Below are 57,671 nucleotides of genomic sequence, written 5' to 3' on the forward strand. Positions count from 1 at the left end.
TTCACATTAATTGCTACCCATTGAAACCGAGTGCCACTGAGTATCTTCAATGTTCTCCGATCCCTCAATGGCATTTCATTCATTTGGTTGTCTACTTTTCGGTTGGTAATTCGCCACACGCCTGCCAAAGGCGCATCATTACTATCTATTCGTTGCCAATTTTCTTTGTTGCCGGTTACATTAATAGAAAGGTCTTTAGTTAAATCGAACTGAAAGGTATGTGATTTTTGTACTTCTTCGGGCTTTGTAGCGTTGTACTCAATAGATACCACGATCTGTTTATCTTGTTGCTTATAGGGGCCACCCCAGGTATTAATAAATTTTTTACCATTTAAGTCATATAAGGCATAAGACAGGTAGTTGTCTACAAAAACCAATGTATGGTGAAGGTCGTCTTTTTTAAGCTGCCAAGCTCCTGCGAGTGAACTTGTTTGTCCATAAGCCGTCGACAAGCATGGTAAAAACAATAGAATATAAAAAAGTATCTTCATGGGTTGTTATAAAAGGTTTATTTATAAACTACGATCCGCTCTTTTTGTTTGCCTTTCTAGAATTTTTTATTATTCAATTCAGTAAACTTCTGCTTTTGAAGTATAAAGTAAGCCCAAATAATGCTCGCGCGATAGATGCCAGACGATACTTTTTTTGATTTGGTTCGTTTTCTTTTACGAGCGTTTTTTCGAAAATTCCTGAAAAAATTCACATGTGCTTTGCTGACTGCAAGTGCATCTTTTCGTTTTCCTTCCGATATGAAACGGAGCAGGGCAATGAAATCTAGCCAAAAACGAATAAATATAACGAATATTGCTTGCATTAAGGGCAGATTTTTTTGCAACATAACGAGGTTATTCCTAAAATTGAGGTAGGTCTTGAATGGATTTTCCTTACTCAGCGTACCACCACCAACGTGATAAACCGCTGATTTCGGACAATAATATATGCTATACCCAAAGAGCTTCAGCCGCCAACACAGGTCAATCTCCTCCATGTGAGCAAAGAAATCTTTGTCAAAGCCTTTCGCCTTTCTCCAGGCATCCCTTTTTATAAAAAAAGCTGCACCGCTTGCCCAAAATATCTCTTTTGGATGATTGTACTGCCCTTGATCGACTTCCGTTTTCTCAAGTATTCTTCCTGCACAAAAAGGATAACCTAAATAATCGATAAATCCACCTGCTGCGCCAGCGTGTTCAAACTTCTTTTTGTCGTAAAAAGAAAGTATTTTCGGTTGAGCAGCTCCTATTTTACTGTCTGCTTCCATCAGTTCGATGACAGGCTCTATCCAATAAGGATCGACCTGTACATCAGAATTAAGGAGGACGAAATAATCGGCCTCAACCTGTTCAAGGACACGATTGTATCCTTCGGCGAAACCAAAATTTTCCTTGTTGTTTATGAGCGTTAAAGACGGATATTCGGTCTGTATAAATGAAACGGAATCATCTGTTGAACCATTATCGCCTATTACTATTTCTAGATTTGGGTAGGTGCTTGCGCAAACCGAGGGAAGGAATTTTTCCAAATAACTCCTTCCATTCCAATTCAGTATTACGACGGCTACTTTTTTATTCATGCACTGGGTTTATGTTTCCATCTACGGTGAGACCATAGCCACTGTTCGGGCTTATCATGTATCAGTTTTTCGAGGTACTTGTTATATGCCAACGTGATTTCGTGGTTATCCGTAGCCTTCGGTGTTTCAAATAAAGTAGAAAAGGTGCATTCGTAATATCCACGCCTTATCCGGTTAATATGGCAATAAACAACAGGAAAATCAGTACGCTTGGCTATTTTTTCCATCCCCAGAAACATTAGTGTATCTTGTCCCAGAAAAGGCGTAAAAAAGCTAGATTCCGAACGCGCAGGTGTTTGGTCTGAGAGAAACATACTCATATGTGGTGTGTTTTCATAGGCAAGGATCTGCCGGAGTGTCTGTTTCATCGGTACCATTTGGGCATTGAATCTCGATCGTATATTGTTAAATGTTTGTTCAAATCCCTTGTTTGAGAGAGGTTTATAAATGATCAATAAAGGGTCTTTCAGCATCAAAGACAATCGATGAATACCCAGCTCCCAGTTACTGTAGTGTGCGGTTGTACCGATTACAGGCTTTCCTTGTTCTAAATGGCGGTAAATTTCGTGTGTGGCGTGAACCACCATTCTCTTTTCCACTTCTTTTGCCGTAATCGTCCTCATTTTAATCGTTTCAATGATCATATCCGAGAGGAAAACAAAAAAATTTTTGGCAATTTGCTTTATCTCTTCATCTGATTTTGAGGGAAACGAGTTTGATAGATTTTCGTATACCACCTTTTTTCGGTAACCTACTACATAATATAGGATAAAAAAAAGAAAATCGCTCAAGCAATATAATACCCAAAAGGGAAGTAAAGAGATTATAAATACAAAAAAAGATACAATGCGATTCCCTAAGTTCATCTTAATTTTAGCCAGACCGAATTACTAAAGAATTTGCAAATATCCGATTTCTTTATTTTGAAAAGGAAATTTTTTACAAACTTATAAGCAGTTCTGATTAAAGCATGTCTTTTCTTTTTCAGAAGATTGCAGTTTATTTATCGGCTAATATGTATTTTCGCGGTTTAATTCCAAAATCATGGAGAAAACAGACAAACTATTTCCCTGCTTTTATTTGGCTCCGATTGCTGCGGTGAGCGAGATGTTAAGCGCCGACGGAGATGAAATTCTAGTCGAAAAATTCGAACACTTCCCCAAGCAAACCTATCGAAATAGGGCGAGTATCTACTCTCCAAATGGTAAATTGGACTTGATCATTCCTGTTAGGAAGGGTGCAAAAGTACACACGGTGATGAAGGATGTACGGATAAGTTATGAGAGTGACTGGCAACGCCTACATTGGATGAGTTTGCAAACTTCCTACAGACGGTCAGCTTATTTTGAATTTTATGAGGATGACTTCGCGCCATTTTACGAAAAAAAATATGAATTTTTATTTGATTTCAATACCGATCTGACAAGTATGTTGCTTCGGTTGTTAAAAATACGAAAGGCGTTAACGTTTACGACCTCATATCTGGATAATGATGCCGGTATTCAAGATTTTAGAAACCGCATTCACCCAAAACAGACCTATCAAGCCAAGGAATTCAAGCCGTATTTTCAGGTGTTTGAACCTAAGCATGGATTCCTTCCAAATTTAAGTATTGTTGACTTACTGTTTAACCAAGGCCCTAATAGTTTAAATTTTTTATAATTGCGAACAATCTAATCTTTCGAAACTATTGCTCAGTCGTTGGTTTGGATGCCGAATCGATAAAACAACAAAATATCGGGCTAGGCTGCTTCTTTTAGCAAATCCATGCGCTCACATATTTTATTCAAATCTTGAGTAATTTTGCTTACAAAGGAAATTTGCTCTGTTATTAACTTTGTTTCTTCGTTTTCTCCCGTATCCTCCGGCAAAGCAGTAACCACTTTGATATCTGTTTCGATAAAAGGTTCATCGTCTTCAGTCATTTTAAACTGCAAAATCGTTTGAGAAAGTTGTTTAAGCGATTTTCGTGTCAATCTAATGTGTTCAGCGGTGAGTGACTGCTGAGCAGCATTTTTGACAACAGCTACCAATGCAACTGAGTAAGAGGATAATATGTGATTATATATTAAGAACTTATTTAGTTCTTTAGCGTTTTTTTGTTTGCTTTTTGGCTCGGTAATCATTCGCTGAAAAATCGAGGTCATATTGGCCATATTAACATAGACATCTTTCCTAACCAATTTGTATTCAGTCTCACTTACCTCTATACCAATAATATACTCCAGCGCTTTGACTAAGTAATTGTAATTAGCAATAAGGAGCTTTCGCATACTGGTTTGTACATTTTTACTTTCCCAACTCGGGAAAATGATGTAACTGGAAGTAAAAGCCAATAAACTACCGGTTATGGTGTCTATCACACGTTCCTGAAGAATTTCAAAGGTGCTTACGCCGAGAAAGCTATATAAAAGTAAAAGGTAAGGTGTTAAAAACATGACACCTAGAATGTAGTTAATGCGAATGAAGCTGTAAGCTAATACCATAAAAATCATTAAAAAAATGAATCTGGCAATCTCTTGCTCAATGCCAAGTAGAATCGCGATACCCGCCAGTCCGCCGATTATAGTGCCTGACATACGTTGATAATTGCGTTGCTTTGTCAAGCTCCAACCCGGTTTAAGAATAACCAGGACGGTCATTAAAATCCAATAACTATGATTGCCAAAAGGGATTAGTTTCGAAATAAAAAAAGCTGCAATCATCACAATCACCATTCTTAAGGCATGTCTGAAAGTAGACGATTTTAAACTTAAATTGTCTTTTAGAACCTTCGGATTGAATGACTGATGTGATAAAAACTTAGTTAAATCTGTTTCCTGATTGTTAAATTGAGCGGTCTGCGTATCAAAGTATTGATAAATGTTGTTGAGCTTGTTAATTAAATCCCGGATATTGACTAATATCTTTTTTAAGATTACCGTGTTTTTGCCTGTGTTTTCTACGCGATCTATTGCCCCTTTTATATGTTCTAAGTCCGATTTGAAATCGTATAATTTCTTTGGTCGATGATTCGCATTGATATGATAAGCCAGATTGTCCATCTCATTGGCTAATCTGTTAACCGTTATTCTAATAGCCCTTAAAGCATCTGTATCTCCGAAGTTATGGCGAATGGCCTCATAATCGTAATGTGTAGCCATCGTTCGTTCAAAAATATCTACCATGTCGGTAAATATAATGACCAATACGCGCCCTAAGCGCGTAGAGTCTTTTACAATCGCCTTGCTTTTAAAAAGTAACTCCCTCACGACATCCTGATGTTGATGAACGATCACTTGCTGGTCAATCAATTTTTGGTAGTTTTTGTCGTTATCAACGGTTATATCATAAAAATTGGCCTTTAATCGTACATAAGCAGCGGTATCTTGAATACATTCAGCTAGGGCCTGCTGGGAAAGTCTGAATGGACGAAATTGAGTTAAGGTAAGGCTCAAAAGCATGTACCAAGCTCCTCCAATCGTTGCATAGACAGCATGCATAAGCGAGCTGTCAGCAGTCATCTTTAAATCATCCATATTAAGGATCATCACTAGAATTGCGGCCGTGCCCAAAGAAGCTGCCCGCGTTCCGTAAACCGCTATCATACACATAGAAAAATTGAGGACAGACAGAAAGATGATAACAGCTACATCGAAAGGGTTAATCAATTTGGTGATAAACGATATCACAAAGATAAAGCCTACTAACACCAGCATCGCATTTCTTCGGTCTTTTGTAGGGCCAGGGGTATCTACAATACTGGTAATTACCGCCCCTAAAGAGACAGCTATCCCCGTTCTTATGTCCCCTAAATAGGAAAAGATTAAAGCAGGAACCAGGGCCCCAAAAGCAATTCGCAAACCATCGGCAAAATACTGACTATATAAAAATGTCTTAATAGCTTGTGTTTGTTTCACTAGAAAAAATCAGTAATAATAGTATGAATGACTTTCCCCTTGTCATTTTGGGATTTACTGACGAATATACAAAAATCCGGCCGACTTATTTTTTGCTTTAGATATTTTGACTGATTAAAGTCATTTTATTTTTTCTAAACGGCGTAAAGCATTTTTATCCATATTATTGAGAACCGTAATAAAAAAGCGTCAAGCAAAACTTATCAGTATCGTACCTGTTATTGCATAGACACTAACCGCATTATGCTGTTTATTGTTTGAGTAATTAAATTGAAAAATGTTATCATAACGAGGGTAATTGCTTGGTGAATTGTAGTTAAGTTTAGATTGTTTTGATATTTATTTGTATTTTGTGCCGTTTTGTTGAAAAAACAATAAATTTTTGTTTTTAACCACGTATTAATCTTTGAGGTATTTATGAAACTAAGTCAGAAAGAAGCTGTTTATGAGAATGAGGTCTTGACACGCTTTGAACTCTATAACAGTCTTTTTTTAACATTACCATTTTATCAAGTCAAGCATACCGGGACCTTATTACCTTTCTTTTCAACGCATATCGAAAAGGGAGTAAATGATAAAATGGATCCCGAAGCAATAATTGAAAGTTTTTTTGGACAATACGAACAATATATTCACAAGGCCGATCGCTTCGATTTACTCTTCCGGATCATCCAATATATCGAAAGACAGGTCGTTTTATTTGATGCGATAGAAGATGCCGCTTTCTCGAAGACCGGTAGGGCCGATGATGCCGGATCTTTGGAATCTTTATTTAAACGTGCTGAAAATAATAACGTATTACGTGATAAGATCGTTAATCGGTTGAAAGATTTTTCGCTGCGATTGGTTCTTACCGCCCATCCTACACAGTTCTATCCGGGCGAAGTGTTGGGTATTATCACCGACTTAACAGGGGCTCTAAAAAAGAATGACATTAACGATATCCATTTATTGTTACAGCAATTAGGCAAGACACCGTTCCTACAGAAAAATAAGCCAACTCCCATTGACGAAGCCAGGAGCTTAGCCTGGTTTTTGGAGCATGTGTTTTACCCGGTTGTTTCGGATATACAATGTATGGTGGATAATGACTTTGATGCCAATGGTTGTATTAGGGAAGCGGAAAAACAAATCGTTGAGTTGGGCTTCTGGCCGGGGGGGGATCGCGATGGAAATCCTAATGTGACTACAGAAAGTACAAAAGAGGTTTCTGCTTTGTTGAGAACCATCTTGTTCAGGTGTTATTATCGGGATTTTAGAGTGATGAAACGCCGTATTACTTTCAGAGGAGTGGAAAAGTATATGGCAGCTTTGCAGGAAATTTTCTACGAGAATAGCTTTAACCCACAGGAAAATCAAAAGAATGTAAAAGACGCTATCATCTTCAATTTAAGTGAAGTAAAACGAGTGCTTACCGACTATCACGACCGTCTTTTTGTGAACCTTGTGGACGATCTTTTGCGGAAGGTTAAAATTTTCGGGACCTACTTCTCGAGCTTGGATATTCGCCAGGATAGCAGCATCCTCCGCAAAACATATCAATACCTCTACAAAGCTCATCCGGAAGAGACAGGAATTGATGCAGATTTTGAAACGTTGGAGGAGGCAGACAAGATTATGTCCGCTCGCTTCCGTGAGGCTGATTTACCAACAGACAATATTAAGGATCCTTTAATTCTGGATATGGTAGAAACGATTCGTTTTGTTCAAAAAATCCAGCAGTCGGGAGGGCCGAAGGCCTGCCATCGATTTATTATCAGTAATTGTCAACAAGCGTCAGATATTCTGTCCCTTATGGAACTTTTCCTATGGAACGGTTGGAAGAAAGAGACGCTTTCAATTGATTTTGTACCATTGTTTGAGACGGTAGATGATCTGAAGCGTGCGGCTAAAGTGATGGAAATCCTCTATAACAATAAGGCTTATCAATCCCATCTTAAACACCGTGGGAATAAGCAAACAATTATGCTCGGGTTTTCAGATAGCACAAAAGATGGTGGATACCTAATGGCCAATTGGTCTATTTACAAAGCAAAAATGGAGCTTACTGCGATGGCGCGTAAATACGATGTCGATTTAACCTTCTTTGATGGACGGGGCGGGCCTCCGGCTAGAGGAGGGGGGAAAACCCAACGGTTTTATGCTTCTATGGGTGATGAAATAGCGAATGATCATATTCAATTAACGATTCAGGGGCAAACGATAAGTAGTCAGTATGGCTCTTTTGATACCGCACATTACAATATTGAGCAATTGTTGAATGCCGGTATAACTTCAGGAATAAAAACCAAACCTGGCGATACCCTCAGTCAGGGGAAGAAAATGTTGATTGATCGTATGGCTGGAGCGAGCTATAATAAATTTATGGAGCTAAGGAAACACCCCTTATTCCTAAAATATCTGGAAGAACTTAGTCCATTGAAGTTCCTGTCATCTCTTAACATCAGCAGTAGACCGGTAAAAAGAAATTCAAATTCTGAATTACGATTGGAGGACCTACGGGCAATCAGTTTTGTAACCGCTTGGAGCCAACTGAAGCAAAGTGTCCCTGGTTGTTACGGCGTGGGAACGGCGCTTAAAAATGCAGACGATTCGGGCGAGTGGGATAAAGTGCAAGAACTTTATAATACTTCCGGTATGTTCAAAACAATCATTGACAATAGTATTATGTCTATGACGAAATCAAATTTTAATATCACTGCCTATTTAAAAGACGACGAAAAGTTTGGGACATTTTGGAATATGCTTCGCGAAGAGTTTGAGTTAACTAAGCAATACTTTTTAAAATTAACGGGTACCACGATGCTTATGGAACGATATCCCGTAGAAAGGAAATCGATTGCTACGAGAGAGAAAATCGTTCTACCTCTTGTCATTATTCAACATTATGCGATTAAAAAAATGCATAATTTGAGTACGGATGATCCGAATTATGAGATTTATGGTAAATTACTCACCCGCACGGTATATGGTATTGTCAACGCTGGAAGGAATTTGGTATAATTGAGTGGTATTCACAGTGGATTTGTACATAAAAATTGATAATAGGAAAATTTTATGTTAGGTTTGCTGGACAAAACTGTACATACATAAATAGAAATTAAAAATGAATAGGAAGATAGCTTTATTTGGCTTGTCAACTTTTGCATGTGTTTTATCGATGAGCTCCTGTACAAGTGTTGGTGAACATAAGGCCAGCGCAGAGTTATACTACACAAACATCACGAAAGCAGATACCGAAGAATATAGATTTTATCGTACGGTATATCAATTGGCGAATGAGGAAATAGAGTTTGCTAATATCATTTCACAGCGAGGAAGCAATGCGAGTGTAAAATCCTTAGCTACAAATTTAAGCACCCAATATAAAGATGTGTTAGCAAAAGTTCAGGAATTGGCTACCAAATCTGATGTACTGATTCCTTTCCCGGCTATGCACTCATTGGAATTACCTGCCGGCTTGGATTCTGCTCAGGCAAGCATATTGGATAAAGAATTTCTAAAACACTCGCTACATAATCAGGAAGCTATTCTTCACCAATTTGAGGGCGCAGCCCGCACCACAGATGTCAGTGTGAGAAAATATGCGAAAGAGGCACTTCCTGTTCTTGAAAAAAGCATAGAAGAGACAAAAACTTTACTGTAAGCTTTTTCAGAGTGCCTTAGGAAGGTGTCTTAAAAGGTACAAGTCGGGATAACGATAAAAAGTAACTTTTTAAAGACACCTTTTTCTTTTGTATATTTCCTTGGCCCCGGCTCGGTATTTTTTAACAGAACCTAGAAATAGGATGAAATTTTGTTGAGATAAAAAGCTAATCCGATTAGCAAAACTATTTACGGGATTTAGCGTTTTATTAAACAATAAAACTTATAAGTATATGTCAAAATATCCGGTAATAGCAGGCATACTTTCCTATGGTATGTCTGGTAGAATATTTCATGCGCCTTTTCTTGAAACAAATACGCGGTTTAAGTTCAAAGCGGTTGTAGAAAGAAGTAAAAAAACGGCACAGCAACGATACCCCAATATTATCAGTTATGATAGCGTTGATGAGTTATTAGATGATAAGGATATAGAACTGGTTGTGGTAAACACCCCGAACCAGACACATTTCGACTATGCCAAAAAGGCTTTGCTGAAAGGAAAGCATGTGCTAATCGAAAAGCCCTGTGCTGCCACAAGTCAGGAAGTGAAAGAGCTTTTTGATCTTGGCAGAGAACAAGGTAAGCATGTAATGGTGTTCCAGAACAGAAGATGGGATAGTGACTTCAAACTTGTTAAAAGAATTATTGAAAGTGGTGCGCTTGGAGATATAATTGAATTTCATATCCGTTTCGATCGTTATAGGAAAGAAAAGAGTCCTAAAACATTTAAAGAAATCAATCAGGCAGCCGCTGGTTTAACCTATGATTTAGGTCCGCACTTGCTTGACCAGGTAATCTCGCTGTTCGGTAAGCCTAAAGATAGCATCAAGCTGACAAGCATTCACAGAGAAAATTCAGAGGTAGATGATTTTTTCACCTTTGTATTAACTTATGAACACGGACTTACTGTTTTTGCACATGCAAGTTTGTTAGTTGCACAGCCCTTGCCCGCGTATGTGATACATGGCACAAAAGGCTCTTTTCAAAAAAACCGAGCAGATGTGCAAGAGGAACAATTGGACAAAGGGATGTGGCCGACTGACGAAAAATTCGGACTGGAAGCCGTTGGTCAAGAGGGCTTATTAACTATTATCAATAAAACTAATCAAAAACAGATTTTTTATAAAGAGGCGCTTAAAGGGAACTATAAGGGCTTGTTTAATGCCGTATATGAACAAATCCGGAAAGATAAACCTTATCCCATCACAGAGGAACAGATTATATGGCAAATGGAGCTACTTGAGAAAAAATCGTGGGATAAATAATCCTTTGTTTCCGGTATTTAATTTGCTTAGCTTTATATAACTTAAATAAACGGTTATGGCTAAGAAAATCACAAAAAAACAAAAGAAAGCGGATAAGCAAAAAGTTACCAAATCGCTAACTAAACGTGTTACGGCTCTATTGAATGATTTAGGGCATGAAACGAAAGATTTGGCAAAAGATATTAAGAAAGCCAGTAAGAAACTCGCGGAAAAGCTGTCGGATAAAATAGAAGGTGCTAAAGGGCAAACGAAGAAAAAAGCAGAGGCTTCCAAAAAGAAAGTCAAAACTGTCGGAGAAAAGGTAGAAAAGAAATCAAAAGAGAAGGCAGAAAAAAGTGCAAAAGCAGTAGAGCAGAAAGTAAAAACTGCAACTAAAACCAGCAACACTTCGAAAAAGGAGCCTGTGAAGGATGACAAGGTTGGAAAGACAGAGGTTAGCAAAGTTAGTGGTAAAACTCAATCGGTAGCTCCTGCAAAATTACCCATTCCAAAGGCTACTCCAACAAAACCGGTAACCGCCGCCACGCCACCTGCAAGCACAAGCAAGAAGACAAGCCCGCAAAAGAGCCCGTTAGCAACAACAACGGTAAAAAAAGCTGTTCCGCAGCGAAGCGCTTCTTCATCAACTGGCAGCGTTAAAACAGATAGTAAGCAATCGGCGGTAGCATCAGCAGCCACTAAAGCAGTATCGCAACCAAAAAAAGTTGTCACTCCTAATCAAATTGCAAACCAAGCGAAAAAAGAAGCAGAATTAAAACCCGCCGTTAAAGAGGAAAAGAAGGCAGTTGTTACGGGTAATAAAACAAGCGCAAAGCCGGCAACGAATGTTAATAGTCAGCCAAAAACTGCTCCCAAAAAAGCGACGCCTGCAACCGCGAGCAAAACAGCAAGTAAACCATCAGAACCGTCAGATAAACCAGCAATTTCCTAATTTTGATTCATAAAAGGTAATGTTTACTTAACATGTACTTAACATTTTTATGCAAAATTTGCTGTCTATAAATGGTATTCTGATAAATGTCTGCATCTTTTAAGAGCAAAGCTCCTTTAATTAATAGAGAGATAAGTTGGTTATATTTCAATGAGCGCGTATTACAGGAAGCGGCGGATAAATCAGTGCCTCTACTAGAGCGTCTTCGCTTTCTTTCGATATTCTCTTCCAATTTAGATGAGTTCTATCGCGTAAGAGTGGCTACACTTAATAGGTTGGCAAACGTAAATACGAAAGCGAAGGAGCTCCTGGGCTTTAACCCTCGGAAAGTATTAAATGAAATTAAGAATATCGTTGTTAAACAGGAAAAGCGGTTTGAATACCTTTATGAGCACGAAATAATTAAAGAGCTGGCGGAAGAGAAGATTTTTATTATTAATGAAAAACAACTGAACGTTAGTCGAGGAGAATTTGTTAGGAAGTATTTTCAAGAGAAAGTACTTCCTAATCTGGTTCCGATTATGTTGGATGTGGACAATACCAAACCATTCCCTGAATTAAAAGATCGCCGAATTTATTTCCTTATTAAGTTAACATATCATAAGAAAATCAGATATGCCCTATTGGAGGTGCCCAGCAAAAGCATTAATCGTTTTTTGGTGCTTCCTCATAGTAATCAATTGAAATTCATTATACTTTTGGATGATATCATTCGATATTGTCTTGATGAATTGTTTTTTATTTTTAAATACGATACCATTGAAGCCTTCACGATCCAACTGACCCGTGATGCGGAACTGGATATCGATCCCAATGTAAGTGAGAAATTTATCGAAGCCTTAAGTAAGAGCCTTCAAAGGCGATCGAAGGGAAAGCCAATGCGCTTGCTTTATGACAGTGAGATCCCACTGGACATGCTGAATTTTTTGGTTTCGAGAATGAATTTGAGCAACGGTGTACTTATTCCAGGCAATCGTTACCACAATTTCAAAGACTTCATAGCCTTTCCAAATGTAGGAGGACCATCCTTGGAGTATGAGACGCTTCCTGCGCTCGAAGTAAAAGAGCTCGACTTGAGTAATAGCATTTTTAACCAGATTGCAAAAAGAGATTATCTGATCAGTTTGCCATACCAGTCATTTGACTATATCATTCATTTTTTGCGAGAGGCTGCCATTGATCCAAAAGTGGTGGAAATTAATATTACCCTCTATCGTTTGGCCGAAAATTCAAAGATTATCAATGCCTTAATCAACGCAGCAAAGAACGGAAAAAAAGTAAACTGCCTGATTGAATTAAAAGCGCGATTTGATGAAGAAGCCAATATTTTCTGGAGTAATAAATTGGAAGAGGGTGGAGTGCATGTACATTATGGTCTTTTGGCTTATAAGGTACATTCCAAAATATGTTTGATAAGCAGGAGGGAAAAGGGGAGACTTACGTATTATGCGAATCTGGCAACAGGAAATTATAATGAAAAGAGCGCGCGAAGTTATTGCGACCATAGTATGTTCACCGTTCATAAAGGTATAACGGCAGATCTAAAAAGGCTTTTTAAAGGACTGGAAAAAAAATCTTTTTACAAAGGCTATAAATACATTATCACTTCGCCTTTGGAAATGCGCAATGCAGTTTATCAATTAATCGATAGGGAAATAGAGCTTGCTAAAGCGGGCAAGGATGCATATATGATTTTAAAGATGAACAGCCTTTCTGATGAAGGTATGATTTTGAAATTGTATGAAGCTAGTAACGCTGGAGTCAAGATCCGACTAATTGTGCGAGGTATGTGCTGTCTGGTTCCGCAACAACCAGGTTTCAGCGAAAATATAACGGTTATTAGTATTGTAGACAGATTTTTGGAGCATGCTCGTGTGTGGATCTTCGGGAACGATGGCAATGAAAAAATATATTTATCGTCAGCTGATTGGATGACCAGAAACATAGATAGACGATTGGAAGTTAGCTTTCCCGTAGTAGATCCCTTATTGGTTAAGGAAATAAAAGATATTCTTGATCTCCAACTTCGCGATAATACTAAAGCAAGGGTAATTAATGCGGCAAACGATAACAGATACGTAAAGAAGAGAAAAAATGAAATGAGTTATCGGGCCCAACTGGATACTTACCATTATTTGAAACAAAAGAATAAATAAAGATATGAGATATGGAGCTATTGATATTGGTTCAAACGCTATCAGATTATTAATTGCTGATATAATTGAGAATGGCCAAGTAGTTTCTTTTAAGAAGAATACACTCATTCGAGTACCCTTACGTTTAGGCGACGACGCTTTTATTGATAAGAACATCTCTAAGAGAAAATCAGAAGATTTAATAAAAACTATGTCGGCGTTTAAATCACTGATGGACGTCTATAAGGTTAGTGAATACATGGCTTGTGCAACTTCTGCCATGCGAGAAGCTGTCAATGGTTCCGAGTTGGTGCAAGAGATAAAAAAAGTCGGTATCAACCTGGAAATCATTGATGGCGTAAAAGAAGCTAGTATCATCTATAATAGCCATGTTGAACAGCAATTGGAAAGACGGAAAAGCTATTTATACATTGATGTTGGTGGTGGTAGCACCGAGTTATCGGTATTTAATAATGGAGCTTTAAGCGCATCGAGGTCATTTAATATAGGAACTATTCGTATCCTAGATAATCAGGATAGCGAGGAAACCTGGACTGAAATGAAGGAATGGATAAAAGAAAACACCAAGAATTATAAAGGAATTATAGGCATTGGAACCGGCGGTAATATTAATAAGTTGCATCGTCTAGCCGACGAAAAGGGAACTAAGCCCTTATCTTTCAATAAACTTAAGTCGCTATACGAATATTTAAATTCTTTTTCCCTAAAAGAACGTATCAATGTTCTCGGATTAAATAACGACCGTGCCGATGTGATTATTCCGGCTTGTGAAATCTTCCTGAATGTTATGAAATGGGGAAGTGTAAAAAATATTGTTGTGCCTAGGGTAGGTCTTGTCGATGGAATTATCCAAACGCTCATCGACGAACATGGAAAATAAATAAGAAAAAGCTCGATAATACCGATTTTGAATAAAAAAAATTAAACCTATCGGGCGTTATGGTGTTTTTTTTTAAATATAACTGAAAGTATATTATAGATATAATAAAATTGAGTATCTTTGGCGCCCGTATGAAAAGACTTTTTATACGGGTTTTTTGTTGCTATTTTTGCGCATGGTCAAGAAAGTCGCCCTTATAGCGGTTAGGCCGACTAAAAAATAACTTATTCTGACGAAAAATGGCTGAGCTGCCAGAGGGGTACTTTAGCTCAGACAAGCTTAGTCGCCGTTAACCGAGCTTGCGAGCTCATTGATACCTAAAAACAGTGAATAGTATCGATAAAAACAAATTAAACATTCAATGAAAATCTTAAAATTCGGTGGAACATCGGTTGGTAGTCCCGAGCGTATGAAGAAATTACTGGACATCATCCAACCCGGTGAAGAGAAACAGATCGTTGTTTTATCTGCAGTAGCAGGTACAACCAATGCATTAGTTGAAATATCACAAGCTTTTGCAGCGGGTGATAAGCGAAAGGCCGAAGCACTAATTAAGGGTTTGCACGCGAAGTATGAGGAATTTATTGAAGAGCTATTTACAAGTCAAGAAGGTAAAGAAAATGGAAAGGAACTGATCGATTATCATTTTAACTTTATAGAATCTTTTGCCCATGACCTTTTTACACCTATAGAAGAAAAGATTATTTTGGCACAAGGGGAGTTATTGTCAACGACCCTTTATCATTTTTATCTTACGGAAATTGGCGTTCGCTCTAAGCTGCTACCGGCTTTAGACTTCATGAAGATCGATGAAGATAATGAACCTACTATTGATTTTATCGGCGAGCATTTGTCGACTTTATTAGCAGCTTCAAATGACCACCAGTTGTTTATTACGCAAGGTTACATCTGCAGAAATGCTTTTGGTGAGATTGATAACCTAAGACGAGGTGGAAGCGATTATACCGCCTCGTTAATAGGTGCAGCCATACGTGCGGAAGAGGTCCAAATTTGGACAGATATTGATGGTATGCATAATAACGATCCGCGTATCGTAAAGGGTACAAAGCCCATTGCCCATTTAACATTTGATGAAGCTGCGGAGCTAGCTTATTTCGGAGCAAAAATTTTACATCCTCAAAGTGTATTTCCAGCTCAACGATATAACATTCCCGTAAGGCTACTGAATACCATGGATCCCGATGCCTCGGGCACTTTGATCAGTAAAGAGGGGGCCGTGAGGGGAGAAGTTCGGTCTATTGCGGCTAAGGATGGTATTACCGCAATTCGAATTCATTCTTCGCGTATGCTTTTAGCTTTTGGTTTTCTAAGAAGAGTTTTCGAAGTTTTTGAGCGTTACAAAACACCTATCGATATGATTACCACTTCGGAAGTCGCTGTATCGTTGACCATTGATGATACCCGTTTTCTCAGTGATATTGAAAGGGAATTAAAGGATTTTGGTTCAGTTGAAATTGACGTTAATCAAACCATCGTTTGCGTCGTCGGCGATTTCAGTTTAAATACGCATGGTTACGCTTCCCGTGTATTGGACGCTGTGAAACACATCCCTGTGCGCATGATTTCGTATGGTGGCAGCAATTTTAACATCTCATTGCTGATTAACGCTGAAGATAAGGTTGAAGTGCTTCGTTCTTTACACAATCGTTTATTTTAATTATAATGGCGATTTACGCTACAGAATTACATGTTTAACAGAGATATTATAGCTGCTTTTGAGCAGAAGGAAACCCCCTTTTTTTATTACGATTTACAGCTACTCCAAGCAACAATAGATAATGCGCTTACTGAGGCTGATAAGTACAAGTTTCACATACATTATGCGCTTAAGGCGAATTTTAATGAACGCGTTTTACAAATTATCCAAGAATCCGGTATTGGAGCCGATTGTGTAAGTGGTAATGAAGTACTAAAGGCGGTAGAAACGGGTTTTTCCCCTGATAAAATTGTTTTTGCAGGTGTTGGTAAAGCTGATAAAGAAATCATAGCTGCACTTCATCACGATATATTTGCTTTTAATGTTGAATCGGTACAGGAGTTGTGCGTCATCGGCGATTTAGCGAAGAAGGAAGGCAAGGTGGCGAAAGTTGCACTTAGAATCAACCCAAACGTGGATGCGAAGACACACAAGTATATTACAACCGGTTTAGACGAGAACAAGTTTGGTATTAAAACCTGGGAACTAAATGAATGCTTGGATGTTATCAGGAACTTTGATTCGCTGGAATTAATCGGACTACATTTTCATGTGGGCTCACAAGTAGTCGATCTCAATGTTTTCAAAAGCCTGTGTGTAAAAGTAAATGAGTTTAACAATTGGTTTGACGAGCGTGGATATCGTTTAAAAGTACTGAATGTAGGCGGAGGATTGGGGGTTAACTATACCGATCCCGATGGTGATCCTATTGTTGATTTTAAACGTTACTTTGAAATCTTTGATCAATTTTTGGAGCGTAAGGGAGAGCAAGAGGTGCATTTTGAGCTCGGAAGAGCTCTGGTTGCGCAAAGCGGAAGCTTAATTAGTAAGGTCTTGTATGTCAAGAATGGTATTAAAAAACATTTTTTGATTCTCGATGCAGGTATGACAGAATTAATGAGACCCGCTTTATATCAAGCTTATCACAAAATAGAGCATTTATCTGCTAAGCAGCTAAGTGAAGAGACGAGGGACGGATCGGTTAACTATGATGTTGTAGGGCCTATTTGCGAGAGTACCGATTGTTTCGGGAAGGAAGTCGAGCTTCCGGAGTCTAAGCGCGGGGATTTGATTGCCATTCGCACAACGGGTGCATATGGTGAGGTAATGGCTTCAAAATACAACCTACGAGACGAAATTCGTTATGTTTATAGTGATGAAATAGTATAAGTATAGGCTTGCTTGCGGGTCTATAAAAATAAAGAGCAGATTGTATAAATCCGCTCTTTATTTTTATATCCCAATTAAAATGCCCGGTTTATTAATGATTGGAATACGGATCAGGTTGGTGTCAACAATACTTTCCGGTAAGAAAATAAATTTCTTATCATAAATAGTTCCACCAATATAATAACTCAGCAAATATTCATTGGTTAAACCGAAAACCTGTTCGTCAATTGCTTCTACTAATGCAAACTCTTTTGCCTCTATATCTCCGATAAAATGGCGTAATACGGAAGTTTTTACTTCGCGCTCATCCTTCAAACCATAGCCCTTGCTGCTGATAAGCACATTCTTTATGGGTTCTTCCTTTTGGTTGATTAAGTAAACATTCCAGTGTCTGCTGGTAGGCGAATCACTTTCCAATACAACAGCTACATATATATCTTCTACAACGTTTGGAGGAAGGTCCTTCTTCATATATCTTCCGCTATTTTTTCTTTGCCGTTTTACTTTTGCCTTTCGCAGGTACCTTCTTTTTGGTGCCGGTGTTAGACTTATCACTTTCCGCTAATTGCAAAATATCATTATATGTTATTTTGTCTACGTCCTTATCTTTAGGAATCTTAATGTTTTGTTTTCCGAAACGGATGAAAGGTCCCCAGCGGCCTTGTTCAATTCGTGCCTCCGGATTTTCATCAAAGGTCTTGATCACTTTCTCAATGTCCTTTTTTCGTTTCAATTCAATGATTTCTATCGCTTGGGTCTCGTTTACATCCATTGGATCTATTCCTTTGGGTAAGGAGTAAAAAGCATTGTTGTGGCGGATATATGGTCCAAATCGGCCAATTGCTACCGTCATCTCCTTATCCTCGTACTTTCCAACTTTTTTTGGCAACTTAAATAATTCCAAGGCTTCCTCTAAAGTGATGGTCTCGATCATTTGTCCGCTGCGCAGACTGGCAAATACCGGTTTTTCTTCATCATCTGCCGAACCAATCTGTACCAAAGGGCCAAAACGGCCTATTCGTACACTTACCTGTTTACCCGTTTGTGGATCCGTCCCTAAAATCCGCTCACTGCTTGCTCGGTCGGCGTTTTCAATGGTATCGGTTACTTCTTTATGAAAAGGGCCATAGAAATTGTGGAGCATAGCGGTCCATTCTTTCAGTCCATTAGCGATTTCGTCAAATTCTTTTTCAACCGTAGCCGTAAAATTAAAATCGACGATATCCTTAAAGTGTTCTACTAGAAAATCATTAACCAAAATCCCAATATCGGTAGGAAATAGTTTTGATTTTTCGGCTCCTGTGATTTCGGTTTTCTTAGTAGTATTTACTTTACCATGGCCTAATGTCAGTACATTGTATTCGCGTTGTTTTCCCTCCCTATCTTCTTTTACCACATAGCCTCTATTCTGGATAGTCGATATCGTAGGAGCATAGGTTGAGGGTCGGCCAATACCGAGCTCTTCTAGTTTTTTTACCAAACTTGCTTCAGTATAGCGGGCAGGTGGCCTACTAAAACGTTCTGTAGCGGTCATTTCCTTTAAACCGAGCTGCTGACCGTTTCTAAGAGGAGGTAGAAGTGCATTGTCATCGGATTCTTCTAAATTGACTTCGCTTTCCTCATCAGTCGACTCAAAGTAGACTTTTAAGAAACCGTCGAATTTCATGACCTCGCCACTAGCCGTAAACTCTTCGTTACGCGTTGAAATATTAATTTTTGCGGTAGTTTTTTCAAATTCAGCTTCGCTCATTTGCGAAGCGATCGCTCGTTTCCATATGAGCTCGTAGAGTCGCTTTTCTGAATGATCCCCCTCTATGGTGTGTTGGTTAAAATAGGTAGGACGGATCGCTTCGTGTGCTTCTTGGGCACCGGCAGATTTAGTTTTATATTGCCTTCTCTTATGATATTTATCGCCATAGGCAGAACGGATCTCTTGTTCGGCTGCCTGTAAGGCCGTATCACTTAGATTGACAGAATCGGTACGCATATACGTAATTTTTCCCGATTCATACAAACGTTGCGCCACTGTCATGGTTCTAGCTACTGAAAAGCCAAGTTTTCTACTGGCTTCCTGTTGCAAGGTCGAAGTTGTAAAAGGTGCAGCAGGATTTCGCTTGCTTGGCTTTGTTTCTAGGCTTTTGACATGATATGATGCCGGAATACAGTCATTAAGAAATTTTTCGGCTTCATTTATAGTTGCGAATCGTTTCGATAATTCCGCTTTGAAAAGTTCTTTTTTATTTTCTTCCGTAAAGAAGATTGCAACAACCCGAAAGGCTGCTTCGGGCTCAAATTTGTTTATTTCCCGTTCTCTATCAACTAACAGCCGTACTGCTACCGACTGTACGCGACCGGCCGAGAGGGAGGGTTTAACCTTTTTCCATAATACGGGAGATAATTCAAACCCAACTAGACGATCCAATACGCGTCTGGCTTGCTGGGCATTTACTAAGTTAAAATCAATTTTTCGCGGCTGTTCAATGGCTTTAAGAATGGCAGGCTTGGTAATTTCGTGAAAAACAATCCGTTTTGTGCTGGATTCTTTTAGGTTTAACGTTTCGTATAAGTGCCAGGAAATCGCTTCTCCTTCCCGGTCTTCATCGGACGCGAGCCAAACAGTTTCAGCAGATTTAGCCAGCTTTTTTAACTCGCTAACAACCGCTTTTTTATCCGCCGGGACTTCATATTTCTGCTCGAAATTATTTGCAGTATCAATGGCATCATCCGTTTTAACCAGATCACGAATATGTCCATAACTTGATTTAACTAAAAAATCTTTTCCTAAATATCCTTCTATTGTTTTTGCTTTTGCCGGTGATTCTACAATTAATAAGTTCTTTGCCATTCAGTATCTTGATTTTTGCAAATAAAGGGATTTATTCATGTTTTAGCAAACTGCCTTCGCCTTTTTGATCAAAAAGCCGAAGTATACACGCTTCGGCTTTTTGTTTTATCGCTCAAACATAGATAAAATTGTTCGTTATTTGTATAATAGTTAGTTGATTTTATCTTTCGTTTTCGTTGCCAGTCTAATCAATTTATGGATCAAATTAAATATTGGAAATAAAGATCACCAAATTTTTTTAATTAAAATTGCATTAAAATTTACATGAGGAATCCACCGCCCAACAAATCATTCCCTTCATAAAAAACCGCCGATTGGCCCGGAGCTATTCCTTTTACATAATGTTCGAAGTCCACTTTCATACTTCCGTTTTCTTCAACAATCCGACTAATGGCACCGACATCCTTATAGCGTATTTTGGTTACTGCTTCCATCGGTTCAGGTATATGCTCGTATTTGATCAGATTGATATTTCTGACGTATGCCGTATCTTTTTGGAGTTCCTCTTCTGAACCCAACACTACTGTATTGCTTTCAGGTAGTATTTGAATAACAAAAACAGGACGTCCCAGAGCAATCCCCAAGCCTTTTCTCTGTCCGATGGTATAATAGGGATATCCCGCGTGTTTGCCCACTACCGTACCGTCCGATAAGATAAAGTTACCAGCACCTATACGCTCATCAATGTCCTCTACGCGATGGCGTAAAAAAGATCGATAATCGTTGTCCGGAACGAAGCAGATTTCATAGCTTTCCGATTTATTGGCCAATTCTACTTGTCCCATTTCAAGCGCCATCTGTCTGATTTCAGCTTTGGTAAAGCTTCCCAAGGGAAATTTTGTTCTAGCCAGATTTTTTTGGGAAACGCCCCACAACACATACGATTGATCTTTATGCTCATCTCGGCCTTTGGATATGACATACCGACCGCTGTCCTGTAAGCGAATATTTGCATAATGACCCGTTGCAATAAATTCGCAATCCAGTTTGTCCGCTCTTTTTAATAAAGCCTCCCATTTGATATGGGTATTGCAAAGAACACAGGGATTAGGCGTTCTTCCCGCCAGGTATTCATCCACAAAATTATTGATCACAAAGTCGCCAAATTCATCTCGAATATCTAAGATATAATGAGGAAAACCATAACCAACTGCTAAAGCACGGGCATCGTTAATGCTATCCAAACTACAGCAACCGGTTTCTTTGGTGCTTCCTCCGGAAGATGCATAATCCCAGGTTTTCATCGTCAACCCAATAACCTCATAACCTTGCTCATGAAGCATCACTGCGGCCACTGAACTGTCTACCCCGCCACTCATAGCTACTAAAATTCGTCCGTGCTTGCTCATATCTTAAAAATAAAGCGCAAAGATAAGTCTAAATTTTTGTAAAGCCAGCTCTTTGGCAGTCAGTTAAATGTAATATAGGCCTTTTATGCTCCCTGTCCCAAATTTATACTTAAGGCGCCATCAATAGTAAAAGTCGTTCCCGTAACATAATCACTATCAGACGACGCAAGGTATACCGCTAAAGGGCCAATCTCTTCGGGTTTGCCGGCACGCTTGATGGGAATGTGCTGCTCCTTCTCCTCCCGTACCTTTTTGTTATCCATGGCTTGCTGGTTCATAGGAGTTAGTATCATCCCCGGGGCAATGTTATTAACACACACACCTTTAGGTGCCAGCTCCAAAGCGAGGCTTTTGCTGAAGTTTCTAACCCCACCCTTAGATGCGTTATAATCGGCATTGCCTGCTGTACACACTTCTTCGTGGATAGAACTGACAATGATTATTTTAGTTCCCTTAAGTTTGTTTTTTCGCAGCCTCAAAAATTCTCTACAGCAATAGAATGCACCATACAGATTCGTTTTGATACACGTATCGAAAGTTTCTGTGTCCATTTCCACTACGGGGATATTACTGCCGTTAACGCCTGCATTGCTGACCAGTATATCGATTTGACCAAATTCCTTTACAGCCTTTCCGAAAACCGATTGAACACTGGTCTCATCACTCACATCCAATTGATAGGTTGAAACTTTTGTTTTTAATTTCTTTATCTTTTGTTCAGCCTCTTTAGCACTTTCCCGGTCAGAATGGTAGGTGATAATAACATGAGCGCCTTCGGAAGCATACGCTTCGGCGATTGCACGACCAATGCCGGAATCAGATCCGGTTATTAGAGCCACTTTGTCTTTCAATTTACTCATAAATCTTAAATGAATTGATTGTTCTTTTTTATACTATGATGGAACAATAGAAAGCGCAAATTGTTGGTGCCGGAGCTAGCACAAAAAGATAGGCTGGATGGTTTAATTTTTTGAATAATGAAAAACAGCCATTACGATTATCGTTATGGCTGTTTTCCGGTCTAGAAGTTCATGTTTTCCACTTCTTGTGCGGTCTCTTCTATTTTCTTCTTCAACTCTTGTTTGAAATGGATAAGATTCTGTGCCAATTGCTGATCAGCAGTAGCTAAAATCTGCGCAGCCAAAAGGCCTGCATTCTTTGCTGCATTCAATGCTACCGTAGCAACGGGAATGCCATTAGGCATTTGTAATATAGACAAAATGGAATCCCATCCGTCAATAGAATTGGAAGATTTGACGGGTACCCCGATCACCGGCAGGTGCGTAATCGATGCTACCATACCTGGCAAATGAGCGGCCCCTCCGGCTCCTGCAATGATTACTTTCAGTCCGCGCGACGCAGCCGTTTGCGCATAGTCGAACATACGTTCCGGAGTCCTATGCGCCGATACGATAGAAACCTCTATTTGAACACCCAGTTCTTTTAATATTTTAATCGCGTCTTCCATTACGGGGAGGTCGGATTTGCTGCCCATAATGATTCCTACTGAAGGAAGTTGACTTGTTTGCATAATAATGGATTTGATTTTTATTTAGGCCTTTACTTTAATGGTAGCCTGTACTTTTCTAGCTAAGGTAACCGCCTTTTCACGATCTTCGTTCACAATAGTTACATGTCCCATTTTACGAAAAGGTTTCGTGAATTTCTTACCGTAGAGGTGTATATAAACCCCTTCTTCCGCCAATACCTCTTCAAGCCCCTCATAAATCGCCAGTCCTTCATAATTGGCTTCACCGAGCAAATTAATCATCACCGCATTGCTACGTGCAGCGGTGTTACCTAGCGGCAAATTGAAGATTGCGCGCAAATGCTGTGCAAATTGCGATGTATAGTTTCCTTCAATTGTATGATGTCCGCTATTGTGCGGTCGGGGGGCGAGTTCATTTACCAGAATATTTCCATCCGGCGTTAAGAACATTTCCACTGCAAGAAGTCCTACGATTTGAAGATCCTCTGCAATCTTTATGGCTAACTGTTCGGCTCTTTCCTGTATTTCGAAAGGTAAAATGGATGGGGAAATTAAAAACTCAACCAAATTAACCTCTGCGTTAAATTCCATTTCAACCATTGGAAAGGTCGATACATCACCTTTATCATTTCGCGCTACGATGACGGCGATTTCCTTTTCGAAAGCCACCCATTGTTCAATCAAGCTCGGTGCCTCAAAGGCATTTGCTAAATCAGCTTCATCTGCAATTTTATGCACTCCTTTTCCATCATAGCCATCTTTTCTCAATTTTTGTATATAAGGAAAAGGGATGGTTAAATCTTTTAATGCATCTTTTGAAGAAATCAACTGAAAGGGTGCTGTTGGAATATCGTTTTGTTTAAAAAACTGTTTTTGAAGTCCTTTGTCCTGAATTAAGCGGATGACACGCGCCTGAGGAAAAACGACAACACCCTCTTCCTCTAGTTTTTCCAGCGCATCTACATTTACTTTTTCGATTTCAATCGTAAGCATATCTACTTGCTTACCAAACTTATAAACTGTGTCAAAATCGGTTAGTGATCCTGCTTCAAACCGATCGCATAATTTTTTACATGGGGCATCCCGGTCTGGATCCAATACTGAAACACTTATGTTCAGATTGATCGCTTCTTGGATAAGCATGCGTCCGAGCTGTCCGCCACCAAGGATGCCCAAGCGTAAATCGCCATAAAAATCTTTTTCCATAGATGTGTTTAGTTAAGGAGTAGCTTAACTAATAATTGTATTTTTTAAGAGTTTATTTTTTCGTTAATAATGTGTTCCGATCCTATTTTCTTTTGAAGTTCTAAAAATGCACCAATCAGCGCCTCAGGTCGGGGAGGGCACCCTTGCACGTATATATCAACCGGAATTATCTTGTCTACTCCTTTTACTACATGATAACCGTGTTGCCAGTACGGGCCCCCGCAATTGGAGCAGGACCCCATGGATATAACGTACTTTGGTTCGGGCATTTGTTCATATAAAAGCCGTATTCTATCAGCCATCTTAAATGTAACGGTACCCGCTATAATAATAACATCTGCCTGCCTTGGAGAAGCCCGCGGAAAAACACCGTATCGATCCAAGTCGTAAGTAGCGGCCATTGCGCCCATCATTTCGATTGCACAGCAAGCGATACCGAAACTCACGGGCCACATGGACGATAACCGTGCCCAATTAAGGAGGTCGTCCAACTTTGCTACAACAATACCACTATCTGTTTGCGTGCTTGTACTCATTACGAATCCTTCTTTACAAATTTAGGTTTAAAAGCAGGTTTAGCGAGAGCAGACGGTTTATCCGACTGTATATCCTCCGTCTTATTCGTTGCTTGAAATGGCCTTAGCTTATAAGTCGCTCTGTTAATGTTCTCATAAACTTCGAGTGGGATTGTACCCGGTAAGGAAGGGAGGCTCGGGTTAGGTTTTATCCATTCTAAATCGCCTTTTTTCCAAACATAAAGTAAACCAACCAATAGAATTCCAATGAATATGAACATTTCCGCCAAGGTATACCAGCCCCATCTACCATCTGCATGGATTAAATCAGCAGCACCAAAAATGGTTGTCCATGGAAAAATAAACACCATTTCCACATCGAATAAAAGGAATACGAGGGCTATAACATAGAACCGTGAGTTAAACTGAACCCACGAACTTCCCCGCGCCACTTCGCCACATTCATAGGTGCTGCTTTTTGCCGAACTAGGTTTACGGGGAGACAATAGTTTTCCTAACAATAAAGTGAAGAGAACCAAGAACGTTCCAACGATCAGATAAATAAAGACCTTGCCAAATTCCGTTATTTGAGAACCATCTTCCATAGGTTCAAAAATAATAAAAAAATTGCTCAAAAAGATGTCGAATTTCTTTTCCCTGTTTACAGTTCAAGCTTTATCCGCTAATATGTCTTATGATTTGTTCTGCGTGAACGCGTGAGTTCTCGATAAACCAGAGGTGTGTATTCATGCCTCCGCAAACTACGCCTGCGAGGTACAAATGTGGAATATTAGTTTCCATTGTTAATTCGTCATGCTCCGGAATCAATAAATCATCAGGAGATAACCTAATGCCCAGTTTTTTCAGAAAGTCAAAATTAGGCTGATAGCCGGTTAAAGCTAACACAAAGTCATTTTTAATAGTAATCGGACCTTCAGGCGTAGCGATATGAACCACATGTTCTTCAATGGCTGTTAAACAACTATTAAAGTAGGCCTTGATTGAACCCTCTGCTATACGGTTGTCGATATCCGGACGCACCCAATATTTTACACGATGACTGATTTCATTTCTTCTTATCACCATAGTCACCTTGGCACCTTTGCGATACGTTTCCAACGCGGCATCTACAGATGAATTGCTACTACCTACTACCACTACCTGCTGATTTGCATAGTAATGGGGATCATTATAATAGTGTTTTACTTTCGGTAAATTCTCTCCCGGTATTTGCATCAAGTTAGGTTTGTCGTAAAAGCCTGTAGCAAGAATCACATTCTTTGCCCCAAAGACATTCTTTATGGTTTGGACGGTAAACAGATCATCCTTTTTCGTGACGTTTATTACCTCTTCGAACAAGCGAACGTTTAGCGAAAATTTTTGCTGTACTCTCCGGTAGTATTCCAATGCCTCCAGTCTCTTTGGTTTTGGATTAGTGGATACAAAGGGCACGCCCCCGATTTCCAGCTTTTCAGAGGTCGAAAAAAAGGTCATGTGCTGTGGATAATTGAAGAGTGAATTCACTAAACAACCCTTCTCTAAAATCACATAACGTAGCCCGGCTTTTTCGGCTTCAATTCCGCAAGCCAAACCAATGGGGCCGCCGCCTACAATGACGATGTCGAAAATATCCATAGTATCTAAACTAAGAAGTTACTTAAGGGAACGATCAATGAAGGTCCTTTAAGTAACTATAAACAATTTGCTTGTACAGAGCAAAATTAGGACGAACAGCCTATGCGGAAGACTATCCGGAGGAAATACTTGATAGCCTATTTACCGGCGGCTTTTGCATGATCAGCCAAAAACTGAGCCAGACCACTATCAGTAAGCGGGTGCTTCAACAATGTTAAAATAGCTGAAAGCGGTCCTGTCATTACGTCTGCTCCTATTTTGGCGCACTCAATAATATGCATGGCATGACGTACGGAAGCTGCTAGGATTTGCGTTTCATAGCCGTAGTTGTCATATATCAGGCGAATATCTTCAATCAAGCTTAAGCCATCGGTAGAGATATCGTCTAAACGGCCAATGAACGGAGAAACATAAGTGGCTCCGGCTTTTGCAGCCAAGAGTGCTTGTCCGGCAGAGAAAACAAGGGTGCAATTCGTTTTGATACCTTCACTGCTGAAGTATTTGATCGCCTTTACTCCTTCTTTTATCATAGGTACTTTAACGACTATTTTGTCGTCCAGTTTTGCTAGTGCAAGCCCTTCTTTAATAATATTTTCATAATCAGTGCTAATCACCTCCGCACTTACGTCGCCATCTACAATATCGCATATAGCTTTGTAATGATTGATCACATTTTCTTCACCGCTAATGCCTTCTTTAGCCATTAGGCTTGGATTTGTTGTAACTCCGTCTAAAACCCCTAAATCTTGCGCTTCTTTGATTTGCTGAAGATTGGCGGTATCTATAAAAAATTTCATAAGATATTATTGTTAAAACTTGGTTTTGATTGCAACAAAAGTAACCAATATTTGCTATTTTAGTAAAAGATAAGTGTAAAAAGAGGAAATAAAAAAAGGGCAAGCCCCTTTTATCGCACCGCTCAACCTTTTACCCTTGCTGTGTTCCCACCCTGGGGGAGTTCAAAGGGAGCTGGTCGTAAAAGACTTACCCACCGCAAAAATAGGAAAAAAACTTAATTTACTAAGTTTTTTTATTGAAATAGTGCTAGATCATTGGAGATCAGACTGTTTTTTTTTATGCTGTATGCATTTTCATATTTGAAGCGCTTGCGAAAACATGGTTTACGATTTTTTTAAGTTTATTGTGTTATTCTAGATATTTCATCAAGTTTTTATCACAAAAAATAATAAAAATTTAATATTGTCGAATATTAATGTTATTTTAGCAATCTATTTAAACTAAGCAATAACAATGACAGTTGAAGATATGGAAGAACAGGGATTGTATCGTTCTGATTTTGAGCATGATGCGTGCGGGGTTGGTTTTGTGGCTCATTTAAAAGGATTAAAAAGTCACCGTCAGGTTCAGGACGCGTTGACGATGTTGGAGAACATGGAGCACCGAGGGGCCTGTGGTTGTGATGAGGAAAGCGGCGATGGAGCCGGTATTATGATTCAGATACCGCATGAGTTTCTTTGGGAAGAATGTAGTAAGCTGGATATAAGACTGGGAGAACCGGGTTACTACGGCGTGGGGATGACGTTTTTACCCAAGGAGGAATCACTGAACGAACGTTGCAGAGAACTTATTAAGGACTCCTGTGCCCAATTGAGGCTTAATTTTCTCGGCGTACGCGAAGTGCCTGTAACGCCGGAAGGAGTGGGAGTGACCGCCTTAAGTGCTGAGCCTAACATTATTCAATTTTTCGTTGAGCGTCCTAAAGAGGTTCGTAATACGGAAGATTTCGACCGAAAACTGTTTGTGCTTCGGCGATTACTTGTAAAAAGAATAAAAGAAGAGCTGGCAGAAGCAAAGGAGCAATTCTATATGCCGTCCCTATCCAGTAAAACACTTATTTATAAAGGACAGCTAACCACTTATCAGGTGCGTTCTTATTACAATGATTTGTCGGATGAGCGGGTGGTTTCTGCCTTTGGCCTGGTGCACTCGCGTTTTTCAACTAATACTTTTCCTTCCTGGAAATTGGCGCAACCATTCCGTATTGTTGCTCATAATGGAGAAATAAATACGCTTACAGGAAACTTGAATCGCTTCTACGCCGGTTTAAGGTCTATTTCTTCACCTTATTTTTCGGATGAAGAGCTTGATATTTTACTTCCTGTAGTAGATCCGGGATTATCGGATTCTGCTTCATTGGATAATGTGGTAGAATTGCTTTTACATAGTGGGCGTTCTCTGCCGCACGTGATGCTTATGTTGGTACCTGAAGCATGGGATGGAAACACTTCAATGGATCCGTTGCGCAAAGCCTTTTACGAATACCATGCCACTATTATGGAGCCTTGGGACGGCCCGGCGGCATTATGTTTCACAGACGGAAAAACCATTGGTGCTACGCTCGATCGAAATGGATTACGACCCCTTCGTTATGCGGTAACGAATGATGATCGGGTAGTGGTAGCATCGGAGGCGGGCGCCTTGCCAATAGATGAGAGCATTATTATTAAAAAGGGCCGCCAACAACCGGGAAAAATATTCTTGGTTGATATGGAAAAAGGGGAAATTTTGAGTGATGCGGATATCAAGCATGAATTAGCCACTAAACAACCTTATGGCGAATGGCTTGACAAGTACAAAATCCATATTAAAGATTTGGCAGAACCGCGTGTTACCTTCACCTATCTTTCGAAAGAATCTGTATTTAAATATCAACAAATATTCGGCTACTCAAGAGAGGATATCGAGGGTATCTTGATTCCGATGGCACTAGATGGAAAAGAGCCAGTAGGTTCTATGGGAACAGACGTGCCCCTGGCTGTACTGTCTGAACATCCACAACATCTTAGCAGTTATTTTAAACAATATTTTGCGCAAGTAACCAATCCACCGATCGATCCGATTCGGGAACGTTTGGTGATGAGCTTATCTACCTTTATCGGAAACTCCGGAAATATTTTGGATGAAGATAAAATGCATTGCCATTGCGTTGCTTTGGAGCATCCTATTGTTACTAGCAGAGATCTGGAAAAATTGCGTAGTATCGATACCGGAATCTTTCAGGCAAAAACATTGCAAACCTATTTTAAGGCGGACGGAAAAGAAGGTTCACTGGAAGAGGGCCTGGCACGTCTATGTCGTTACGCCGAGGACGCCGTCCGCGACGGATTTGAAGTGTTGATATTGTCTGACAGAGCAATTGATTCGCAACACGCAGCGATCCCTTCGTTATTGGCGGTATCGGCGGTTCATCACCATTTAATAAAAACGGGCTATAGGGGAGCAGTAGGTTTAGTGGTTGAAGCAGGTGATGTATGGGAAGTTCATCATTTTGCTTGTTTACTTGCTTTTGGTGCTACGGCTATTAACCCGTACATGGCTCTTGCATCTATAAGGACATTGAAAGAGGAAGGTGTGATCGAAACATCCCTCACTTGGCCTGAGCTGTCTAAGAATTACGTTAAAGCTGTTTGTAGCGGATTGCTTAAGATATTCTCAAAAATGGGAATCTCTACTTTGCAATCATATAATGGTGCGCAAATTTTCGAAGTATTGGGAATACATAAAGATGTTGTGGATCGATACTTCTGCGGTGCGGTATCCCGAATCGGTGGCTTAGGATTGGACGATATTGCGCGAGAAGTTTTAAGTAAGCATGATCGTGGATTCCGTAGTGAAAAGAAAACCAATCTGTTACCCGAAGGGGGAATTTATGCTTGGCGTAGAAGAGGGGAGGCACATTTGTTTAACCCCACGACGGTACACTTACTTCAGCAGGCTTGTAGAACCGGTAACTATGAAATTTACAAGCAGTATGCAGCGCATATCAATAACCAGAAGGAGCGTATGTACACCTTACGCGGTCTCTTTGATTTTGCTAAACACCGTGCTCCCATTTCGTTAGACGAAGTAGAGCCGGCAGAAAATATTATGAAACGCTTTGCTACCGGCGCCATGTCTTTCGGCTCTATCTCTCATGAGGCGCATAGCACGCTGGCTATTGCCATGAACCGAATAGGAGGGAAAAGTAATACAGGCGAAGGTGGTGAAGATGAGATCCGTTATAAGCCATTGCCTAATGGTGATTCAATGCGTTCGGCAATCAAACAAATTGCTTCTGCTCGTTTTGGTGTAACGTCAAATTACTTAACGCAAGCCGATGAATTACAAATTAAAATGGCACAAGGGGCGAAGCCGGGTGAAGGTGGTCAGCTTCCGGGACATAAAGTGGACGAGTGGATTGCCCGAGTTCGTCACGCAACGCCGGGTGTAGGTCTGATTTCGCCTCCTCCGCATCACGACATTTATTCTATTGAGGATTTAAAACAACTGATTTTCGATTTGAAAAATGCAAACCGCGCAGCCCGTATCAATGTGAAACTGGTGTCAAAAGCGGGTGTAGGAACTATCGCTGCGGGCGTAGCGAAGGCGCATGCCGATGTTATTCTCATTGCCGGTTACGATGGGGGTACGGGTGCTTCTCCGATTAGCTCAATTAAGCATGCAGGATTACCTTGGGAACTTGGTTTAGCCGAGGCGCAACAAACCTTGGTCAAAAACCAGCTCCGTAGCCGTGTGGTATTGCAAACCGATGGACAACTTAAAACGGGAAGAGACTTAGCAATTGCCGCTTTATTGGGCGCTGAGGAATGGGGCGTAGCTACCGCTGCTTTGGTTGCGGGAGGCTGTATCATGATGCGTAAATGTCATTTGAATACCTGCCCGGTTGGCGTTGCAACGCAGGATCCGGAATTGCGTAAGTTGTTTACAGGCAAGCCGGAAGATATTGTTAACCTGTTCAAATTTTTAGCAGAGGAATTGCGCGAAATCATGGCAAGCTTAGGTTTCAAAACCATTAATGAAATGGTTGGAAAGGCACAGTTCCTTAAAGTCCGTGAAGATATTAATCACTGGAAGGTCAATAAGCTCGATTTGTCCGGCATTCTATATGCACCCCAAAACCCATCCGGTAAGAGTCTATACCAAACCGAATCACAAGATCACGGCATGGATATGATTTTGGATTGGGGTATGTTGAAACAAGCTGCTAAAGCCTTAGAAAGTAAGACACCTGTATTCGGTACGTTCAATGTAAAAAATACAGATCGTACCATCGGAACGTTATTATCTAACGAGGTTTCAAAAATATATGGTTCAGAAGGACTGCCCGATAATACCATTAACTTCAAATTTGTTGGATCGGCAGGACAGAGCTTCGGTGCTTTTGCCGCAAAAGGTTTATCTTTTGAGTTAGAGGGCGAAGCAAATGACTATGTAGGTAAGGGCTTGTCCGGTGCACAATTGGCAATTTATCCTGCAAGCAGCAGTCAGCTGGTTCCGCATGAGAACATTATTATTGGTAACGTAGCACTTTACGGCGCTACCTCCGGGCACTTGTTTGTATGCGGCCAGGCAGGTGAACGTTTTGCAGTACGTAACTCAGGAGCAACAACCGTTGTAGAGGGAGTTGGTGATCATGGCTGCGAATATATGACCGGTGGACGGGCACTGATATTAGGCGAAACAGGTCGTAATTTTGCTGCCGGTATGAGCGGTGGTATTGCTTGGGTATATGATATCAACGGTACTTTTAAAGATCGTTGCAATCTTGAGATGGTTGATCTAGATCCGCTGGATGAAGAAGATGAAACACAAATTATTAATTTGTTGAAACGGCACATTAATTTGACAAATAGTAAACTAGCCTCAACTATTCTAAGTAACTGGAAGAACGAGCGTAGTCTATTTGTAAAAGTATTCCCGAAAGAATACAAGCGTGTTTTACAGACGAAATTGGTTGAAGCATAATATTATTAGGTAAGAGAAATGGGAAAAGTAACCGGGTTTAAAGAGTTTGAAAGACAGCTCCCCACAAAAGATACTCCTGAAGAGAGACTTAAAAATTATAAAGAATTTGTTCATACGTACAGTGAGGAAGAATTAAATACACAGGCTGCCCGTTGTATGAACTGTGGCATCCCTTTTTGCCATTCAGGTTGTCCGCTAGGAAACGTTATACCTGAATTTAATGACGCTGTGTACGACGGTAAATGGGAAGAGGCTTTTGAAATACTATCCTCAACCAATAATTTTCCTGAGTTTACCGGGCGTATTTGTCCGGCACCGTGCGAATCGGCTTGTGTATTGGGTATCAATCGCTCACCGGTGGCAATTGAAGAAATTGAAAAACACATAGCGGAAATAGCTTATCAAAAAGGTTTTGCCAAAGCAAAACCGGTGGCTATTAAATCGGGTAAAAGCGTTGCGGTTATTGGTTCAGGCCCTGCCGGTTTAGCCGCAGCAGCCCAACTGATTAAGGCGGGTCATGAGGTAACGGTGTTTGAAAGAGATGATAAACCGGGCGGTTTATTACGATATGGCATCCCGGACTTTAAACTGGACAAGTGGGTGATCGATCGGCGTATTGAGCTGATGAAACAAGAAGGCGTTGTTTTCAGATGTAATGCGGAGGTGGGCGTCAATGTGCCGGCCGATGAATTGAAAGCCTTTGATGCCATCGTGTTGGCAGGGGGCTCTACCATTCCAAGAAATTTGAATATTCCCGGAAGAGAACTGAAAGGCGTTTATTTTGCAATGGAATTTTTGAAACAGCAGAATAAGCGTGTTGGTGAGTCTGCCTATCAGGAAGAGGATATCTTAGCAAGCAATAAGAATGTATTGGTGATCGGTGGCGGTGATACCGGATCTGACTGTGTAGGTACTTCAAATCGTCATGGAGCAAAAACGGTTACGCAGTTTGAACTAATGCCTAAGCCGCCTGCTCAGCGCACGTCCGCGATGCCTTGGCCTACTTATCCAATGCTTCTTAAAAATACCACATCACATGAGGAAGGCTGTGAGCGGTTTTGGAGCATCAATACCAAGGCGTTTTTAGGTGATGAGCATGGTAACTTAAAAGGTGCACTGGTGGTTGATTTGGAATGGGAAACTGATGCCCTGGGCAGACCGGTTAAATTTGCAGAAGTGCCTGGATCGGAACGTGAAATACCTTGCGAGCTGGCTTTATTGGCTATGGGATTCTTACATCCACAACATGAAGGCTTGTTAAAACAGCTTGGTGTTTCTTTAGATGCACGCGGCAATGTCAATGCAGCTGAAGGCAGCTATAAGACAACTGTTGATAAAGTGTTTGTAGCGGGTGATATGCGCAGAGGGCAATCATTGGTCGTATGGGCAATTTCTGAAGGACGCGAATGTGCTAGGAAAGTAGATGAATTTCTTATGGGGAAATCGGTACTCGAAAGTAAAGATTCGATTGCGTCATACGCATAAGATTTTTTAATAGTAAAAGCGGCGATACTCCTAGGAGTCGCCGCTTTTTAGTTTTAGTTTCCGATAGAAATCCCATAAAACGATTCCCGCCGAAATGACAACATTAAAGGAGTGTTTGGTCCCGAATTGGGGGATTTCAACGCAATAATCGATCAGCTTCATTGCTTCTTCTGAAACACCATTTACTTCATTGCCGAAGATCAACGCATAGCTTTCGCCCGCTACCGGGATGAAACGATGCAGCATAGTGCTGCCTTCTGCCTGCTCTATGGCGATTATTTTTTTTCCTTCCTGTTTTAAATTAATTATCGCTTCCTCAATATTCTTTTCGTATTGCCAGGCCACAGATTGTGTAGCTCCTAAAGCTGTCTTTTCTATATCCCGATGGGGAGGGGTACCGGTAATTCCACAGAGAAGAATGCGTTCCACCGCAAAGCCATCAGATGTTCTAAAAACAGATCCTACATTATGTAGACTTCGCACACTATCAAGTATAACCGTTACTGGCAACTTATCTAATTGCTTGAATTCGTCAACACTGGGGCGCCCCAGTTCGTCCATTGATAATTTACGCATCCTTTGGTCTTATAAAGAAAAAAGACCTGAATAAAAATTCAGGTCTTTTTTAATATTTTGTTATTAGCCTCTTATTTGCTTTCTGCAGTAAGTTTATCTAAAACAGCATTATTTTTGGTGACTTGGCTATTTTTTGGCTCTTTCGATCTACTTCCAACTTCAATATTACGGCCAAGCTTTAAGAATTGTACCTCTAAACGTGATACGGTTTTATTTCTTCTATCTTTTCTTTTTAAGCGTGTAACTCCCATGGCTTTTATTCTTTAATAAATCTTTTAATGAGGTCGGAAGCGGATTCGAACCGCTGTAGGAGCTTTTGCAGAGCTCAGCCTAGCCACTCGGCCATCCGACCCTTTCCGTTTAGGCTTGCAAAAATAGTAAAATTATCTTTCTTTACTAATTTTTTTCAACTTTTATGCAAATTATCTTTTCTGCTTATTTCCGAACAACATATAGCGGCTGAAACTGCTACATTGAGCGATTCAGCGTTTCCGAAACTTGGAATCGTGATACGTTGTGTTTTATTGCTGATCAGATCGGGCGCAATACCGTTCCCTTCATTGCCTAAAATAATGAATCCCTCACTGCCGAAATCGGTTTCGTAAATGGATTGGCCGTCCAACACCGTCGCAAAACTCGGCAGCGTGACATCCTTAAGAAAAGCATGCAGGTCTGTGTAGTGTATAGAAACATGTGCTAAAGAACCCATGGTAGCCTGTACCACCTTTGGATTGAAACATTCTACAGTTTCTTCCGAACAGATAATATGTTTGATGCCGAACCAATCTGCCGTTCGGATAATCGTGCCTAGATTGCCGGGGTCTTGAATAGTATCTAATACTAGAGAAAATTGATCCCGTAATTCATCCTCCTGAACGGCAACTTCACTTGGCGTTTCTATTAATGCCACTATTCCCTGTGGCGTTTTCAGTGTGCTAATTGCCTCCAAATCACGTTCCGATATGGGATAATGTTTTATTTTCTCTCCGAAAATATCGATCTTTGGCCCTACTTTTGGAGTATAGTAAATACTATGTATTACATAATCTGAGTGAAAAAAATCCGTTATGGATTTAAAACCCTCTACAATAAAGAGACCATGTTCTTTTCTGAACTTTTTTTGATGTAAGGATTTAACAAATTGAAGCTGAGACTTTGAGAGCATCGCAATTATCTTACTTGTATTTTTTTGTATTCATAGTGCTCACATCACTATTTTTCTCGTCTTGCAGATCCACGAGATTGTTGAATGATGACCAGGCATTGGTTACAAAGGTAAAGTTAAATGGGATAAATAAAGAATTTAAAGAGGGTGCTGAAGCTTATGTTCAACGGGAAATCCGTCCGAACTCTAAGATAAATCTCTTCATTTATAATTTTGCAAACAGTAAAGGTGGAAAATATCGAACGGATAAAATTAGGAATGTCGGCGAACCTCCCAGTATACTAGACAGTTCCTTAGTTGAGATTTCCCGAAACCAAATCGAAAGGTTCCTGGTATCCAAGGGTTATTTTAATGCAGAAGTCAAAAGCCATATTTACGTGAGACGTAAAAAGGCAGAAATTGACTTCGACGTGAAGCAGGGAGGCGTTTTTAAGATCCGTTATATTGAGCATGAGATTGGTGATCCACAGGTTGATAAATTGTACAAACAACATATTGCACGCTTTCCTGTATTGCGACCGGGTATGCGCTTCGATGCAGATACTCTGGTAAAGGAGCGTGAGTCAATCTATAACCTTATGAAACATAATGGATATTACGATTATCTACGTCAATATGTTCGGTTTGAAGTGGATACCAATATGAACAGTAGCCAAGCTGATCTTAGGCTTTTCATCGATAATCCCGAGGGCAAGAGTGGGCACACTGTTTTTAAAATCGATAGTAGTTATGTCGTCATAAAAAACAGTGATGGAGAAGTCGGAATAAACAAACCGGATAGCACTCAGTTAGCTCATGGCTTGGAGGTAAAGGATTATACACAACGTTTTCGACCAAAGCCACTTGCACGGTACATTTATCCCAAAATTGGCGATATCTTCGACATCGAAAAGGAGAACCTGACTTATGATCGATTATATGAATTAAATAGCTTTAGGGGAATAAGAACCAGCTATAAGAAAAAAGACTCCACGCATCTCACTGTTCATTATGAGTTGACGCCCTTGAAGCGGATGTCTAACCGTGTGGAAGGTGAATATGTATTCACCTCGGGGCGGAGTGGTTTCAATATTGGTAATACTTATACGAATCGAAATTTATTCGGCGGTTCTGAGCAGCTTGAGATCAAAGCACGTTTTGGCGCTTTGTTCGATTCGCAACTCGGAGGTCCTTTGTGGAGCAGGATCTGGAACCGCGACTTACAGTTTGGCGCTAATTTATCCATTCCACGATTGATCGTTCCTTTTCGTATCCCGTTAGTAGGTAAAAATGGTATGCCTCATACGATTTTTTCAACCAACTGGCAGATATTTGATCAGTTGAATACCTATAGTAATCGCTATATTATTAATTCGATCTCCTATAACTGGTATGATACGAAATATAAACTGCACAGTGTTACGCCAATATCCCTCGAATATCGACTAGGACGATTAGACAACGCGTTCAAGGATTCCCTGCAGAATAATGGCTACGAACTTTATGTGAAGAGTAATGACCGTGCCTATTTTGGTATTGGCAGCCAATATACTTATACGTTCAATACTTTGCGGTTGAATACTTACGATAACTTTTTATATTTCCGGGGTGCATTGGATTTAAGTGGTAATACGCTTAACTTACTCAGTAAGATCATTAATTTTAAGAAGAATGATATCGGCCAAAATACCATATTGAATGTTCCGTATTTGCAATATGTTAAAACGGAGGTTGACTTTAGGATATATAGGCATCTAGGGGGAGAACGCCAGTTTGTGGCCCGCATAAACGCCGGTATAGGTGTTCCTTTTGGGAATAATTCAGAGTTCCTGATTTTCGAAAAGCAGTTTTTCGGGGGCGGGATGAATGATCAGCGTGCCTGGCAGGCGAGAACTTTAGGTCCCGGTAACTACAATCGGTCGATTTTAACAGAAGACTTGAGAAATCGACTCCGAAATCTTGATCAACTGGGAGAAATTAAGATTTTCAGCAATTTTGAATATCGGTTTAAGTTGTTGAATGATTTTTTTGGTGCTAAATTGAAAGGGGCAACCTTTACAGATATCGGTAATATTTGGCGATTAAAGGAGAGCGCTGAAAACCCTGGCGGTGAATTTAAGTTTAATAAGTTCTTGGGACAAATGGCCATTGGGGCGGGAGCCGGCTTACGGTTTGACCTGCAGTACTTTGTTTTCCGTTTTGACGCAGGTATTAAAGTCAAAGACCCACAATTCGAAGGCGCTGATCAATGGGTTATTACCGATTTATTCAACAGTCGCGAATTTAAACGAAACTATAAACTGACCAACGGACCGGATCCTTATAATTTTATCCAGTATAACTTTGGTATTGGTATGCCTTTTTAGGTATTAGTAGTAAGTTGTTAGGCGTTAGCTATCGGCGACGGAACGTTACTTTTGAAGTCCAGCACATAACAATAAAGAGACATAGATACTGTGCCCTGACAGCAATGTTACAAAGTAACACTTATATTAGAAAAAACTCCTTATCCCCGCAGATACCGTCTCAAAAAGACCTTCGAAACTCAGTCCTTTGTTATAATTGAAATAAGCAAAAGCCAGCAGCGCGACGATGGCCAACAAAATAAGCCTTTTATAAATAGTTGCTATAAATATTATGACAAGCGGAATCAACAATAAGAAAACCCAACTGATTTTAATTGGCTTTAGCCCGTCATCATTCTTCATGACATAATACAACTTACTATGCGTACCATGCTCATTTTGATGCTTAAGAAAGACAAAAGAAGATTTATCAATCTCTTGTGGAGAAATGGCGACCCCTCCGGAAAAATTAAGCTGCTGTTTAAATCCATTAATAACAAATAGGAACGTACCGTTAAGCTTATCTGTTGGTTCATCCAGCGAATCGCAGGCGATAATGGCTAATTTGTTATTTTTGATCAGATTCTCCTTAACAATAAAATTATCTAAATGATATCGTTGCTTTGCCGACACCAAATTTGTAAAGGAAAAGAAATAGATAGCACATAGCAATAAAATCGAGCTCTTTTGTTTCATCTGTTTCATTTGATACCACCCACCGCATTCTACATACAGGATTAGGCGCTCAAACTTAGATAAAATGCGCTTTATTTGCAACGACGAATCTAAGTATGTTGAGGTTATGGCCATTTTTTTGTGAAAGGTCGTATAATATAATGATGCGCTCTTTGTTAGGTTCTTCTCCGGGAAATGTTTAGTTTAGGGCTACGTAAATTAGCGATGCTGAATAACGTGTTCAGGGCACGCAATAAGTGCGCTGAATGTAAAAATTAAAAAAAAGTCGAAAATTAATACTACTAATACGGTATACTTTATATATTTGCTAAATGGAAATATTATCAAGTCGTTTCGATACTGTTTTTTGGCTTAACGATTTTTTAATGTTATTTAAGTTTTTTTGTGTTTTTAGCAATCGATTAGGTTGAGCATTTGACAAATGAACTCGACATCAACATTTAATAAGGGGTAAACGATGCAAAGTTTCAGAACGGAATTAGAGAATCCAGTAGTGGAGCAAGATATTATAGATCTTGAAAAGAAAATCCATGCCTTTAGACAAGGTTCTATTCATGACGAAAAGTTTAGAAGTCTCCGGCTTGCTAGAGGGATTTATGGACAACGCCAACCCGGTGTACAAATGGTACGCATAAAGCTTCCGTTTGGAAAAGTGACTTTTAAGCAATTTTTGAGAATAGCTGATATCGCCGACGAATATGGAAGTGGTAATTTGCATTTAACTACGCGTCAAGATATACAGATACACTACGTGAGTTTGGATCGGACGCCGGAGCTTTGGTCCAAATTGGCAGCCGATGATGTGACTATCCGTGAGGCTTGTGGTAATACCGTGCGAAATGTTACAGCCTCTCCTACAGCTGGTATCGATCCGGACGAACCTTTTGATGTTTCTCCTTACGCTTACGCTACTTTCGATTATTTTTTGAGAAACCCAATTTGTCAGGAAATGGGGCGCAAGTTTAAAATTGCCTTTTCATCCAGTGAAAAAGATACTGCATACAGTTATGTGCATGATGTCGGGTTGATACCTAAAATTGATCCAAGTGGCAAACGGGGCTTTAAAGTCGTTATAGGCGGTGGCTTAGGTGCACAACCTATTTTGGCGCATCTTATTTATGAGTTCTTGCCTGAGGATCAGTTGATTCCTTTCATTGAAGCTGTTATACGCGTGTTCGATCGGTATGGTGAACGCAATAACCGTAATAAGGCGAGAATGAAATACCTGATTCAAAAATTAGGCTTGGATGAAGTCTTACAGCTTATAGAAAAAGAAAAAATTGCCATCAAAGCTAAACAACTTCCAATAGATATTGATGCAGTAAAAGCACCGAATATTCCGGTGAATACAGTTTTAGAGGATGTATCGGACGCAGAGCGTCTTCAATATGAATACTGGTTAAAAACCAATGTATTTGAACAGAAACAGAAGGGGTACTATGGCGTATACATCAAAGTGCTTATTGGAGATATAAAAACGGATCTGGCAAGGGAATTCATTTCCTTGATTCAGCCCTTGGTAGCCGATGAAATCCGTATCACCCAAAATCAAGGCTTATTGCTGAAATACGTGCCTGAAGCGCATTTACCAGCTTTATTTCACGCATTGAATAAAATCGGCTTTGCTAAAATTGGTTTTGATTCGGTAGCGGATGTTACTACTTGTCCGGGTACGGATACCTGTAATTTGGGAATTTCCAATAGTATGACCTTGGCAACGGTATTGGAAGACCTCGTGTATGAGGAATACCCCGAGTTTGTCTTCAACAAGGACATCAAGATCAAAATCAGTGGCTGTATGAACTCCTGCGGACAGCACGGACTTGCCGAAATAGGATTTCACGGTAGTTCGTTAAAGGCAGCTGGAAAGGTGGTGCCTGCTGTACAGGTAATGCTTGGTGGGGGAACGGTAGGGGATGGTGTCGGACGTGCTGCTGAGCGCGTTATAAAGACGCCGTCAAAACGCGCTACAGACGTTTTAAGATCTTTACTGGATGATTATAAGGCAAATGCGGAAAAGGGGGAGCGATTTCAGCAATATTACGATCGCCAAGGGAAGGATTACTTTTATCAATTGTTGAAACCGCTGGCAGATCTTTCCAGCCTGAAAGAGGAGGAATTTGTAGACTGGGGGCATGAGGAAACCTTCAAGACGGCTATTGGGGTAGGCGAATGTGCGGGCGTGGTGATAGATTTAGTAGCGACCCTACTTTTGGAAGCAGAAGAGAAACTTAGCTGGGCTAACCAAGCCTTGGATAATGGCGCTTGGTCAGACGCCATTTACCATGCCTATAGCACCTTGATAAGTAGTGCAAAAGCGATGTTGTTGGATAAAGGAGTGAATAGCAGTACGCATATCGGTGTTATCAACGATTTTGATGCAAAATATGTGGACAGTGGTGAAATCGATCTTCCAACAAGCTTCGCGGAAATGGTGTTGAAAATTAATAAAGAAGAACCTTCTGCCAATTTTGCTCAGGCCTATTTTAAACAGGCCGAGGAATTTTTAAAACTAACGAGAACTAAACGAGAGACGGTATTACAATCATGAATGATATAAAAAAGAATAACGCACCTAGAATAACCTTGGTGGGTGCGGGGCCCGGCGATCCCGAACTGATCACCTTAAAAGGTTTAAAGGCTTTGCAAGGGGCGGATGTTGTACTGTATGATGCACTGGTTGGTGAAGAACTTTTGCAATTTATTCCACCAAACGCTACAAAGGTATATGTAGGGAAACGCTCAGGTGATCACAGCTACTCACAAGAGGTAGTAAATAGATTGATGGTGGACTATGCCTTGAATTTCGGGCACGTGGTACGACTAAAGGGAGGTGATTCTTTTGTTTTCGGACGAGGTTACGAAGAGCTTGAATTTGCTGCCGCTTACCGTATACCGGTAACTGTTATCCCTGGTATATCCAGCTCTATCGGTGTTCCGGGTCTGCAACATATTCCTGTTACGCATCGCGGACTGAGTGAAAGCTTTTGGGTGATTACCGGTACCACGTCTTCAGGAGAGGTTTCGCATGATGTCTATCAAGCGGCACAAACAAAGGCGACGGTAGTTGTACTCATGGGATTGAAGAAGCTCAAGGAAATCGTAGAAATTTTTAAAGCAGCGGGTAAGGACAAATTACCGGTGGCTATTATACAGAAAGGCTCAACGCAGGACGAAAAGTTGGTGGTAGGAAACGTGCATAACATCGTAGATAAAGCGCAACAGGAAACGATTACAGCTCCAGCTATATTGGTATTCGGAGAGGTGGTTTCTTTGCACCCATCATATAAATCGATTGTAAAGGAGTATGCCTCAGTTATTGGAGAATGATGCAGCCCTTTTAGCTGCAAGCAATGAAAACGCTATAGGAAATCAATTGTTTCCCGTTTTTTTAAAATTAAACGATTTGCACACCCTCGTAATCGGGGGTGGCCCTGTTGCATTGGAGAAATTACAGGCACTTCTTGGAAACAGTCCTCAGGTAAAAGTCAAGCTTGTAGCGAAAGAAATCATTCCGGAAGTATATCAATTTGCTGAAACGCACACACAACTTCAAATCTTCCAAAAGGCATTTGAGCCGACCGATATGGATGCCGTTCAGTTAATCGTGGCGGCCACAAACAACAATGAATTAAACGCAGAGATCAGAAAAGCTGCGCACGAACGGAAGCTTCTGGTCAACATAGCCGATAAACCATCGCTTTGTGATTTTTATCTTGGATCTGTCGTTAAAAAGGGAGATCTCAAAATAGCAATATCAACGAACGGTAAATCACCCACAATTGCTAAACGATTAAAAGAAGTACTAGCTGAAAGCATACCGGATGAAATTGACCAAACGCTTCAGCAAATGAGTGCTTTACGGGGGAAACTGAAAGGGGATTTTTCTGACAAAGTCAAAAAATTAAATGCAGTAACTGCGACGCTTGTTACATCGGAACCAACGGAAAGTGTTCGTCGGAATTTTAAGTGGCTTATCTGGTTGGCTATAATTTTTTCGATGACGATTGGTGTCTTGGTTTTTTGGCATAAAGAGCCGGAATTCCAATCATTTTTAATGGAGCTTGACCCTGTATTCTATTACTTTTTAGGAGCAGGCTTTGTCTTTGCTATGGTGGATGGTGCAATAGGAATGTCCTATGGAGTTACTTCCTCATCTTTTTCCCTGGCAATGGGCATACCGCCTGCACCGGCGAGTATGGGAATACACTTATCAGAAGTGCTTAGTAATGGTATTGCCGGATGGATGCATTACCGCATGGGCAATGTAAATTGGAAGCTTTTTAAGTTGCTGCTCATTCCCGGTGTGGTTGGAGCCGTGATTGGGGCTTATCTACTTTCATCCTTAGAGCATTACAGCGCATATACAAAACCTTTAGTAGCTTTGTATACCGGTATTTTAGGAGTAGTTATTCTAATGAAGGCCTTTAATATCAAGAAAAATAAAAAAAGAAAAAAAATTGAGCGTATTGGCTTACTGGGTTTCTTTGGAGGCTTTATTGATGCGGCATTTGGCGGAGGGTGGGGATCCATCGTACTATCCAACTTAATTGCAGGTGGCCGACATCCATTATTTTCTTTAGGAACGGTTAAGATCACGCGATTTTTTATCGCTATATTAAGCTCCCTTACCTTTATTTCCATGCTTGGGGGTGCTCATTGGGAAGCTGTTTTGGGATTGATTCTGGGAAGCGCACTGGCAGCACCTATTGCGGCTAAGGTTTCTAATAGGATATCGGCAAAAACAATTATGGTATTAGTTGGTGTCATTGTCCTGATCGTAAGCTTAAGAAATATTGTACTATTTCTGACGCATTTATTTGTTGGATAAAGTTTTAAGGAGGTTCAGAAAAAATAGCTGAACAAAAATAAATCAAAATGGACTTACACGATTTGAAAGAGAAGCTGAGGGGACTAGACATAGTTGGGTCGTTAACATTTTTGGCAAAAGAATTTAATGACAAAATTGTTTTTTCTACCAGCTTCGGTTGGGAAGACCAGGCTTTAACGCATATCATCTTCAGTAATAATATACCTATAAAAGTATTTACGCTGGAAACAGGGAGGTTATTTCCAGAGACCTATTATGTTTGGAATCGAACATTGGAAATTTATAATAAACCCATTCACGCCTTCTATCCTGACAAAAACTTGCTGGAAGAGATGGTGAGCACGAAAGGGCCCAGCAGTTTTTATGAGTCGGTTGAAAATCGGAAAGAATGCTGCTATATTCGCAAAATTGAACCGTTGAAGCGCGCTTTAGCAGGTAATGCTTGTTGGATTACCGGTATTCGGGCTGAGCAATCAGCTAATCGACAAGGAATGGATAACATCGAATGGGATGAAGGAAATCAGATCATTAAATTTCATCCTATTTTCGATTGGACTTTGGCTGATGTAAAGGCTTATATAAAAGAAAATCACATCGTTTACAACACCTTGCATGATAAGGGTTTTCCTAGCATTGGATGTGCCCCGTGTACCCGAGCAGTTAGAGAAGGAGAAGATTTCCGTGCGGGACGATGGTGGTGGGAAGATCAATCAAAGAAAGAATGCGGCCTACATGCCGCTCAATCATAATGTAATTAAAATGAGTAAAAACAGTTTAGATTATTTAGATCAGCTAGAAGCAGAGGCTATACATATTCTGAGAGAAGTGGCTGGTCAATTTGAAAAGCCTGCTCTCCTTTTTTCCGGTGGGAAAGATTCTATTACGTTGGTTCGTCTGGCTGAAAAGGCGTTTAGACCGGGGAAGTTTCCTTTCCCATTGGTACATATAGACACGGGCCATAATTTTGAAGAGACTATTATTTATCGCGATAAAATGATTGAGCGAATTGGCGAAAAGCTAATCGTCGGCTATGTACAAGATTCGATCGATGAAGGAAAGGTCATCGAACAAAAAGGAAAAAATGCCAGCCGTAATGCGCTTCAAACTGTAACACTGCTAGATACCATAGCGAAAAATGGTTTTGACGCCTGTATTGGTGGTGCTCGGAGAGATGAGGAAAAAGCACGTGCCAAGGAGCGTATATTTTCGGTTAGGGATGAGTTCGGACAATGGGACCCTAAACGACAACGCCCTGAATTATGGAATATTTACAATGGGAAAATTCACAAAGGCGAAAACGTCCGCGTATTTCCCATTAGTAACTGGACTGAATTGGATGTCTGGAATTACATCCGAAGGGAAGGAATAGAGCTTCCTTCTATATATTTCGCTCATGAGCGGGATTGTATTACACGCAATGGACAGTTGATGGCTGCTTCACCCTTTCTCAATATGGACGAGGAAGACAAGGTCGTCAGAAAACAAGTGCGTTTTCGTACGGTAGGAGATATGACTTGCACGGCGGCAGTGGAGTCGAGCGCAACCTTAATTGACGATATCATCGACGAGATCAGTCAATCGAAAATCAGTGAGCGTGGCGCCCGGATGGATGATAAAGTTTCTGAAGCCGCTATGGAAGATCGTAAAAAAGGCGGTTATTTTTAATGGTTGCCAATTGTAAGTATAGCAGATAAAGGAAATAAAAAAAGGTGCCAAAAGGTACTAAAATACAAAGAGAGAAATGAATATATTGAAATTCTTTACGGCTGGTAGCGTGGATGACGGCAAGAGTACGCTTATTGGACGGATGCTTTATGATACAGGCTCCATTTTGGCTGACCAACTGGAAGCATTGCAGAATTCTAAACGTAAAAATGACGATGGCAGTATCGATCTAGCCATATTGACCGATGGCTTACGGGCAGAGCGGGAGCAGGGTATTACGATTGATGTTGCCTATAAATACTTTCAGACAGAAAAACGTAAATTTATTATAGCCGATACGCCGGGCCATATACAGTATACTCGTAATATGGTGACGGGGGCATCTACCGCCGACTTAGCAATTATTCTAATTGATGCACGTAATGGCGTTGTGGAGCAGACCATTCGCCACTCTTACCTTGCGTCTTTATTGGGTATCAAACATTTAATTGTTTGTATCAATAAGATGGATATGGTTGACTATAGTGAAACGGTTTTCGATGCCATTATTTCAAAATACAAGGCACTGGCTCATCAATTAAATTTGCAACAGGTCAATTACATTCCCGTGAGCGCGCTTAAAGGAGATAATATCGTGCAAAAGTCTGAACACATGCCTTGGTATCAAGGAGAAAGTTTGTTAAATTATTTGGAAAACGTAGATGTCAGCCATGATTTAGATGTAGAATACGCGCGTCTGCCCGTACAATGGGTTATTAGGCCACAAACAGAAGAGCTTCATGATTACCGTGGCTATGCCGGTAAAGTTGCCAGCGGGACCTTTAAAGTGCATGATGAAGTAACAGTGTTGCCCTCGGGATCGAAGTCGACAATCACTAAAATCGAACAGCTTGATAAAAACCTAAACGAGGCCTTTGCCGGTCAATCGGTAACCATTCATTTAAAAGATGATATTGATATCAGCAGAGGGGATGTCATTGTAAACAGCGACAGTTTACCTTATCAATCACAGACCGTAGAAGCCGATTTATGTTGGATGGATACAAGACCTTTAGACCTGTCGTTAACCTATCTTATACAACACAATAGTAAATTATCTCGTTGTAAAGTTCAAGAAATCGTCTACAATGTAGATATTAACACACTGGAAAAACATAGTGCTGACGAATTTAAGTTGAACGATATTGGTCGGGTACGGTTGAAAACCGCTGATGTACTTCCATTTGATTTATATGATGACAACAAAGCAAATGGAGCAGCCATATTGATTGATAGTCGAACCAACTTGACGGTCGGAGCGCTTATGTTCCGCGTGGCGCTTGACTATTAAACAATCTTATGTTTATTTAATATAAAAAGAAAACGCTATCGAACTTCGATAGCGTTTTCTTTAGAAGAGAATGTTCGGTTTAGATTCTAAATCCTAAACCAACAGTCCAAACGCGATTGGTTTGCTTCATATCTGTTCCTTCGAATCGTGCGTTTAAGTTAGTCAATCCTAAGCCATAACCACCATGGATCATTAAGCCGTTGGTAAACTCAAACCCGCCGATGAAGTTCAAACCAAAATCAGTTGATTTCAATGCACCGTCGCCTCCGAATTCAAAATCAGGAATGTCTGTTTCCGAAGAGCCGCCATTGTTAGATTCCCATTTGTTCTTACCTGAAATACCAAAAGCGATGTAAGGACCAGCCCCAAGGAAGAAGCTACCTGCATCAGCAGTTGGAAATTTAGCCACAAAGTTTACTGGCACTTCTATCCACATAGTATTCTGTTTGTAAGAGCCAAATTGATTTTCTTCAAGTTTTCCGCCTTTTCCTTGTAAAGAGATACCAGGCTGTACATAAAACCAATCAGTCGCAATAGGCGCATCCAAAAAAGCAGTTATATGGAAATTGGTCGTTGAACCGGTAGATGATACACTTTCTCCATTGTTGGAGAAATTGTACTTAGGAAAGTTAACACCTGCTTTTAAACCAAAGCCCATTTCCTGTTGAGCAAATGCTCCTGTTGCAAAAAGTAAAGCTGTAATCGATAATAATAACTTTTTCATGATTTTCTTATTTTTTAACTTTTTATTGTTGTTAGTCAAATTACAATAGCTAAGCCAAAAAATGCAACTATCTGTAAATAAGCTTTTTAAATTTTATTTAATTTTTTGAACAGCTGTACTTATTTTTAGACAGTGATCTTAATGTTAGAAAAATCTGACGAGCTTTTAGAACAATGAGAGCTGATTGTCTTCCGATTTAGCAATGTTAAAATTGGATACAGTTAGCCCCAGCAGCCTTATAGGTTTGCCGTCTATGGGTGCTGCTTTTAAAAGGTCAAGTCCAAAGGCTTCCACTTGGTCCAGATGGATGAGATTGGAATGGGTGTAATTGCGGGTAATTTGTTTGAAATCAGCAAATTTAATTTTAAGTGTCAAGGTGCTGCCCAGTACTTGTTTTGCCTCCAATCTCTTAACCACCCGTTGCGCGATCAGTTTTAGTTCCGTCATGAGTTCCTGTTCTTCCATTAAGTCGCTTGTAAAGGTATCCTCGGCACCAATTGATTTAAGCTCCCGAAAAGTTTGAACGGGACGTTCATCTATTCCGCGGACAATATCGTAGTAGAAATTACCTACCTTTCCAAAGAGATTCAGTAGATGGTCCCTTGATAACTTTTTTAAATCGGCTCCTTTATAGATTTGCAAACTATTCATCTTTTTTGCCGTCACTTTACCGATTCCGTAAAATTTTTGAATTGGCAAGGCTTCTATGAACGCTTCGATTCTTGACGGACCGATAAAAGTAAGCCCGTCGGGTTTATTCATATCCGACGCTATTTTAGCAACAAATTTATTCGTGGATACACCTGCCGAAGCTGTAAGATGAAGTTCGGTTCTAATAGCATTCTTTATTTCCTTCGCAATTTCTATTGCAGAGCCAATTCCCAGTTTATCTTCGCTGACATCTAAATAAGCCTCGTCAAGGGATAAAGGTTCAATAATATCGGTATAGCGATGAAATATTGATCGTATTTGATTGGAAACAGATTTATAGACTTCGAATCTCGGGCGTACAAACAAGACCTGTGGACAGAGTTGTTGCGCCTTTCGGGAAGACATCGCCGAGTGTATACCATAGGCCCTCGCTTCGTAGCTGGCGGTAGCTACCACACCACGCTGATCCGGTTGTCCGCCAACAACAATGGGAATGCCTCTATATGTTGGATTATCCCGTTGTTCTACCGATGCATAAAATGCATCCATATCTACATGAATAATCTTACGGAACGACATAAATACAAGTGAAGTGTTATGCCTTTTTCTGCAACAATGAAAGGGCTAAGTTTTCTAATTCGTCCAGATCAAACGGTTTTCTAAGATAACTGTCGGCACCTGCTTCTTCCGCCAAAGTAGGTAAATTGCTATTAGCCGAAAATATAATAACCGGAATATCTTTTAAATGGGAGGTGGCTTTTAAGGTTTGCGTTCCTTTTACACCGCCCAGTCCAGGTATCCAGTTGTCTATTAAGATGATGTCCGGATTAGCCTTTTCTACCTGTTCGATAATATCCTTGCTGTGAGGAGATGATATAACCTCAAAATCTAAGTTCTCGAATACCACAGAGCAGAAGTAAAGGATATCCTCGTCATCATCAAGAATCAGTATCTTGTTCCGCATTCTCTTTTCTTATTGCTTTTTACAAAAATACTTTTTTCATGTTAAGCACCTAAATTTTCTACTAATATTTTACGCAACATCCCATAGGGTTTGAATGGGTGTGCATCCAAATCAGAAGTAAATACCTATTTTTATGACAGAAACATCTGTCTGGCTTACAATGCTGCAACCTAGACAAGGCGCCTTTCTTTGAGTTGAATTTATATTTCTCTAGTCTTGATGCTCACTATAAATACGCATGGCATTTTTTGGCAACTGTTGCACATGCAGTAAATATTTGGTTACATTTTGATCCCAATCCCTACGGTAGTTATATCCTAATTGTTGAGCTACATACGTTGCAACTTCCCTAAATAGCTCGATTGTCTTATAGAGGGCAATCCAAGTATTATCTAAATGTGCATCTGAGTAAGTGGCTAAGAACTTTTTATATACTTCCCCTTCTAGGTATCGCTCATAGAATTTGCCAAATTTACCCGGATTAACCGTGAAATCGTGACGACATCCAATATACCAGTCCATCATCTGCATCAAAGCAGCATGGATCACTTGGCTGAATAATTCTTTAACCAGTACCAATTCACCACGCCATAAGCCTTTAGCTAAGCCGGCAGTGGTGTACCAAAATTCATTGCAGCAATCTTCAAACGAACGTGCCGAAGGCTTTTTTACTATATAGCTGGCATCACTAGCAGGAGGGAGTGGCCTTTCTTTGAAAAGGCCGTTTTTGTCCCAAATTACCTTACAAAGACTATCGTTCGTAAAATGGTGCAAACGTTCGAGCGGCACGATGGTTAAATCAATGCGATTACCATCTTTAAATTGCAATAAATAAGAAAATGCGCCAGCCATCTCAGGCGTTGGTGGGTATAATTCCATGTCTTCCGGTATTTGCATAATCATAAGCTCGCCAAATACCTCCAACCAATCTGCATTTAGGTAACGTGGTTCAAGACTTTCAACTACGTAAATAATGTCGTAATCCTGAAATATATCCTTGCTTACATTGGGATTTGATCGAGAACCATCTTGTAAAACGCCGAGGATCTTTGTGTCTTTTGCCGCAACGCGCAAAATTAATTCCATCATTTCGCTTTCGCTTCTGCTAATTACAGGTTTGTTTGTCGTCATATAAGAACATTCTTTATTACTTTACTTTGCAAGATTGATTTCATGAAATGCTTATAAAGCATTATAGGCTTTGTTTCCGTAAGACTTCAAGGTTTTATGCTTTTTTTTTGCAAGAGCGATAAAGCTAAGTCTTCCAGTTCGCTTAAGTCAAATGGCTTTTTCAAGTAGTTGTTTGCTCCCGCCTCTTCCGCCAAACTAGGTAGGTTACTGCTAGCAGAGAATAAAATAACTGGTATATTCTTTAAATGGGGTGTATTTTTTAGTATTTGTGTTGCTTTTACGCCCCCCATACCCGGTATCCAATTATCAATTAAGACTATATCTGGAGCTGCCTGTTCTACTTGTGTGATAATATCCTTACTGTGAGGAGACGATATTACCTCAAAGTTCAGGCCCTCAAATACGACAGAGCAAAAATATAATATATCCTCATCGTCGTCGAGAATTAATATCCTGTTCCTCATTATTTTATGTGCTTATGACGCGTAGCTGTCGATGATTTGTGCTAGTTGATTTTGTGGCACTACGCCGCTTTGTCGCCATTTAATCTCCCCTTCTTTAAAAAGAATCAGTGTGGGAACGCCTCGAACTTGATAATTAGACGCGGCTTTCGGATTTTTATCTACATCAACTTTTAGTATGGTGACTTTATCACCAAATTGCGATTTGACTTCATCTAATATCGGGGCCATTATCTTGCAGGGACCACACCATTCTGCAAAAAAGTCAACCAGTACGGGGGTTTTTCCTTTGATGATTTCGGAGAATGTTGCCATTGTATATTAGTTAATATAACTACTAATCTAATAAAAAAATGGATAAATCTAAGAAAAATTGCAAAATAAACTTGTGAAATATAGAATCGTTCAGTTAAAATATAGCTTGGGTCTTTATGGTTGATTTAATGTAAATAGACGGGGAGGGGGGACGCACGAAGGCTTGATAGAAAGCAAAATTTTTTATATCTTTGTAGGCTATATATTACATGGGGTCGACCGGAATTGACAGGATGGAGACGGTTATGTAAGCATGCAGTGCGTTGTTAGTCTAGCACTATAATCTGAACTTTCAACCTTATAAATGGCGAAAATAACTACGCCTTAGCTGCCTAATTTAGAATTAGCATAGCTTTTGTTCCGTTGCAGTCTGCTTCGTGCTGTAACATCGGGAGCATCGATCAACGAAGCTAGCTGACTTAGCGGCACGATGAGTTGGCGAAATTAAGTGCCTACGGAAACTGGTATAGGTAAGCGACCGACCTTCCACTTCCCGACAATTAAACGGAAGCTAAGCATGTAGAAAGCATATACAGTACCATGTTTGGACGAGGGTTCGAATCCCTCCGGCTCCACAAATTAGTAAACAAAACGCGTCAAAACCCTATAAATAGTGCTATTTATAGGGTTTTTGCATTTATAAGCCTTCCCGATCATTCTATATTTCCCAATTGCAGCGAGACCCTAATTCTGAAAATTTAGGGTCTCGCTAAACCTCACAAAAACATAACTATAAATTAGTTATGTAAACGGTTCAAAATCTAAACATCTTGATTTTGAAAGCAAAAGGAAATAATTTGAATAACATAAAACACCACAACAATGAAGGCAAACTTATCCGTTCACATGTTGAAAAGTCGTGACTAATTCACTTGAGACGACACCTAGTTTCTTCTTCTGTCTTCTGTAAGCTTATACTAGCCGATTACTGGAAAGATTTATATTTTATTCAACATCTGATGATGCTGGTCCTGGAAAAGCTATGTTTAATTGGCCGAAAAGAACGCGAACTTTCTTTCGCCAGCTTGATCGTGCTATGGGCCAACTTTTTTGGTCTTTTACAATATCTACTCTATTTTGGGAATGGTGAGGTCTTAACTTATTGTCTTGAGCGTTGCCTTCATCAAACTTCAACAAAGTTAAAGGATCATCTAAAGGGCTTATTTCGCCATCGAGGTCAAAAATATTTTTATGCAACTCTTCTGAAAATAAAGACCGCTTTTTATTAAGTTGTTCATACAAATACGCTAAAGTAAATTTTTCAGTTAGAAGATCTAAGTCATAGACATCTTTCTGGGTGGCACGATTTGCTGCAGACATCATCTTAAATAATGCAATATCTAGTTCCGATACCAATTTAATATCGTCCAATTCTTCGATATCACCCATCATTTTCATGTTCTGAAGAACTTCTACCTTGATGGTTTCCCCATCACATATGATAAAAAACCGAAGAAAAATATACTGATCGTCTATTTCGCATGGATACTGGGTGCCAAATACACGCGCACCATAAAAATCCATGACATCTTTTTTGATTTTTTCATAACCTGCTTTTCCAATAATATGAGGAAAAAAGATATCGATGTCTGTAGAGATACGATGGTTATAACGAAGAGCCAAATTAGTGCCACCGCCTAAGGCAGAACCCTTAATGCTTTCGAAAGACTGTAATTCACGAATTGTCTTTAATAAACCGGGAGAGATGGCAGACATTATTGATAACGTAAAAACTGCTTCACATGATAACGACGAGCGACAAGTTTACACACCTCATTACTTATACGTTCTTTTGTGCTTTGCAATTCCTTAACGATTTGAACTTTGCTATATAACTTCTCCAAAGGTTGGATATCTTTAGCAAATGTTTCAGCGGTTGTAGCAATTAAAGCTCTAGGGATAATAAAATCACTATCATCCTGAATATCTAAATTCTTTGGATCGACATCCCAAAATAAATGTTTGGGCAGGATTCGTGATATATCCTTTCTAGCGCTCATTATGCAAATTTACCATATAACAAAATCAAAAAAAAATATTTTAAAATAAATTTGCGATAAAAGTATATGCTAAGAAGTCTTTAAACAGTGTTCTTATTATTCCTCCGGTCGGTTCACGCCTTTCGTTCGTACCTCACTCCAGGCATTCACTCACCTCTGGAAGCCCACAGCAAGCGTATTCCCTCAATCAACCGTCCCTAATGATTTGGAATGTCAATTTCGCTCATGTCGTCCAGCACTTCAAAAACTCGAGTTGGGGTTTAGTAAGATGTTCTGATATGTAAACGCTGTCTGTCATATTACCTTTTGTGGTATGATAAGACCTAAAAATTGGGTCTTATCACACCACGATTGATAAAGACAGAAAACAAATGCAGAAAAAACAACAGTTCTTATCCTACAAGAAGCTATAAAGCTAATACTATATTCCGCACTTTTTTAAAGAAAAGGAGTATCTCTACTTGGCACGAAGATCGTACATAAATCCGCGTAATCACTATTCATATTAAGTTTTTATATGCCAAAAAGGATAGGGTTCATCCCTTTTGCAAACAACTACATAGATTCACCTTCTCGATAAATACTTTATGGATTTTACCCCTTCGGACATAAAACTAATTCGTAATCTTTCAAAGGCCGGGAAGATCGTTTTACACATAAGGAAGCTTGGCTAATCCAGGTGTTGTATTTACAGTAGAAACACCTGGATTTAATCATCAGAAAATTAACGTTTTTTTATCCTCTTAGCCTCATCTGAAATTCTAGCAAAAGATTTGGCTCTTTTACGCTTTTCATATTCAGAAGTCGAAAAATGCCAAGATTCTTTTCGCAATTTGAGATAACTATTGTACACTTCCGGTTCTAAAATGCCACTGTTTACAGCTTCAACAACGGCGCACCCGGGTTCATCGATATGCATACAATTCTTAAAACGGCAGGATTCTGCAAAAGCAGAAACATCGAGCATATCTGCTAATGCCTCAGCATTGTCTGAGGCTAAGCCGAATTCTCTTACACCGGGTGTGTCTATTAGAATGCCACTATCATCCATCAAGACCATCTCTCTTCGTGTTGAGGTATGTCTTCCTTTACCTGAGGACTTGCTTATTTCAGATGTTAAAAATACCGTCCGTTCACACAGTGCATTAATTAATGAACTTTTTCCAACGCCCGACGATCCTACCAATACAATCGACTCTCCCTGGCTGACAAATTTTCGTATAGGAAGGATTGTTTCGGGAGAAAGAATACTCGTGAAAAATACCGGTATCTGGCGATCAATATGTTTCAGCGACTCATTGACTTGGTGACGATTGAATTCCAAATCAGATTTAGTGAGTATTAATATCGGCTGTATGTTTTCTTCTAATACCTGAAACATAAAGCGCTCCATTCGGCGAACGCTGAAATTGGCATCAAGGCTTTGTACAATAAATGCCTTATCGATATGGGATGCAATGGCCTGTCTTTCAGATACGGTTCCGCTCTTTCTTCGGTACAGGGTATGTTTACGTGGTAAAATATCAACGATTATTCCTTTGTTATCGTCAAAGGGTTGAAAAATAATCCAATCGCCCGTACAGGGAAGTTCAAATGATGACCTTCCATAAAGCACATTACCGCTTAGTTCGCATAATAGTACACCATGCTCGGCGATAACTTCGTAATTGGTCTTGTTTACTGCCGAAACGCGGCCATGAAAAAGATGTTTATATGCTGAATTTTGTTTTAGTTGGAATAAATTGTCGTTCCAACCATATAATGATAAGTTATTCACTACCTTAATAATTTAAAATGATGAAATAAAATTGCTTAATTCTCTATCATCCGAACGGTTTGCAACATATAAATCACCCTTGGTAATATAGGAATTACCAAGTCAGCGATTTTAGAAACAAGCCCTCGGAATTAGGCAATCATTCCAACCACCAAATTATAATATGTGAATAGCTGTTTTTGCATAAGTTACAAAGATACAAAAGATTAATTCAACGTCCACTATGATTAGGACGAATATTAAAAGAAATGCCGGCATCGGCAATCAACTTTTGTGAGACGCTTTTTTGACAGCACCGCAAATAATAGAAAAAGATAGCCCCTCCAAAACGCTTATGGGAAGCGCGGAGGGGCTCAACCTAAACCTATTTATCATAAAAGTACTAGATGAATCAGATGATTGCAAGAAACGTTCTAGGCATTCCGCTAATTGTTACCCGATTTCCCAATGGATGAGAAAAAGTGATCTATCCTAATGCTTGTTACCCTTCTCCTAAATTGTGGTACACGGAAAAACCAAAATAATAAAAGGCTGATTTTGCAATGCAAACCAGCCTTTTCTTGGAACTCTATTATTATGTTGTCAAATCATTCCAAATATAGAAGTAGTATGTTAAGCCGATATTATGAATAAATTATCTATTCTATGTCTGGCAAAAAGAGATCACAGAAAACTGCCTTAATACGCATAATACAATAATACCTAGACATCGTAAGTAGTAAAGGTAGAAAAGAGTGTCACTACGGATAAATGCGCTGCGATCGACTTTAGCCGACAGTTAGATCAGTCCACGTAAATAGGCCTCTTTAATGAGGCCCGCCATTGTTTTTACATTGAGTTTCTGATTAAGACTATGGCGATGTGATTCAACGGTTCGGATGCTTAAAAAAAGTTTATCGGCGATCTCCTGGTTAGAATACTCATTCGCTATCAAAGCGAGAATTTCTTGCTCTCGGCTTGTCAGTTTTACCGCTACGGTTGTTCGCTTGCCTGAGATTGTTTGATTTACAACAGCTATTTCAACCTGTTTGTCAATAAATTGTTGGCCCTGAGATACCATTTTGATAGCTGTGATCAGCGTGTTTTTGTCGGTCCCCTTTAATAGATATCCTTGCGCACCATTACGCATCATTTTCTTTATATAAACGACTTCATCGTGGTTGGTAAGTGCTATAATTCGGATACTTGGAAATTGCTTTTGCAGCAACGTGCATAAATCAAGTCCGTTAACATCGGGCAGTTCAATATCTAATAAGAGTACATGTGGTACTTGCTGCGTTAAGGCTTCCATTAATTCTTGAGCCGTTCCGGCCGTAAAAATTAGTTGACAGTCTTTCTGTTCGCTTAACATATGAGCCAAGCCACTGATGATAAGGGCATGATCATCCACAATTCCAACGTTAATCATCTTATAGTATTTTCTTGTAGGCAAAATAACAAAAAAAGCGGAGTATATAGGTTTAGCGCGGCCACCTTCGTTTAAACAACGACTAGCGTATTGTTGATGTTAGTCGTTGTATTGGCGAATGTACCTTAGTATTTAAACCTTCTTAGCAACATAGGTGGTTCGTATAGTATGCTTTCCCTTGCTCGATTGGTGAGTGGAAACAAAGGTGATTTTATTGGGAGTAATAGTTTCAAGTTTGCCCTCAATGGGTTTGCTGCCGTCATATCGCTCCATAATCAGTGTTTTCGTGGACGGGTTATAAGCCCAGGTCCCGGTTTCTTCGACCTTGCCTTCGTCTTCTTCGCAGGAGGTAGCGCCTCTGTGGGTGATGATAAATCCATCTGCACGAAATAGATCCGCATCATCGCGCTCGCAAGGCCTTATTAAGATCATTAAGTCTGTATCCAACTTGCCATCAGCATTCAGGTCGATGGCTGGCTGAATGCTTGCGGCCTGCATGGTCCAGTGCTGATTACCAAAGGGTGATTCCTCGACTATTGTTGTTGTGGCTGCCGGTCTACCAGCCGCTGAACATACCATGATGGCCGCCGCCAATGATATTGATCGTAAAGTGTTTTTATGGTTCATTTCTGTTCTTTTTTCTTCCACAAAATTAATGGTAATGGTAGCTTGAATTTTCGGGTGCATTACCGATTAACGGATTTAAGTAGTACTACTGAATTCTTCTTCTCCGCAATAGTGCGCTAAAATTCACCAACTCCTTGTACTAGTTTTGGGCAACGACATATAGGCTGTCGAAAGGTTATTCCCTTTAGTTTTTGCATAGAAATAATATTAAATATGAATAAAACGATTTTAATCGCTGACGGAGAGTCTCGTTACCGGGAATTGATCCGTCAACACATCAACAGTCGTCCAGGATTCCGCGTGGTAGGAGAATGTCGCAATCGATGTGAAACTATACGATATGTAAATGCCTTGGAACCTGACGTGCTCTTCTTGGATATTCAGTTGAGTGAGGCTAACGATACTGATTTTTTGCAAACTACGTCTCATCTGCCAAAGGTAATTTACACAGCGGCTATCGATAGTGGAGTCAGTCAGCTAGCAAATAGGAGAGATTCGACGTTTCTTTTAAAACCTTATAATGACAAACAACTCGATACGGCCTTGCAGATCGTTAGCACGGTACCTGCTTTTGAAGGCCTAACACACCAAGCGGTGCTTTGGGCTGATCGTCCGAAAAGCATTTTGGCTGAAGAAGGGGGAAGATTGAAAAGAGTTTCCTTACGTGATGTCTGCTATTTAAAAGCAGCTGGCGATTACACCGTGATTCATTGCGCGATGAAACAATATTTAAGCTCTTCTGGTATTGGTGCGATTGAAAAAAGGTTGGATCCGTCGTTGTTTATCCGCGTACATCGTTCATTTATAATTAATATTGAACACCTTGATGCTTGCTATCGGGATATTGGTAGATGGTATTTAACAATGGAAGACGGCCGGCAGATAAACGTGGGCAAACATTATCAGGAAAATATGAAACAACTTATTTTATAATAACCATGGAATATTTTGTGGATAACGAAGACTACTATGGCTATTGTTTGGGAGCCAATCATCAAGGCTCCCAATAATATTCTATTTTAGCACAATTGTCACATTGTGAGGTCACTTGAGGAAGGAAATCGAGGTGGTAGGTCTCTTGAAATTCCTGCTCGGAGTTCCACGTTCTGAACTTCAACGATTTTCCCTGATAGCGGGCTGTTAATTGGTACTTGCCAATAGGAACATCTAAAATGCGATGGTTATCTTTACTTATGCGATGAAGGATTTTACCTTCACTTCCGTCAATGAGCGGCGTGAGTGGTGTAAATATGAAATCGATCTCCTTTACATTGATGTAGACTCCTGGGAAGCTGTCAATTGTTACTAATCCTCCATAATAACCAGATAGTGGCTGTGGCATGTCGCCCGATAATTTCCAAACAAAATTACGAACGGCTCCTTCATTCCCGAAACCACCTGCGTTTTCAGGATGGAGATAAAAAGTAAAATTTTTACCATTATATTTAGCTGTGTGTTGTGCAAACGCGTACCAAGATCCGGCTGGTACTTTTATTTTGTATT

Annotated in this window: 49 protein-coding genes, 1 tRNA gene and 2 other RNA genes (2 of these 52 only partly in view); 20 read left to right on the forward strand and 32 right to left on the reverse strand. The window is 40.0% G+C overall.

The annotated features are described in order from the left end of the window. The 3 genes in view from E0E36_RS19820 to E0E36_RS19830 are tightly spaced (at most 56 nt apart) and all read right to left on the reverse strand, a layout consistent with a single transcriptional unit that may run on beyond the window. On the reverse strand, positions 1–491 hold the 5' portion of the coding sequence (locus tag E0E36_RS19820) for a membrane or secreted protein (RefSeq protein ID WP_130857437.1). The gene continues 211 nt to the left of window position 1, outside the view; 491 of the gene's 702 nt are visible here — the first part of the coding sequence; it begins with the start codon at positions 489–491; the stop codon falls past the left edge of the window. Between the two features lie 56 nt (positions 492–547). Continuing rightward, positions 548–1,570 (reverse strand): glycosyltransferase family 2 protein, encoded by a 1,023-nt coding sequence (locus E0E36_RS19825; RefSeq protein WP_130857438.1) that lies wholly within the window; start codon positions 1,568–1,570, stop codon positions 548–550. Next, complete coding sequence (locus E0E36_RS19830; RefSeq protein WP_130857439.1) at positions 1,567–2,436, reverse strand: lysophospholipid acyltransferase family protein; 870 nt, start codon at positions 2,434–2,436, stop codon at positions 1,567–1,569. Before E0E36_RS19830 ends, E0E36_RS19825 begins: the two co-directional genes overlap by 4 nt. 178 nt (positions 2,437–2,614) lie before the next feature. On the opposite strand from E0E36_RS19830, the gene E0E36_RS19835 reads away from it, so the two are divergent. Continuing rightward, the gene (locus E0E36_RS19835) at positions 2,615–3,232 is read left to right on the forward strand and encodes a WbqC family protein (RefSeq protein WP_130857440.1); all 618 of its coding nucleotides are present in this window, start codon (positions 2,615–2,617) and stop codon (positions 3,230–3,232) included. Between the two features lie 80 nt (positions 3,233–3,312). On the opposite strand, the gene E0E36_RS19840 is transcribed toward E0E36_RS19835, so the two are convergent. Next, positions 3,313–5,469, reverse strand: coding sequence for an FUSC family protein (locus E0E36_RS19840; RefSeq protein ID WP_130857441.1), 2,157 nt, complete (start codon positions 5,467–5,469; stop codon positions 3,313–3,315). Between the two features lie 417 nt (positions 5,470–5,886). Here E0E36_RS19840 and E0E36_RS19845 point away from each other — a divergent pair, with 417 nt between their 5' ends. The 8 genes from E0E36_RS19845 to lysA all read left to right on the forward strand — a co-directional run bounded on the left by E0E36_RS19845 (position 5,887) and on the right by lysA (position 17,233). After that, positions 5,887–8,472 (forward strand): phosphoenolpyruvate carboxylase, encoded by a 2,586-nt coding sequence (locus tag E0E36_RS19845; RefSeq protein ID WP_130857442.1) that lies wholly within the window; start codon positions 5,887–5,889, stop codon positions 8,470–8,472. Positions 8,473–8,575: 103 nt separating this feature from the next. Further along, entirely contained in the window at positions 8,576–9,115 is a 540-nt protein-coding gene (locus E0E36_RS19850; protein WP_130857443.1) for a DUF4142 domain-containing protein, read from the forward strand. 232 nt (positions 9,116–9,347) lie between these two features. Further along, positions 9,348–10,379 carry a Gfo/Idh/MocA family oxidoreductase gene (locus E0E36_RS19855; protein ID WP_130857444.1) on the forward strand — a complete coding sequence of 344 codons (1,032 nt, stop codon included), beginning with the start codon at positions 9,348–9,350 and terminating at the stop codon, positions 10,377–10,379. A 55-nt stretch (positions 10,380–10,434) separates the two neighbouring features. Beyond that, positions 10,435–11,310, forward strand: a complete 876-nt coding sequence (locus E0E36_RS19860; protein WP_130857445.1) for a hypothetical protein — start codon at positions 10,435–10,437, stop codon at positions 11,308–11,310. Between the two features lie 86 nt (positions 11,311–11,396). Beyond that, on the forward strand, positions 11,397–13,466 hold the full coding sequence (gene ppk1 / locus E0E36_RS19865; RefSeq protein ID WP_130857446.1) for a polyphosphate kinase 1: 2,070 nt from the start codon (positions 11,397–11,399) through the stop codon (positions 13,464–13,466). Between the two features lie 4 nt (positions 13,467–13,470). Beyond that, positions 13,471–14,346 carry a Ppx/GppA phosphatase family protein gene (locus E0E36_RS19870; RefSeq protein WP_130857447.1) on the forward strand — a complete coding sequence of 292 codons (876 nt, stop codon included), beginning with the start codon at positions 13,471–13,473 and terminating at the stop codon, positions 14,344–14,346. Between the two features lie 361 nt (positions 14,347–14,707). Continuing rightward, positions 14,708–16,024, forward strand: coding sequence for an aspartate kinase (locus E0E36_RS19875; protein ID WP_130857448.1), 1,317 nt, complete (start codon positions 14,708–14,710; stop codon positions 16,022–16,024). A gap of 30 nt (positions 16,025–16,054) precedes the next feature. Next, positions 16,055–17,233, forward strand: a complete 1,179-nt coding sequence (lysA, locus tag E0E36_RS19880) for a diaminopimelate decarboxylase (protein WP_130857449.1) — start codon at positions 16,055–16,057, stop codon at positions 17,231–17,233. A gap of 63 nt (positions 17,234–17,296) precedes the next feature. On the opposite strand, the gene E0E36_RS19885 is transcribed toward lysA, so the two are convergent. The 11 genes from E0E36_RS19885 to ffs all read right to left on the reverse strand — a co-directional run bounded on the left by E0E36_RS19885 (position 17,297) and on the right by ffs (position 27,262). Beyond that, entirely contained in the window at positions 17,297–17,704 is a 408-nt protein-coding gene (locus E0E36_RS19885) for a hypothetical protein (protein WP_013666436.1), read from the reverse strand. A gap of 10 nt (positions 17,705–17,714) precedes the next feature. Next, entirely contained in the window at positions 17,715–20,078 is a 2,364-nt protein-coding gene (topA, locus tag E0E36_RS19890) for a type I DNA topoisomerase (protein ID WP_130857450.1), read from the reverse strand. A 260-nt stretch (positions 20,079–20,338) separates the two neighbouring features. Continuing rightward, complete coding sequence (gene mnmA / locus E0E36_RS19895) at positions 20,339–21,427, reverse strand: tRNA 2-thiouridine(34) synthase MnmA (protein ID WP_130857451.1); 1,089 nt, start codon at positions 21,425–21,427, stop codon at positions 20,339–20,341. An 83-nt stretch (positions 21,428–21,510) separates the two neighbouring features. Continuing rightward, on the reverse strand, positions 21,511–22,287 hold the full coding sequence (locus tag E0E36_RS19900) for an SDR family NAD(P)-dependent oxidoreductase (RefSeq protein ID WP_130857452.1): 777 nt from the start codon (positions 22,285–22,287) through the stop codon (positions 21,511–21,513). A 161-nt stretch (positions 22,288–22,448) separates the two neighbouring features. After that, positions 22,449–22,958 (reverse strand): 5-(carboxyamino)imidazole ribonucleotide mutase, encoded by a 510-nt coding sequence (purE, locus tag E0E36_RS19905; RefSeq protein WP_013666440.1) that lies wholly within the window; start codon positions 22,956–22,958, stop codon positions 22,449–22,451. 21 nt (positions 22,959–22,979) lie between these two features. Beyond that, positions 22,980–24,122, reverse strand: a complete 1,143-nt coding sequence (locus tag E0E36_RS19910) for a 5-(carboxyamino)imidazole ribonucleotide synthase (RefSeq protein WP_130857453.1) — start codon at positions 24,120–24,122, stop codon at positions 22,980–22,982. A 44-nt stretch (positions 24,123–24,166) separates the two neighbouring features. Further along, a complete protein-coding gene (locus E0E36_RS19915; RefSeq protein WP_013666442.1) occupies positions 24,167–24,658 on the reverse strand; it encodes an NADH-quinone oxidoreductase subunit B in 492 nt (163 codons plus the stop codon). Further along, on the reverse strand, positions 24,658–25,242 hold the full coding sequence (locus tag E0E36_RS19920) for an NADH-quinone oxidoreductase subunit A (RefSeq protein WP_130857454.1): 585 nt from the start codon (positions 25,240–25,242) through the stop codon (positions 24,658–24,660). The genes E0E36_RS19915 and E0E36_RS19920 overlap by 1 nt, the downstream gene beginning before the upstream one ends. A gap of 70 nt (positions 25,243–25,312) precedes the next feature. Continuing rightward, positions 25,313–26,272 (reverse strand): YpdA family putative bacillithiol disulfide reductase, encoded by a 960-nt coding sequence (locus tag E0E36_RS19925; RefSeq protein WP_013666444.1) that lies wholly within the window; start codon positions 26,270–26,272, stop codon positions 25,313–25,315. 137 nt (positions 26,273–26,409) lie between these two features. Then, the gene (gene fsa / locus E0E36_RS19930) at positions 26,410–27,069 is read right to left on the reverse strand and encodes a fructose-6-phosphate aldolase (RefSeq protein ID WP_013666445.1); all 660 of its coding nucleotides are present in this window, start codon (positions 27,067–27,069) and stop codon (positions 26,410–26,412) included. A 94-nt stretch (positions 27,070–27,163) separates the two neighbouring features. Continuing rightward, positions 27,164–27,262, reverse strand: an RNA gene (gene ffs, locus E0E36_RS19935) — signal recognition particle sRNA small type. Positions 27,263–27,523: 261 nt separating this feature from the next. Between ffs and gltB the strand changes: the two genes are divergently transcribed. Then, positions 27,524–32,038 (forward strand): glutamate synthase large subunit, encoded by a 4,515-nt coding sequence (gene gltB / locus E0E36_RS19940; RefSeq protein ID WP_130857455.1) that lies wholly within the window; start codon positions 27,524–27,526, stop codon positions 32,036–32,038. An 18-nt stretch (positions 32,039–32,056) separates the two neighbouring features. Further along, positions 32,057–33,523, forward strand: coding sequence for a glutamate synthase subunit beta (locus tag E0E36_RS19945; protein WP_130857456.1), 1,467 nt, complete (start codon positions 32,057–32,059; stop codon positions 33,521–33,523). A 30-nt stretch (positions 33,524–33,553) separates the two neighbouring features. Here the strand turns inward: E0E36_RS19945 and E0E36_RS19950 are convergent, their stop codons facing one another. From E0E36_RS19950 to E0E36_RS19965, 4 genes are all read right to left on the reverse strand, one after another. Beyond that, positions 33,554–34,099, reverse strand: a complete 546-nt coding sequence (locus tag E0E36_RS19950) for an RNA methyltransferase (protein ID WP_130857457.1) — start codon at positions 34,097–34,099, stop codon at positions 33,554–33,556. Positions 34,100–34,170: 71 nt separating this feature from the next. Continuing rightward, complete coding sequence (locus E0E36_RS19955; protein WP_013666449.1) at positions 34,171–34,350, reverse strand: hypothetical protein; 180 nt, start codon at positions 34,348–34,350, stop codon at positions 34,171–34,173. Positions 34,351–34,380: 30 nt separating this feature from the next. Beyond that, positions 34,381–34,451: transfer RNA gene (locus tag E0E36_RS19960), tRNA-Cys, on the reverse strand. Positions 34,452–34,505: 54 nt separating this feature from the next. Beyond that, positions 34,506–35,264 carry a TrmH family RNA methyltransferase gene (locus E0E36_RS19965; RefSeq protein WP_130857458.1) on the reverse strand — a complete coding sequence of 253 codons (759 nt, stop codon included), beginning with the start codon at positions 35,262–35,264 and terminating at the stop codon, positions 34,506–34,508. Positions 35,265–35,299: 35 nt separating this feature from the next. Here E0E36_RS19965 and tamL point away from each other — a divergent pair, with 35 nt between their 5' ends. Then, a complete protein-coding gene (gene tamL / locus E0E36_RS19970; RefSeq protein WP_446686258.1) occupies positions 35,300–37,609 on the forward strand; it encodes a translocation and assembly module lipoprotein TamL in 2,310 nt (769 codons plus the stop codon). A gap of 126 nt (positions 37,610–37,735) precedes the next feature. Here the strand turns inward: tamL and E0E36_RS19975 are convergent, their stop codons facing one another. After that, positions 37,736–38,284 (reverse strand): hypothetical protein, encoded by a 549-nt coding sequence (locus E0E36_RS19975; RefSeq protein ID WP_041388341.1) that lies wholly within the window; start codon positions 38,282–38,284, stop codon positions 37,736–37,738. Between the two features lie 457 nt (positions 38,285–38,741). Here E0E36_RS19975 and E0E36_RS19980 point away from each other — a divergent pair, with 457 nt between their 5' ends. The 6 genes from E0E36_RS19980 (at position 38,742) to E0E36_RS20005 (ending at position 46,110) form a co-directional block, all read left to right on the forward strand. After that, the gene (locus E0E36_RS19980) at positions 38,742–40,835 is read left to right on the forward strand and encodes a HEPN domain-containing protein (RefSeq protein ID WP_130857459.1); all 2,094 of its coding nucleotides are present in this window, start codon (positions 38,742–38,744) and stop codon (positions 40,833–40,835) included. After that, positions 40,832–41,614, forward strand: a complete 783-nt coding sequence (gene cobA, locus E0E36_RS19985; protein WP_013666454.1) for a uroporphyrinogen-III C-methyltransferase — start codon at positions 40,832–40,834, stop codon at positions 41,612–41,614. Before E0E36_RS19980 ends, cobA begins: the two co-directional genes overlap by 4 nt. Next, on the forward strand, positions 41,592–43,115 hold the full coding sequence (locus tag E0E36_RS19990) for a TSUP family transporter (RefSeq protein WP_130857460.1): 1,524 nt from the start codon (positions 41,592–41,594) through the stop codon (positions 43,113–43,115). Before cobA ends, E0E36_RS19990 begins: the two co-directional genes overlap by 23 nt. A gap of 47 nt (positions 43,116–43,162) precedes the next feature. After that, the gene (locus E0E36_RS19995) at positions 43,163–43,864 is read left to right on the forward strand and encodes a phosphoadenylyl-sulfate reductase (protein WP_130857461.1); all 702 of its coding nucleotides are present in this window, start codon (positions 43,163–43,165) and stop codon (positions 43,862–43,864) included. Between the two features lie 10 nt (positions 43,865–43,874). Then, positions 43,875–44,780 carry a sulfate adenylyltransferase subunit CysD gene (cysD, locus tag E0E36_RS20000; protein WP_041387458.1) on the forward strand — a complete coding sequence of 302 codons (906 nt, stop codon included), beginning with the start codon at positions 43,875–43,877 and terminating at the stop codon, positions 44,778–44,780. A 76-nt stretch (positions 44,781–44,856) separates the two neighbouring features. Next, positions 44,857–46,110: a sulfate adenylyltransferase subunit 1 gene (locus E0E36_RS20005; RefSeq protein WP_013666458.1), complete on the forward strand. Its 1,254-nt coding sequence runs from the start codon at positions 44,857–44,859 to the stop codon at positions 46,108–46,110. A gap of 79 nt (positions 46,111–46,189) precedes the next feature. Here the strand turns inward: E0E36_RS20005 and E0E36_RS20010 are convergent, their stop codons facing one another. From E0E36_RS20010 to trxA, 6 genes are all read right to left on the reverse strand, one after another. Beyond that, positions 46,190–46,834, reverse strand: a complete 645-nt coding sequence (locus E0E36_RS20010) for a porin family protein (RefSeq protein ID WP_130857462.1) — start codon at positions 46,832–46,834, stop codon at positions 46,190–46,192. 165 nt (positions 46,835–46,999) lie between these two features. Beyond that, positions 47,000–48,064 carry a DNA polymerase IV gene (gene dinB / locus E0E36_RS20015; RefSeq protein WP_130857463.1) on the reverse strand — a complete coding sequence of 355 codons (1,065 nt, stop codon included), beginning with the start codon at positions 48,062–48,064 and terminating at the stop codon, positions 47,000–47,002. A gap of 16 nt (positions 48,065–48,080) precedes the next feature. Next, a complete protein-coding gene (locus E0E36_RS20020) occupies positions 48,081–48,449 on the reverse strand; it encodes a response regulator (protein WP_013666461.1) in 369 nt (122 codons plus the stop codon). A 210-nt stretch (positions 48,450–48,659) separates the two neighbouring features. Continuing rightward, entirely contained in the window at positions 48,660–49,580 is a 921-nt protein-coding gene (locus tag E0E36_RS20025; RefSeq protein ID WP_130857464.1) for an aminoglycoside 6-adenylyltransferase, read from the reverse strand. An 86-nt stretch (positions 49,581–49,666) separates the two neighbouring features. Further along, positions 49,667–50,044, reverse strand: coding sequence for a response regulator (locus E0E36_RS20030; RefSeq protein ID WP_130857465.1), 378 nt, complete (start codon positions 50,042–50,044; stop codon positions 49,667–49,669). Positions 50,045–50,056: 12 nt separating this feature from the next. Then, on the reverse strand, positions 50,057–50,356 hold the full coding sequence (gene trxA / locus E0E36_RS20035; protein WP_013666464.1) for a thioredoxin: 300 nt from the start codon (positions 50,354–50,356) through the stop codon (positions 50,057–50,059). 211 nt (positions 50,357–50,567) lie between these two features. On the opposite strand from trxA, the gene ssrA reads away from it, so the two are divergent. Further along, positions 50,568–50,934, forward strand: a transfer-messenger RNA (tmRNA) gene (gene ssrA, locus E0E36_RS20040). A 367-nt stretch (positions 50,935–51,301) separates the two neighbouring features. Here the strand turns inward: ssrA and E0E36_RS20045 are convergent. From E0E36_RS20045 to E0E36_RS20065, 5 genes are all read right to left on the reverse strand, one after another. Then, the gene (locus E0E36_RS20045) at positions 51,302–52,072 is read right to left on the reverse strand and encodes a nucleotidyl transferase AbiEii/AbiGii toxin family protein (RefSeq protein ID WP_130857466.1); all 771 of its coding nucleotides are present in this window, start codon (positions 52,070–52,072) and stop codon (positions 51,302–51,304) included. Then, positions 52,072–52,356, reverse strand: coding sequence for a DUF6922 domain-containing protein (locus tag E0E36_RS20050; protein WP_130857467.1), 285 nt, complete (start codon positions 52,354–52,356; stop codon positions 52,072–52,074). Before E0E36_RS20050 ends, E0E36_RS20045 begins: the two co-directional genes overlap by 1 nt. A 724-nt stretch (positions 52,357–53,080) precedes the next feature. Next, the gene (gene rsgA / locus E0E36_RS20055; RefSeq protein WP_130857468.1) at positions 53,081–54,133 is read right to left on the reverse strand and encodes a ribosome small subunit-dependent GTPase A; all 1,053 of its coding nucleotides are present in this window, start codon (positions 54,131–54,133) and stop codon (positions 53,081–53,083) included. Positions 54,134–54,911: 778 nt separating this feature from the next. Continuing rightward, positions 54,912–55,541, reverse strand: a complete 630-nt coding sequence (locus E0E36_RS20060) for a response regulator (RefSeq protein ID WP_013666469.1) — start codon at positions 55,539–55,541, stop codon at positions 54,912–54,914. A gap of 132 nt (positions 55,542–55,673) precedes the next feature. Continuing rightward, the gene (locus E0E36_RS20065) at positions 55,674–56,228 is read right to left on the reverse strand and encodes a hypothetical protein (RefSeq protein WP_130857469.1); all 555 of its coding nucleotides are present in this window, start codon (positions 56,226–56,228) and stop codon (positions 55,674–55,676) included. Between the two features lie 153 nt (positions 56,229–56,381). Here E0E36_RS20065 and E0E36_RS20070 point away from each other — a divergent pair, with 153 nt between their 5' ends. Beyond that, complete coding sequence (locus tag E0E36_RS20070; protein ID WP_130857470.1) at positions 56,382–57,101, forward strand: LytR/AlgR family response regulator transcription factor; 720 nt, start codon at positions 56,382–56,384, stop codon at positions 57,099–57,101. 61 nt (positions 57,102–57,162) lie between these two features. Here E0E36_RS20070 and E0E36_RS20075 read toward each other — a convergent pair whose 3' ends face one another. Then, positions 57,163–57,671, reverse strand: the 3' portion of a protein-coding gene (locus E0E36_RS20075; protein WP_130857471.1) for a carboxypeptidase-like regulatory domain-containing protein. Its footprint extends 259 nt past the window's final position; the window shows 509 of its 768 coding nt (coding positions 260–768); its start codon lies off the right edge, out of view; the stop codon is at positions 57,163–57,165.

This window comes from Olivibacter jilunii (assembly GCF_900607235.1).
Classification (GTDB): domain Bacteria; phylum Bacteroidota; class Bacteroidia; order Sphingobacteriales; family Sphingobacteriaceae; genus Olivibacter; species Olivibacter oleidegradans.

Coding starts and splice junctions, on each gene's coding strand:
- E0E36_RS20030 (WP_130857465.1), bottom strand. CDS start 50,044: ATGAGGAACAGGATATTAATTCTCGACGACGATGAGGATATATTATAT.
- E0E36_RS19900 (WP_130857452.1), bottom strand. CDS start 22,287: ATGAGTAAATTGAAAGACAAAGTGGCTCTAATAACCGGATCTGATTCC.
- E0E36_RS20005 (WP_013666458.1), top strand. CDS start 44,857: ATGAATATATTGAAATTCTTTACGGCTGGTAGCGTGGATGACGGCAAG.
- E0E36_RS19860 (WP_130857445.1), top strand. CDS start 10,435: ATGGCTAAGAAAATCACAAAAAAACAAAAGAAAGCGGATAAGCAAAAA.
- E0E36_RS20025 (WP_130857464.1), bottom strand. CDS start 49,580: ATGACGACAAACAAACCTGTAATTAGCAGAAGCGAAAGCGAAATGATG.
- cysD (WP_041387458.1), top strand. CDS start 43,875: ATGAGTAAAAACAGTTTAGATTATTTAGATCAGCTAGAAGCAGAGGCT.
- purE (WP_013666440.1), bottom strand. CDS start 22,958: ATGCAAACAAGTCAACTTCCTTCAGTAGGAATCATTATGGGCAGCAAA.
- E0E36_RS19920 (WP_130857454.1), bottom strand. CDS start 25,242: ATGGAAGATGGTTCTCAAATAACGGAATTTGGCAAGGTCTTTATTTAT.
- E0E36_RS19870 (WP_130857447.1), top strand. CDS start 13,471: ATGAGATATGGAGCTATTGATATTGGTTCAAACGCTATCAGATTATTA.
- E0E36_RS19850 (WP_130857443.1), top strand. CDS start 8,576: ATGAATAGGAAGATAGCTTTATTTGGCTTGTCAACTTTTGCATGTGTT.
- cobA (WP_013666454.1), top strand. CDS start 40,832: ATGAATGATATAAAAAAGAATAACGCACCTAGAATAACCTTGGTGGGT.
- E0E36_RS20060 (WP_013666469.1), bottom strand. CDS start 55,541: ATGATTAACGTTGGAATTGTGGATGATCATGCCCTTATCATCAGTGGC.
- E0E36_RS20010 (WP_130857462.1), bottom strand. CDS start 46,834: ATGAAAAAGTTATTATTATCGATTACAGCTTTACTTTTTGCAACAGGA.
- E0E36_RS19845 (WP_130857442.1), top strand. CDS start 5,887: ATGAAACTAAGTCAGAAAGAAGCTGTTTATGAGAATGAGGTCTTGACA.
- lysA (WP_130857449.1), top strand. CDS start 16,055: ATGTTTAACAGAGATATTATAGCTGCTTTTGAGCAGAAGGAAACCCCC.
- E0E36_RS19885 (WP_013666436.1), bottom strand. CDS start 17,704: ATGAAGAAGGACCTTCCTCCAAACGTTGTAGAAGATATATATGTAGCT.
- E0E36_RS19910 (WP_130857453.1), bottom strand. CDS start 24,122: ATGGAAAAAGATTTTTATGGCGATTTACGCTTGGGCATCCTTGGTGGC.
- E0E36_RS19875 (WP_130857448.1), top strand. CDS start 14,708: ATGAAAATCTTAAAATTCGGTGGAACATCGGTTGGTAGTCCCGAGCGT.
- E0E36_RS20050 (WP_130857467.1), bottom strand. CDS start 52,356: ATGAGCGCTAGAAAGGATATATCACGAATCCTGCCCAAACATTTATTT.
- E0E36_RS19825 (WP_130857438.1), bottom strand. CDS start 1,570: ATGAATAAAAAAGTAGCCGTCGTAATACTGAATTGGAATGGAAGGAGT.
- dinB (WP_130857463.1), bottom strand. CDS start 48,064: ATGTCGTTCCGTAAGATTATTCATGTAGATATGGATGCATTTTATGCA.
- E0E36_RS19955 (WP_013666449.1), bottom strand. CDS start 34,350: ATGGGAGTTACACGCTTAAAAAGAAAAGATAGAAGAAATAAAACCGTA.
- E0E36_RS19995 (WP_130857461.1), top strand. CDS start 43,163: ATGGACTTACACGATTTGAAAGAGAAGCTGAGGGGACTAGACATAGTT.
- fsa (WP_013666445.1), bottom strand. CDS start 27,069: ATGAAATTTTTTATAGATACCGCCAATCTTCAGCAAATCAAAGAAGCG.
- E0E36_RS19830 (WP_130857439.1), bottom strand. CDS start 2,436: ATGAACTTAGGGAATCGCATTGTATCTTTTTTTGTATTTATAATCTCT.
- E0E36_RS19915 (WP_013666442.1), bottom strand. CDS start 24,658: ATGAGTACAAGCACGCAAACAGATAGTGGTATTGTTGTAGCAAAGTTG.
- ppk1 (WP_130857446.1), top strand. CDS start 11,397: ATGTCTGCATCTTTTAAGAGCAAAGCTCCTTTAATTAATAGAGAGATA.
- E0E36_RS19980 (WP_130857459.1), top strand. CDS start 38,742: ATGCAAAGTTTCAGAACGGAATTAGAGAATCCAGTAGTGGAGCAAGAT.
- E0E36_RS19855 (WP_130857444.1), top strand. CDS start 9,348: ATGTCAAAATATCCGGTAATAGCAGGCATACTTTCCTATGGTATGTCT.
- mnmA (WP_130857451.1), bottom strand. CDS start 21,427: ATGAGCAAGCACGGACGAATTTTAGTAGCTATGAGTGGCGGGGTAGAC.
- E0E36_RS19835 (WP_130857440.1), top strand. CDS start 2,615: ATGGAGAAAACAGACAAACTATTTCCCTGCTTTTATTTGGCTCCGATT.
- gltB (WP_130857455.1), top strand. CDS start 27,524: ATGACAGTTGAAGATATGGAAGAACAGGGATTGTATCGTTCTGATTTT.
- E0E36_RS20070 (WP_130857470.1), top strand. CDS start 56,382: ATGAATAAAACGATTTTAATCGCTGACGGAGAGTCTCGTTACCGGGAA.
- E0E36_RS19975 (WP_041388341.1), bottom strand. CDS start 38,284: ATGAAACAAAAGAGCTCGATTTTATTGCTATGTGCTATCTATTTCTTT.
- E0E36_RS19950 (WP_130857457.1), bottom strand. CDS start 34,099: ATGCGTAAATTATCAATGGACGAACTGGGGCGCCCCAGTGTTGACGAA.
- E0E36_RS19990 (WP_130857460.1), top strand. CDS start 41,592: ATGCCTCAGTTATTGGAGAATGATGCAGCCCTTTTAGCTGCAAGCAAT.
- E0E36_RS19925 (WP_013666444.1), bottom strand. CDS start 26,272: ATGGATATTTTCGACATCGTCATTGTAGGCGGCGGCCCCATTGGTTTG.
- E0E36_RS20065 (WP_130857469.1), bottom strand. CDS start 56,228: ATGCACCCGAAAATTCAAGCTACCATTACCATTAATTTTGTGGAAGAA.
- E0E36_RS20045 (WP_130857466.1), bottom strand. CDS start 52,072: ATGTCTGCCATCTCTCCCGGTTTATTAAAGACAATTCGTGAATTACAG.
- E0E36_RS19965 (WP_130857458.1), bottom strand. CDS start 35,264: ATGCTCTCAAAGTCTCAGCTTCAATTTGTTAAATCCTTACATCAAAAA.
- trxA (WP_013666464.1), bottom strand. CDS start 50,356: ATGGCAACATTCTCCGAAATCATCAAAGGAAAAACCCCCGTACTGGTT.
- E0E36_RS19945 (WP_130857456.1), top strand. CDS start 32,057: ATGGGAAAAGTAACCGGGTTTAAAGAGTTTGAAAGACAGCTCCCCACA.
- topA (WP_130857450.1), bottom strand. CDS start 20,078: ATGGCAAAGAACTTATTAATTGTAGAATCACCGGCAAAAGCAAAAACA.
- E0E36_RS20020 (WP_013666461.1), bottom strand. CDS start 48,449: ATGCGGAACAAGATACTGATTCTTGATGATGACGAGGATATCCTTTAC.